This is a genomic window from Pseudomonas sp. LPH60 (assembly GCF_030718165.1).
GTDB classification, from domain to species: domain Bacteria; phylum Pseudomonadota; class Gammaproteobacteria; order Pseudomonadales; family Pseudomonadaceae; genus Aquipseudomonas; species Aquipseudomonas danubii.
Genome location: NZ_JAVAJH010000011.1, coordinates 108,757 through 166,077, shown reverse-complemented (window position 1 = coordinate 166,077; position 57,321 = coordinate 108,757). Strand labels below are relative to the sequence as shown.

Genomic DNA, 57,321 nt, shown 5'->3' with positions numbered 1-57,321 from the left:
CGGTACGTGTGCCGGTCCAGCTCGAGCCCTTCGGGTCGCTGTCCTGATAGTCGGCACCCAGGGTCAGCAGGGTGTCCGGTGACAGGTCGAATTCAAGGATGCCGTAGTAGACATTGGTCTTGCGCTGGTAGTGATCAAGAAACGATTTCTTGTCTTGGTAGGCGGCCACCGCCCGGCCGCGGACGTTGCCGGAGTCGGTCAGCGGCCCGCTGACATCAATCTGGGTGCGATAGTTGTCCCAGGAGCCGGCGCCGAGCTCGATGCTGCTCTTGAACTCGGACGTGGGCTTCTTGCGGATCAGGTTGATGGTGCCGCCAGGACCGCCGGCGCCGGTCAGCAGGCCGGTCGCGCCCTTGAGCACTTCGACGCGGTCGTACAGCGCCATGTCGGTCATGGTCTGGCCGGCCGAGTACTGGGCGTCACGCAGGGTCGGGATGCCGTCGTACTGGAAATTGACGATGGAGAAACCGCGGGAATAGTAGTTGGTGCGTTCGCTGTCGTAGGTGGATACGGTGATACCCGGCGTGTGGCGCATCACGTCGTCTATTGCCGTGAGGCCAAAGTCATCCATCACCTGGCGGGTCACCACCGAGATCGACTGCGGGGTTTGCCGCGGGGTCAGCACCAGCCGGGTGGCGGTGGCGATGGTGCCTGGGGTATAGGAACCGGTGCCTTCGGTAACGCTGCCCAACTGGTTGGCGCTGACCGTGGTCGCCCCCAGCTCGACCCGTTCACCGCCGCTGGCCTGGACCACCCGATAGCCCGCGCCCTCGGCCACGGCTTGCAGGCCCAGGGGTTTGAGCAGGCGCTGCAGGCCTTCGTCCACGCTGAAGCGGCCATTGAGGCCGGTGCTGCGCTTGCCGGCGCTGAGGCTGGCATCGATGGCGATCATGCTTGCCGATTGCTGGCCGAAGGCGCCCAGCACCTGGTCCAGGTTGCCCGGGGCGATGGCGTAGTCGCGCTGCTGGCGGTCGGTCACGGCGGCGCCGGCTTCGGCGGCCATCAGCGGCAGGCTGGTGCTGGCGATGGACAGGCCGATGAACACCGGGCGCAAGGCCGCGGCAAGGGGCGTAAGGCGAATGTGCATAAGGGAAATCCGTGGGTTGAGAAGGGTTGGCGCTGAGCTGTTTTCCAGCTTCTTCCCTGGTCTTGATGCACGAGATTGAAAAAACTGCCGCCGCTTCGGAAAAAAAACCGAAAAAATCAGCTGGCCTCCACGGTGGCCCAGTAACCCATCACCCGCCGGATGCGAATCGGCAGGGTCTTGGCCAACAGGTCGAGGCTGGCGTCCGGCTGGTCCAGGGAGAACGAGCCGGAGACGCGCAACCCGGCGACCTCGGCGGCGCAGCGCAAGAGGCCCGGGCGATAGCGGTCGAGCTCGGCGATCACCTCGCCCAGGGGCTGGCGCTCGGCGATCAGCAGGCCCTGGGTCCAGGCACTGGCGGTGGCGGGCACTGTGGTCAGGGCGCCGATCCGCTGCTGGTTGATTTCCACTTGCTGGCCCGCGCCCAGGCTCAGCGCGGGGTGCTGGGCGTTACTGAGCGAGCCGCTGCCGGCGAGCACCTGTGCCCGGGTGCCGTGGCTGCCCGGCCAGCCGACGCTGAGGATCAGTTGCGACTGGGGCGCCAGCAGTATCCACGCATCGGCGGTGACGATCCGCAGCGGCGCGGCGTTGCCCAGGGTCAACAGCAGGCGGCCAGTGTTGAGCCGCAGTTGCAGGCCCAGGGGGCTGTGCTGCTGATCGAGGCTGGTGCGGGTGTCCAGTTGCAGGCTGGCGCCCGTGGCCAGTTGCAGTTGGCGGCGCTCGCCGGTGCTGGTGTGGTAGTCGCTGAACAGCTGCGGCAACAGCAGCCGTTCACGCACGCTCCAGCTGCTGGCGGCCACCACGCCGAGGCCGACGATGCCCTTGAGCAGGGTGCGCCGCCCGGGGTGGCTGCGGGCCTGCAGCAGCTGCCGGGCACGGGGCGCGGGCAGGCTGCGGGTGCTGTCACGCAGGTCCTGGCCGATGCCGACCAGGCGTTGCCAGGCCAGTTCGTGTTGCCGCTCGGCCCGGCGCCAGGCCAGGCAGGCGGCCTGCTGCTCGGGGTTGCTGATGCCCGATTGCAGCAACACCAGCCACTCCAGGGCCTGGTCCAGGACCTGCTGTTCCAAGGCGCCCTGATCGTCCACCGGCTGGAAGGCGTTCATCCCGGGTACACCGCCGCATAGCAATGGCGGTAGGCCTTGAGCATGGCTTTCTGCACCACGTTGACCGAGAGCTGCAGGCGCTCGGCAATCTGCGGGTAGGTCAGGCCTTCGAGCTGGGACAGCAAGAACACTTCGCGCACCCGGGCGCCCAGGCCATCCAGTACCTGGCCCACGGCGTCCAGGGCTTCGAGCACCAGCAGGCGGGTTTCCGGCGAAGGCTGGTGCTGTGGCTCCAGCTGCGCCAGGGATTCCAGGTAGGCGCGCTCCAGGGCCTGACGGCGGAAATACTGGCCGCACAGGCGGCTGGCCACGGTATTGAGGTAGGCCCGGGGTTCACGCAACAGGGGCAGTTGCTCGCTGCGCAGAATGCGCAGGAAGGTGTCCTGCGCCAGGTCCAGGGCCTGGTCCTGGTTGCCGAGCTTGCGCCGCAGCAACTGCACCACCCAGTTGTGATGCTGGACGTAGAGCTCGCCCACGGCGTGCTGTAGCGAAGAATTGGGCACCATCGATAGAGGTTCCGGGACCGAGGCGGGCGAAAAGGGTGTTTATGGTAATGCTTCTCATTAGTGCTTGCTCGAGTTTTTATCGCTGCCGACCAGGGCCCGAGCACATCGGGCTTGTCGGCTATATAGTTGTAAGCTACAACTAAAAAGTCCACGAACGAGGTCACGCTTATGTCGAGCCCATCCGCAGGTTTCATCCCTCAATTGCGCCAGGCTTCCCGGCAGATGGTTCGCGAGCTGGGCTTCATGCACAGCACCCTGGCCGCCACCGACTACCCGCCCTCGGCGGTGCACGCGCTGCTGGAAATCGGCCAGGGCAATGCCTTGACCGCCAGTGACCTAGTGACGCTGCTGGGCCTGGAGAAATCCAGCGTCAGCCGGCTGGTGCGCAAGCTGGTGGAGGCGGGCGAGATCGGCGAACAGGCCGATGCGCAGGATGCCCGCTCGAAGCGGCTGCACCTCACCGCCCAGGGACGCCAGACCCTGGCCGGCATCGACCGTTTTGCCCAGGCCCAGGTGGCCGCGGCCCTGGCGCACCTGAGCGCGGACCAGCAGCTTTGCGCCTCGACAGGCATCGCCGACTACGCCCGGGCATTGCGTGCGGTGCGCCTGGGCGAGGCGCCCGAGCCGCCCGAGTGCTGGTCCATCGCCGCTGGCTACCGGCCGGGGGTGATTGGCCGCATTGCCGAAATGCATGCCTGCTACTACGCCGCCCGGGCCGGTTTCGGTCAGCCCTTCGAAAGCCTGGTGGCGGCGGACATGGCCGAGCTGATGGGGCGTTTGCACAACCCGCGCAACCAGGTCTGGGTGGCGCTGCGGGGCGAGCGGATCGTCGGGTCCATCGCCATTGATGGGGAAGGCGAGGGCGGCGAGGCGATCCTGCGTTGCTTCATCCTCGACGATGCTGCCCGCGGTCGAGGGCTGGGCCGGCGACTGCTGGGCGAGGCCCTGGCGTTCTGCGACCAGTGGGGCTTTGCCGCCACCCGCTTGTGGACCTTCAAGGGCCTGGACGCGGCGCGCACGCTGTATGAGCAACACGGCTTCGTATTGGCGCAGGAGCAGGTGGGCGACCAGTGGGGCGCAACGATGACCGAGCAGTGTTTTGTGCGAGCCAGGGTGGGGGAGCGTTGAAACCCGCTGAGCGTTGTCGCCGCTGCTGAGCCCGCGAAGCTGCGCAAAGGCCCGCAGGGCCTTGCTTGGCAGTCCCGAGCCGAGCCCCTAGCGGCACTGAAAACCTGCGTCTCCTGCGGAGCCGTTCGCAGCCTGCGGCAGCGGCTACAGATCGCCGGTATTGGTGGTAGGGTTAGCCCCCTGGACAATTATCGATCTGTGGAGACCCATTCCATGCAAGCCATCAAGCTCAGCCTGCCGGCATCCCTGGACAACCTGAAAACCGTGGAGCTGGCCGATCCCGGGCAACCCGGCGCCGGGCAGATCCGCGTGCGCCTGCATGCCTGTTCCCTGAATTTCCACGATTACGCCGTGGTCACCGGCGCGCTGCCGACTGCCGATGGGCGGATTCCCATGGCCGACGGTGCCGGGGTGGTGGAAGCGGTGGGCGAGGGCGTCAGCGAGTTCAAGGTCGGCGATGCGGTGGTGTCCTGCTTCTTCCCCCATTGGCACGATGGCGGCCCGGCGATTGCCGATTTCAGCACCACCCCGGGCGATGGCGTCGACGGTTACGCCCGTGAAGTGGTGATCCAGCCCAGCCACTGGTTCACCCACGCGCCCCAAGGCTACAGCCACGCCGAAGCCGCGACCCTGACCACCGCCGGCCTGACCGCCTGGCGCGCGCTGGTGGTGGATGGCGCGCTCAAGGCCGGGGACACCGTGCTGGTGCTGGGCACCGGCGGGGTGTCGATCTTCGCCTTGCAACTGGCCAAGGCCATGGGCGCCACGGTGATTGCCACCTCGTCCTCGGACGCCAAGCTGGCCAAGGTCCGCGAACTGGGGGCCGACCACACCATCAACTACCGCACCCAGCCTGAGTGGGGCAACGAAGTGCTCAGGCTCACCGGCGGGCGCGGCGTCGATCACGTGGTGGAAGTCGGCGGCCCGGGCACCTTGCCGCAGTCGATCACGGCCTGCCGCATCGGCGGGCATATCGCCCTGATCGGCGTGCTCACCGGCTGGGCCGGCCCGGTGCCGACGGCGGCACTGATGGCCAAGCAACAACGCCTGCAGGGCCTGATCGTCGGCAGCCGCCAGCAGCAGATCGAGATGGTCCGTGGCCTGGAAGCCACCGGCATCAAGCCGGTGATCGACAGCACCTTCCCCCTGGCAGAGATCGCCAAGGCCTTCGCCCATGAAGCCTCGGGCGCGCACCTGGGGAAAATCTGCCTGACGTTCTGAGGCGTTGATCGCGGCAACGCCCGGGTGGCTCCGGGGGTTGCCGCAGCCCCGATGGCGCTTGTTACCAGGCGCAACCTGTACGCCCCACTTTGACTCACTGCCTGCGCGTTTTCGTAGCAGCCTGGCCTTGGCCGCGCTCCTGGCACCTTCCTGCTCATCGAGCACTGGTTCGGCAAATCAATGACTTGAGTCCGCTTGCGCAAAGCTGGCACGCATTCTGCTTTTTTGTATCTATGGATAATTGGATACAAAAATACAAAAGGTGCCTCTATGCAATTCGCTCCCGCCTACGTTGACCGCCAGCCGCTGACTGCCGAGGAGGAGGCCTACAACTTTCTCCTGGAGGCGATCTGCGGCGGCCGCTACCGCAAGGGCGACCGGCTGATCGCCGAGGACATCGCCAGCGAGATCGGCATGAGCCGCATGCCGGTGCGCGAAGCCTTTCGCCGCCTCGATGCCCAGGGCCTGGTGACCCTGCGGCCCAATCGCGGGGCGGTGGTCAGCGGCCTGGACATCGAAGAGCTGCACGAAGTGTTCGAGATGCGCAGCGCCCTCGAAGGCCTGGCGGTGCGGGTGGCGGTGGGGCGTATCGGCGAGCGCCAGCTGGCGGCCCTGGAACGGCTGCTGGACGAGATGGACGACTACCGCGACGAGAGCGCCGAGTGGGTCAGCCGCCATCGGGCCTTCCATGAATACCTGTGCAGCCTCAGCGGCCGGCCCCGGCTGATGAAGCAGATCTCGGCCCTCTATTCGCTGGTGGAGGCGCCCATGCGCCTGTGGCTGCAACACGGCGAAAAACCCCTCAGCGCCCGCCAGGAGCACGCGGTGATCCTCGATGCGATTCGCGCCGGCGATGCCGAGCGTGCCGAAGCGGTGGTGCGCGAGCACATCGAGGGCACGGTGCCGGCGCTGATCCAGTTTCTGCAAACGGAACAATAGAAGCGGGCCCGAGCCCGCCCCTTGTGTTGACTTTGAATCCTGCCCCCGTTGTTCAACGAAGTGGAGTGTCTGGTCATGCATAAACGCCGCGCCTTGCTGGTGGCCGTATCCCTGGGACTCTGTGCACAGTGGGCCGCCGCCGCGCCCCAGGTGCCGGAGCGCCTGCAACAGGTCGACAAGCTCACCTATTGCTCGGGGATGGATTCACCGCCCCTGGTGTCTTTCGACCAAGCCCAGAAGCCCCGCGGGCTGAGCGTCGACCTGGGCCTGGAAATCGCCCGCCGCCTGGGCAACAAGGAGGTGCAATGGCGGGTGATTCCGTTCTCCGGGTTGCTCCCGGCGCTGCTGGCCCGGCAGTGCGACATGATCGTCGACCAGTTGTTCGACAAGCCCGAACGGCGCGAAGTGATCGACATCGTCAACTACATGTATTCCAGCCAGTCGGTGGTGGTGCCCAAGGGCAACCCCAAGGCGATCAAGAGCCTGGATGATTTGTCCGGGCGCAAGGTTGCGGTGCTCAATGGCTCGACCATCAAGACCCTGCTGGACGCCCACAACGCCAGACTCGCCCAGGCTGGCAAGGCACCGATGACACTGGTGGTCTACAACAGCGACACCGATGCCTTCCAGGCCTTGCGTATCCGTCAGGTGGACGCCTACGGCACCACCGTGGAAACCGCCGGCTACTACGCCGCCATGGCCCCGGACCTGTTTCAGGAAGGGGTGCCGGCCTTCAGCCGGATCCTCACCGGCCTGGGCATCCGCAAGGACGATGCGCAGTTGAGCGCCGCGGTGCAGCAGATCATCAACGACATGCGCAGCGACGGCAGCTATGCCCGGTTGCTGAGCCAGTGGCAGGTCAGCAGCGACACCCTGAACTGAGGCAGCGCCGCGATGAATTTCAATTGGGATGTGTTCTGGCAGTACCTGCTGCAACCCAGCGGGGTGTACCTCACCGGGCTCTGGCTGACGTGCGTGATCAGTGTCCTGGGCATGGCGCTGGGCTGTGTCCTGGGGCTGGCGGCGGCGCTGCTGCGCCTGTCGCGCAACCCCTTGCTGTACCTGCCGGTACGTTTTTACGTGTGGCTGATGCGCGGCACGCCGTTGCTGGTGCAGATCGTCTTTCTCTACACCGCCCTGGCGGCCGGCGGGATCTTTCGCTTCGAGGACCTGCAACTGTTCGGCCTGGTGGTGCCGGGCAACATCCAGGCTGCGATCATCGCCCTGGGCCTCAACGAAGGCGCCTACATGGCGGAGATCATCCGCGCCGGGATCGGCGCCGTGGACAAGGGCCAGTACGAGGCCGGGCGCTGCCTGGGCATGACCTTCGCCAAGCTGATGCGGCGCATCGTCCTGCCCCAGGCGTTCCGGGTGATCGTTCCGCCCCTGGGCAACGAGTTCAACGTGATGCTCAAGAACACCACCCTGGTCAGCGTGATCGGCGTGCAGGAGCTGCTGCTGAGCACGCAGATGGTCACTTCGGCGACCTTCCGGGTGTTCGAGCTGTACCTGGTGGTGGCCCTCTACTTCCTGCTGCTGACCACCCTGTGGGGCTTCTTCCAGCGCTGGCTGGAAAAGCGTTTCGGCCAGAGTGACCGACCCGCGCCGCCGGCCGCGGGCCACCGGATGTTCGGGCGCCACACCTTCAAATTGCTGCGGGGACGTTGAACATGGCACACCAGAGTGAAGACCTGATCATCGAGGCCCGGGACCTGCACAAGTCGTTCGGCGCCCTGCAGATCCTCAAGGGCATTTCCCTGTCGGTACGCCGCGGTGAAGTGGTGGTGCTGATCGGCGCCTCGGGCTCGGGCAAGACCACCTTCATCCGCTGCATCAATCTGCTGGAACAGATCCAGTCCGGGCTGATCCGGGTCAACGGCCGGGCCATGGGCTATCGCGAGCGCGCCGACGGCAGCCTGGTGCGCGATAGCGAGCGCAACATCGCCCGCCAGCGCCGGGACATCGGCATGGTGTTCCAGCGCTTCAACCTGTTTCCCCACATGACGGCCCTGGAAAACATCATCGAGGCGCCGATCCAGGTCCTCGGCGTGCCCCGGGCCGAAGCGGTGGAGCAGGCCCGGGCCTTGCTCGCCCGGGTCGGCCTGGCGGACAAGGCCGGGCACTACCCGTCGATGCTGTCCGGCGGCCAGCAGCAACGGGTGGCCATCGCCCGGGCCCTGGCGATGAAACCCCAGGCCATGCTCTTCGACGAGCCCACCAGCGCCCTGGACCCGGAAACCGTGGGCGAGGTGCTGCAGGTGATGAAGCAGCTGGCGCAAGAGGGCATGACCATGGTGGTGGTCACCCACGAGATGGGCTTTGCCCGGGAGGTGGCCGACCGGGTGGTGGTGCTCGACCAGGGCGAGCTGATCGAGCAGGGGCCGCCGGAACAGATCTTCAGCCGCCCCAGCCACCCGCGGACCCAAGCCTTTCTCAGTCGCGTGCTGTGATTTTTTGCGGCCTCAACCCTTGCACGAGCCTTTGCCATGCTGAATTTTTCTGCCCATGAGTACCCCTACGCCTCACAACGTCAGAGCGTGTATGCCCGTCGCGGCATGGTCGCCGCGTCCCAGCCCCTGGCCGCCGAGGCCGGGATCGAGATCATGCGTGGCGGTGGCAATGCCATCGACGCCGCGATTGCCAGCGCCGCAGTGCTGACAGTGGTCGAACCCACGGGCTGCGGCCTGGGGGGCGACGCCTTTGCCCTGGTCTGGACCCAGGGCCAGTTGCATGGCCTGAGTGCCAACGGCCAGGCCCCGGCCGCCCTGAGCATCGAGGCAGTGCGGGCCGCCGGGCACGCGCAGATGCCGCTGTATGGCTGGACCCCGGTCACCGTGCCGGGTTGCCCCTCGGCCTGGGCCGAGCTGTCCCGGCGCTTCGGCAAGCTGCCCTTTGCCCAGTTGCTGCAACCGGCCATCGAACTGGCCCGGGACGGTTTCCCCCTGTCGCCGGTGGTCGCCCGGCAATGGCAGATCGCCCTGGAGGAGTTCGCTCCCCACCGCGACCCGCTGCTGCAGCCCTGGTTCGACACCTTCTTGATCGACAGCCGCGCCCCCCGGGCCGGGGAGGTGTTTCGCAACCCGGCCCAGGCGCGGACCCTGCAGGAACTGGCGGCCAGCCTGTGCGAGAGCTTCTATCGCGGCGAACTGGCCCAACGCCTGGACGCCCATTCCCGGGCCACCGGCGGCTACCTGCGGGCCAGTGACCTTGAGGGCTACAGGGCGCAGTGGGTGCAACCGATCAAGGTCGATTACCGCGGCTATCAGGTCTGGGAAATCCCTCCCAGCGGCCAGGGGCTGGTGGCGCTGATGGCGCTGAAGATCCTCGAAGGCTTCGATTTCGACCAGCGTGACAGCCAGCAGACCTGGCACCGCCAGCTGGAGGCGATGAAGCTGGCCTACAGCGACGGCCTGCACCACATCACCGACCCGGCGCACATGCGCGTGGCGGTGGCCGATCTGCTCAGCGACGCCTACAGCGCCCGGCGGCGGGGGCAGATCGCCGAACAGGCGCAACCGCCCAAACCTGGCGACCCCCATGCCAGCGGTACGGTGTACCTGGCCACGGCGGATGCCGAGGGCAACATGGTGTCGTTCATCCAGAGCAACTATCACGGCTTCGGCTCCGGGGTGGTGCTGCCGGACAGCGGCATCGCCCTGCAGAACCGCGGCCAGGAATTCAGCCTCGACCCGGCGCACGCCAACGCTCTGGCGCCGGGCAAGAAGACCTTCCACACCATCATCCCGGGCTTTCTCAGCCAGGCCGGTGTGCCCCTCGGACCGTTCGGCGTGATGGGTGGCTACATGCAGCCCCAGGGCCATGTGCAGATGGTCATGAACCTGGTGGATTTCGGCCTCAACCCGCAGGCCGCACTGGATGCGCCGCGCTGGCAATGGCTGGGGGACATGCGCGTGGGCATCGAGCAGGGCGCCTCGGGCGATCTGGCCAACGCCCTGGCCCGGCGCGGCCATCAGGTACAGATCGCCCACGACTTGCTCAACTACGGACGCGGCCAGATCATCCTGCGCGACCCGGTCAGCGGCGTGTTCTGTGGCGGCACCGAGCCCCGGGCGGACTCCCATATTGCGCTGTGGTAGCCGGCTGTAGCGTGGGGACGCCAGGCGGCTGCGCGGCGCCGGTCTGAACCTGGCCAGTGCGCCGATGGGGCATGAGCGGGGCGGGGCACGCCAGGACCAGGGCAACGAAAGAAGGTGTGCCGGCGAGCGATATTAAATAGAATGAGTCTCATTTGATTTAACGTGCCACGCCGGGTGCCCTTGCCATGAATGACGCCGTACTGCCAACGGAGCACACCTTCGACAACCTGTACCGTGAGCACCGCAGTTGGCTTGAAAGCTGGCTGCGGCGACGCCTGGGCAACGCCTGGGATGCTGCCGACCTGAGCCAGGACACCTTCCTGCGGGTGCTCGGCAGCGCCCAGCCCCTGGCCCAGTTGCAGGAGCCGCGGGCCTACCTGCTGACCGTGGGCAAGCGCTTGCTGATCAACTTCCATCAGCGGCGCAGCCTCGAACAGGCCTACCTCAACGCCCTGGCGACCTTGCCCGAGGCCTGCGTACCTTCGCCCGAACAGCGCTGGATCGTCCTGCAAGCGCTGCAGGCGCTGGACGAGCTGCTCGATGGCCTGCCCCATCCGGTGCGCCGGGCGTTTCTCTGGAGCCAGCTGGAAGGCCTGGGTTACCGCGAGATTGCCGAGCGCCTGCGGGTGAGCGAGCGCACGGTCAAGCGCTACATGGCCCAAGCCTACGAACACTGCCTGCTGGTGGAGCTGTGACCTCGTCCACCGGCAGCGATCCGCGTCAGGTCGCCCGCGCCGCGGCGCGCTGGCTGGCCTTGCTGGAGTCCGGCAGCGCCAGCGAGAGCGACCAGCAGGGCCTGCAACAATGGCGCGAGCGCTGCGCCAGCCACGAACAGGCCTGGCAGAAAGCCCAACTGTTGCGCCAACGTTTCGCCGAGTTGCCCCCGGCCCTGGCCCTGGCCAGCCTCGACCGCCCACAAGTGGGACGTCGGGCCCTGCTCAAGCGCGGCCTGGGGGTGGCGCTGCTGGTGCCGAGCGCCTGGTGGCTGAGCCGGCAACTGCCCCTAGAGGCATGGCGCGCCGACCTGCACACCGCCACCGGCGAGCGCAAGCAGCAGTCCCTGGCCGACGGCAGTTTCCTGCAGCTCAATACCGCCACGGCGCTGGACCTGGACCTGGCGGCGCGCCGCCTGACCCTGGTGCAGGGCGAGATCGCGCTTAGGGTGCCGGGCCATTCGGCCCTGACCCTGTACACCGACTTCGGCCGGGTGCGGGTCAGCCAGAGCGAAGTCTGCGTGCGCCAGGAGCGCCTCGGCTGTCGGGTCTCGGTGGTCAGCGGCGTGGTCCAGGTGCAGCCCTTGCAGGGGCCGGCCCTGATCCTGCACGGCGGGCAGCAGGTCAGTCTGCAGGCTTCCGGCGCCGGGTTGCCGCAGGTCTTCGACAGCGCGATACCCGGTTGGCGCGAAGGGGTGTTGCTGGCCCAGGACCAGCCGCTGGGGGATTTTTTGCGCGAGTTGAGTCGTTACCGCCGCGGCGTGTTGCGCTGGGACCCGGAGTTGGAGGCGCTGCGGGTCACCGGCAGTTTCCGTGTCGAGGACACCGACCGGGTGCTGGCCTTGCTGGCCGCCAGCCTGCCGCTGGAGGTGCAGGCGCGGACGCGTTTCTGGGTCACGCTGCGTTCGCGTAAAAAACTCGCTTGAGGGCTGTCCCCTTTTTTCCAGGTGCCTGTCATTGCAGGTAAGTGAACGAAAAAGAGAGCCTCTTCAATGCCCTGCGTCATGCCTGCTGCTGTGCGTCCCTTGTTGCGTCTGAGTCTGCTGCTGAGCCTGAGCGCCAGCCCGTTGCTGGCTCCCTTGAGCTGGGCCGAGGAGGGTGGCCGCCGCAGCTACCAGGTGCCGGCCGGCAGCCTGGGCGCTGTCCTGACCCGCTTTGCCGGGCTGTCCGGAGTCGATCTGGCGGTGGACCCGCGGCTGGTCGAAGGGCGCAGCAGTCCCGGGCTTTCCGGTGAGTTCGCGGTGCAGGAGGGCTTTGCCCGGCTGCTGCAGGGTTCGGGCCTGCAGTTGCACGCGGTGGGCGAACAGGCCTACACCCTGGCGCCGGTCCCCGAGGCCGGCGGCCTGGCGCTGCCTGCCACCTCGATTCTCGGCAGCGATCTCCCTGTCAGCGGCGAGCCCTATGCCGGGGGCCAAGTGGATCGCAAGGGCGGCCAGGGCCTGCTCGGCGACCGCGATTTCATGGACACCCCGTTCAACCTCACGTCCTACACCGCCGAGGCGCTGAAGAACCAGCAGGCGCGAACCCTGGGCGACGCCGTGGCCAGCGACCCTTCGGTTCGCACCACCAACCCGGCCAGCGGGCGTTTCGAGCAGTTCTCGGTGCGCGGCTTCAGCCTGTTCAACAGTGACGTGTCCTACGGCGGCCTGTACGGGATCCTGCCGACCTACGCCATCGACATGGAAATGGTCGGGCGCCTGGATGTGCTCAAGGGGCCGGGCATGCTGCTGGGCGGGATTGCGCCCCGGGGCAGCGTCGGCGGCGGCATCAACATCGAGCCCAAGCGCGCCGCGGACAGCCCCCTGACCGAGTTCACCGCGCTCTATGCGTCCGCAGGGCAGACCGGTGGCGCGGTGGACATCGGCCGGCGCTTTGGCGAGGGCAACCGCTTCGGCCTGCGTTTCAATGGTGTGCGCCAGTCCGGCGACACCGAGTGGGACCACCAGCAGCTCCAGCGCGAAACCGGAGTCATCGGCCTCGACCTGCGTGATGAGCGGCTGCGCCTGTCCCTGGACCTGGGGCACCAGGAACGTCACGCCGACGCGCCGATCGAGCGGGTCGAAGTGGCGGCCACGGCGAAAATGCCCAAGGCCGAAGACATCCGCCACAACATCGCCCAGTCCTGGACCTATGCCCATTCCAAGGACAGCTTCGGCGCGCTGCGCGGCGAGTATGACCTCAGCGATTCACTGATGGTGTACGCCGCCCTGGGGGCGCGCAAAGGCAACTACGACTTTCTGCGCCATGCGGTGCAGGTGACCAACAGCGCCGGCGACTTCACCGTGACCCCGCGCACCTTCCGTCGCGACGAGGACGTCAAGACCGCCGTCATTGGCCTGCGCAGCGGGTTTCAGACCGGGCCGGTCGGGCACAGCGTGAACCTGAGCCTGAACCGCTTCAACATGGATTTCGACAACGCCGGCGAGCGCTACCCGCGCGGTGTCAGCAACCTCTACCGACCGGTGGAGCTGCCGTTGCCCGGGCGTCCCAATCGCCTCGACACCAGCACCCACACGGAAAACCGCTTCACCAGCCTGGCCCTGGCCGACACCTTGAGCCTTGCCGAGGATCGGGTGCTGCTGACCCTGGGCGCACGCTTGCAGCGGGTCCAGGTCAGCACCTGGAGCGATGGCGTGCGCGAAGAACCGGTGAATGACGAGAAGGCCCTGTCCCCGGCCCTGGGCCTGGTGGTCAAGGTCACCGATCAGCTGTCGCTGTACAGCAATTACATGGAAGGCCTGAGCCAGGGCGCAACCGCCCCGACCACCGCCACCAATGCCAACCAAGTGTTCGCCCCGTATCGCAGCAAACAGGTGGAGGTCGGCGCCAAGTACGACCTGGGCCGTTTCGGCATGAGCGCCAGCCTGTTTCGCATCCAGCAGCCGTCCTATGTCTACGACGAGAACAACAACTACAAGCCCGATGGTCAGTTGCGCAACCAGGGCCTGGAGTTGAATGTCTTCGGCGAGCCCCATGACGGCGTGCGCCTGCTGGGCGGGCTGATGCTGCTCGACAGCGTGCAGACCGAAACCGGCCAGGGCCTGTATGACGGCAATCGCGGCACCGGCTCGCCGGTGGTCAACGCCAACCTTGGCGCCGAATGGGACATCGACAGCCTGCGCGGCCTGACCCTGACCGCGCGGGCGATTCACTCCAGCTCGCAATACCTGGACCCGGCCAACCAGCAGAAAATCCCCGGCTGGGAGCGCTATGACCTGGGGGCGCGCTATGCCTTCGAGCTGGGCAAGAAACCGATCACCCTGCGCGCCAGTGTCGAGAACGTGCTCAACACCGCCTACTGGGCCTCGGCCGCAAGCTCTTCCGACAGCGCGGCGGGGTTGACCTTGTCGACGCCGCGCACCTGGCTGGTGTCGGCGACGGTGGGGTTCTAGGGCCGTCCTCGAACAGTGCGCAGTCGCGGGCCAAGCTTGTTGGCGCGGTTACCGGGAGCCCGGTAACCGCCCTGTGCAAGGTTCAATGCGCAGGCTTGAGCTCGGGCGTGGCGTTGGCCCGGGCGATGACCGTGAGGATCGACAGCGCAGCGATGACCAGCCCTGGCGAGGTGGCCAGCAAAACCCCGGCGGTGCCGGCGCCGGCTGCGAGGATCTGCCCGGCGGCCAGGGGCCCGGCCACCGAGCCCAGGCGGCCGATGGCCACGGCAGCGCCCACGCCGGTGGCACGCACCGCGGTCGGGTAGGAGGGCGGTGCCAGCGCGTAGAGCACCAATTGTGCGGCCATCACGAACAGCCCCGCGGCAAATCCGGCCAGGGCCATGGGCGCAATGCCCTGCGACAGCCCGACCCCGGCCAGCGCCGCCAGCAACCCGGCGTACACGAACAGCACCACCTTGAGCCCGTTGCAGCGGTCCAGCAGCAGGCCGCCGAGCAGCGAGCCGAGGGCGCCGCCGATGTTGAACAGCATCTGCACCAGGCCCGCCTGGGGTTTGCTGAAGCCCTGTTCGAGCAGCAGCGAGGGCAGCCAGTTGAGCAGCATGTACATCACGGTCAGGGTGAAGAAGTAGCTGAGCCACAGGGCCAGCGTGGTGCGCGCGCGACCTGCGCCGAACAGCGCCTGGGCGGTGGAGGCGCGCTGGGTGCCGGCACTGGCGGTGTGTTGGCGAAAGGCACTGGATTCGGGCAGCAACCCGGCCATCAGCGGCACCACCAGCAGCGGCGCCAGGCCGCCGATGATGAAGGTGGTTTGCCAATGTTCGCTGGAGAACATCGCCACCACCGCCGCCAGCGCGCCACCCAGGGGCACGCCGCAGTACATGACGCTGATGGCCGTGCCCCGGCGGCGTTCGCTCACCGCTTCGGCGCACAGGGCGATCAGGTTGGGCAGCGCCGCGCCGAGGCCGAGGCCGGTCATGAAGCGCACCAGCAGCAGGCTCGAATAGCTCTCGACGTAGGCCGTGCACAGCGAGAACAGGCCGAACAGCAGCACCGCGCCGACCAGGATCTTCTTGCGGCCGATACGGTCGGCGACCCAGCCGCCGAAGAACGCCCCGGGCAGCAGGCCGATGATCCCGGCGCTGAACACCCAGCCCATCATCTTCGGATCCAGGGCGAAGCTCTGGCGCAATCCGGCGGCGGCGGTGCCGGCCGCCTGCAGATCGAACCCCTCGATCAGCGCAACGATAAAGCACAAAGCGATGGTCAGCGTCGAACGACGCGATGGACTGTCCATGGGCAAACCTCATTGTTGTTTTTGTTGTGGTGGCCAGTCGGACGCCGGGCCTGAATGCGCCGGCGCTGGTGGCTGGCGATTAAGATAACAAAGATAACTAAAAAATGAACAGCGCCTTGATTTCGGCTAATAAATGCAAATAAAGCCATTTAAATCAGATAGATAAACTATCAATAAGGATTACCTGTAAAAATAGATAATATTATTAATGTTCGATTATCGGTCATTTGCGGTTGACGTCAGGTTTGGGCTGTTTCCATTCTCTGTCCGCGACGTCGGCTGCCAGGCCCTCGTTCGCCCCCTAAAACAACAACAAAAAATGGACATCGGACATGCCAAATCTCCCCACCAACGCCGTTGCGGCGTCAGCTTCCTGTGTGCCCAGTCTCCCCACGCGGCTGGCTCTGGCCTTGCTGGGCTTGAGCCTGTTGCCCGGCCCAGTCCGGGCGGCGGGTTTTATCGACGACAGCCACGGCACCCTGACCTTGCGCAATTACTACCTGGATCGCGACTACAAGGACGATGGGGCGAAGACCGCCGCCCGGGAATGGGCCCAGGGTTTCATCATGAACATGGAGTCGGGGTTCACCGAGGGCAGCGTCGGTTTCGGCCTGGATGTGCGCGGGCTGCTGGGGGTCAAGCTCGACTCCTCGCCGGACCGCAGCGGCACCGAACTGCTGCCGGTGTCGGCCAGCGACAAGCGCGCCGCGGATGAATACTCGCGGCTGGCGCCCACCGCCAAACTGCGCTTTGCCCAGACCACGGTGAAGACCGGCGATGTCTCGATCTTCCTGCCGTTCGCCTTTGCCAGCCCGTCGCGCCTGCTGCCGCAGACCTTTCGCGGCACCACCCTGAGCTCCAGGGACATCGACGGCCTGACCCTCAACACCGGCTACATCGACCGCATCAACAAGCGCGACTCCACCGACTACCAGGCCATGACCATTGCCTCGCCCAACCGGCGTTTCAATGCCACGGCCAGCACCTCGCACCTGGCGTACCTGGGGGGCGACTACCAGGTCAACAAGGACCTCGGCCTGCGCGCCTATCACGCCCAGGTGGCCGACCTCTACCAGCAGGACACCCTGGCCCTGCTGCACAACCTGCCCCTGGGCGATGGCGTGCTGAGCAGCGACCTGCGCAGTTTTTTCAGCCGGGAAGACGGCAGCGCCAAGGCCGGTCGGGTCGACAACCGCAACCTCTCGGCGCTGTTCGGCTACACGTTCGGCGGGCACCGGGTGAGCCTGGGCTACATGCATTCCAGCGGCGACACGGCCACGCCCTACATCTCCGGCACCGAGTTGATGGGCATGAGCGAGCTGACCATGAGTTCGGACTTTCTCAACGCCAAGGAGCGCACCTGGCAAGCCATCTACGACTATGACTTTGCCGCCTCCGGCCTGCCCGGGCTCAAGAGTCGGCTGCGTTACGTGCGCGGCGACCATATCGAGCTGGCGGCCTTCAATGCCAGCGACCGCAAGGAGCGCGAGTTTCAGATGGAGTTGGGGTACGTGCTGCAGAGCGGTCCGTTGAAGAACCTCGGGCTGGTGGCGCGCAAGTCGATCTATCGCAATGATTTCCCGGCGGGCGCGGCGTTCCGCGATGAAAACCAGACCCGCTTCCTGGTGCTCTACACCTTGCCGATCTGGTAGGCCCGCAAGCACCTTGCCGCCTCAGCGTGCCGGCCCTGTGCCGGCACCTTGGCTTTGGTCCTGGTAAACCTTCTTCAGCAGGCGCAGCAGTTCTTCGCGTTCCTCGCCACTCAAGGCCGAGGTGGCGTCGACGTCGCTTTGCGCGGCGATCTGCTTGAGCTCCTTGAGCAGGGTTTCGCCGGTCTTGCTGAGGAAGATCCCGTAGGAGCGCTTGTCCGGCTTGCAGCGCACCCGTACCGCCAGCGCGCGGCTTTCCAGTTTGTTGAGCAGGGGCACCACTTGCGGCGGCTCGATGGCCAGGGCGCGAGCCAGGTCGGCCTGCATCAGCCCCGGGTTGCTGTCGATGATCGCCAGGGCCGAGAACTGCGCGGGCCGCAGGTCGTGGACCGAGAGCCGGCCGATCAGGTTCTGGAACAGCTTGAGCTGGGCGCGACGCATGGCGTAGCCAATCAGTTCGTCCAGGGCCGAATCCAGCGGCGCCTGGACCTCGGCGTTGGCGGGTGGGGCCTCGCGCGGGTCGGCGAGGGGAGCGGGCTTGGCCATGACAAAAACATCCTGGGTCGGTTAACAAGGCTATCCAGTTTGCCGGGGTCGGCCGCTGATAGCTACGTTTGCCTGTGTTGGCAGGCGTTGCAGAAGGATTTTTCCGCGGTGAAGAAAAATGGTTAATCAAATTAATAGTTAATTGACATAACTATTTTTGCGGTTTAATTTCGACCCATCTTCAAGCCAGAACAAGAGAGCATCGCCATGAGCAACTACGAAGGTCGCTGGACAACGGTCAAGGTCGAAATCGAAGAGGGCATTGCCTGGGTCATCCTCAATCGCCCGGAAAAACGCAACGCCATGAGCCCGACCCTGAACCGGGAAATGATCGACGTGCTGGAAACCCTGGAGCAGGACCCGGCCGCCGGCGTGTTGGTGCTGACTGGCGCCGGTGAAGCCTGGACCGCTGGCATGGACCTCAAGGAGTACTTTCGCGAGGTGGATGCCGGGCCGGAGATCCTTCAGGAAAAAATCCGTCGCGAAGCCTCCCAGTGGCAGTGGAAACTGTTGCGCATGTACGCCAAGCCGACCATCGCCATGGTCAACGGCTGGTGCTTCGGTGGCGGCTTCAGCCCGCTGGTGGCCTGCGACCTGGCGATCTGCGCCGATGAGGCGACCTTCGGCCTCTCGGAAATCAACTGGGGCATCCCGCCGGGCAACCTGGTGAGCAAGGCCATGGCCGACACCGTGGGTCATCGCCAGTCGCTGTACTACATCATGACCGGCAAGACCTTTGGCGGGCAGAAAGCCGCCGAGATGGGCCTGGTCAATGAAAGCGTGCCCCTGGCGCAATTGCGTGAAGTCACCATTGAACTGGCGCGCAATCTGCTGGAGAAAAACCCGGTGGTGCTGCGTGCCGCCAAGCACGGCTTCAAGCGTTGCCGCGAGCTGACCTGGGAGCAGAACGAAGACTACCTGTACGCCAAGCTCGATCAGTCGCGCCTTTTGGACACCGAAGGCGGCCGCGAGCAGGGCATGAAGCAGTTTCTTGACGACAAGAGCATCAAGCCCGGCCTGCAGGCGTATAAACGCTGAGCCCGGCCGGCGAACGGCGGGCCCATCCCGCCGTTCGCCATGCCCCTGGCCTTACTGTTACACCGCTGCGCTGCATTCCCGACAAAGACAACAAGAGGAATCACCATGCTGGACGTGCCCCTGCTGATCGGTGGCCAGTCGCGCCCCGCCGGCGACGGTCGAACCTTCGAACGCCGCAACCCGGTGACCGGCGCGGTGGTATCGCGCGTGGCCGCCGCGACCCTGGACGATGCCGACGCCGCCGTGGCCGCGGCCCAGGCCGCATTCCCCGCCTGGGCGGCCCTGGCCCCCAACGAACGCCGCAGCCGCCTGCTCAGGGCCGCCGAGCAATTGCAGGCCCGCAGCGAGGAATTCATCGCCGCCGCCGGCGAGACCGGGGCCATGGCCAACTGGTACGCCTTCAACGTGCGCCTGGCGGCCAGCATGCTGCGTGAAGCGGCGTCGATGACCACCCAGATCAACGGCGAAGTCATTCCCTCGGATGTCCCCGGCAGTTTCGCCATGGCCCTGCGCCAACCCTGTGGCGTGGTGCTGGGCATCGCCCCGTGGAACGCCCCGGTGATTCTCGCCACCCGGGCCATCGCCATGCCCCTGGCCTGTGGCAACAGCGTGGTGCTCAAGGCTTCCGAACTGAGCCCGGCGGTGCATCGCCTGATCGGCCAGGTGCTGCAGGACGCCGGCCTGGGCGATGGCGTGGTCAACGTCATCAGCAATGCCCCGGCCGATGCCGCGGCGATTGTCGAGCGGCTGATCGCCAACCCGGCGGTGCGCCGGGTCAACTTCACCGGTTCGACCCATGTCGGGCGGATTGTCGGCGAGCTTGCGGCGCGCCACCTCAAGCCGGCCTTGCTGGAGCTGGGCGGCAAGGCACCGCTGCTGGTGCTGGACGATGCCGACCTGGATGCAGCTGTCGCGGCCGCGGCGTTTGGCGCCTACTTCAACCAGGGGCAGATCTGCATGTCCACCGAGCGCCTGATCGTCGATGCCAAGGTGGCCGATGCCTTCGTCGCCAAGCTGGCGGCCAAGGTCGAGAGCCTGCGCGCCGGCGACCCGGCGGCCGCAGATTCGGTGCTCGGTTCGCTGGTGGATGCCAGCGCCGGCACGCGTATCCGGGCACTGATCGACGATGCCCTGGAGCAGGGCGCGCGGCTGGTGGTCGGCGGGCAACTGGACGGCAGCATTCTGCAGCCGACCCTGCTCGACGGCGTCACCGCATCGATGCGCTTGTACCGCGAGGAGTCCTTCGGACCGGTGGCGGTGCTGCTGCGCGGCAGCGGCGATGAAGAGTTGCTGCGTCTGGCCAACGACTCCGAGTTCGGCCTGTCGGCGGCGATTTTCAGCCGCGACACCGGGCGGGCCCTGGCCCTGGCGCAACGGGTCGAGTCGGGTATCTGCCACATCAACGGGCCCACCGTGCACGACGAGGCGCAGATGCCGTTTGGCGGCGTCAAGTCCAGCGGCTACGGCAGTTTTGGCGGCAAGGCCTCGATCGAACACTTCACCCAATTGCGCTGGGTCACCTTGCAGAACGGCCCGCGGCACTACCCGATCTGATCCGTCGCCACGGGCGCGGTGCCCTCTGAACCGGCTTTCGATCTGGCGAACAACGCTTTTTAACGCCGCGTCAGCCAAGCGCAGCAGATCGCAAGCAGGTTCTTGAGCACGCGGCCCGTGTGCAGGCAGGGCATAACAATAACAAGGCCGCAGCCCCCGGCTGCCACGCTTGCCAGCCGTCGCCCTGCGTGCGCGGCGCAGGCGTGCCTTGATGGAGGACATGTACGTGAGTTGCCAATTCAGAGCGCCATCCCCACCCGCGGCCGAGCCGCCGCGTTACCGCCAGGTGTCCATCGGCCGGCCGGCGGTTGCTGTCAGTGAAGAGCAGGGCGTGTTGCACATGCGCTCCCTGGAACCCCTGGCGCCCTTGCCGCAGCGCTTGCTCGATCGCCTGCTGCACTGGGCCCGGGTGCGCCCCGAGCAGACCTTCATTGCCGCCCGCGAGGCCGGCGGCGACTGGCGCCGGGTCAGCTATGGGCAGATGCTCGACAGCGTGCGCGCCATCGCCCAGGGCCTGCTCGGCTACGGCTTGTCCGCCGACAAGCCGCTGGCGCTGCTTTCGGGCAATGACATCGAACACCTGCAACTGGCCCTGGGCGCGATGTACGCCGGGATTCCCTATTGCCCGGTGTCGCCGGCCTATTCGCTGTTGTCCCAGGACTTTGCCAAGCTGCGCCACGTCTGCGACCTGTTGCAGCCGGGGCTGGTGTTTGTCAGCGATGCTGGCGCCTACCAGCGGGCCATCGACGCGGTGCTGCCCCCCGAGACGCCGCTGATCTGCGTGCGTGGCCAGGTGCCGGGGCGACGCCAGGCGAGCTTCGCCAGTCTGCTGGCCGAGCCCGGTGGGGCCGAGGCCGATGCGGCCTTTGCCGCCACCGGGCCGGACAGTATCGCCAAGTTTCTCTTCACCTCGGGCTCGACCAAGCTGCCCAAGGCGGTGATCACCACCCAGCGCATGCTCTGCGCCAACCAGCAGATGCTGTTGCAGACCTTCCCGGTGTTCGGCGAAGAGCCGCCGGTGCTGGTGGACTGGCTGCCCTGGAACCACACCTTCGGTGGTAGCCATAACGTCGGCATCGTGCTCTACAACGGCGGCAGTTTTTATCTGGACGACGGCAAGCCCACGGCCCAGGGCTTTGCCGAGACCTTGCGCAACCTCAAGGAGATTTCCCCCACCGCCTACCTGACCGTGCCCAAGGGTTGGGAGGAGCTGGTCAACGCCCTGGAGCAGGACGCCGAGCTGCGCGAGTGTTTTTTCAAGCGCATGAGCCTGTTTTTCTTCGCCGCCGCCGGGCTGTCGCAAAGTGTCTGGGACCGTCTCGACCGGGTCGCCGAGCAGCATTGCGGCGAACGCATCCGCATGATGGCCGGGCTCGGCATGACCGAGGCCGCGCCGTCCTGCACCTTCACCACCGGGCCGCTGTCGATGGCCGGTTACATCGGCCTGCCGGCGCCGGGGTGCGAGGTGCGCCTGGTGCCGGTGGACGGCAAGCTCGAGGGGCGCTTTCGCGGGCCGCACATCATGCCCGGCTACTGGCGCGCGGCGCAGCAGACCGCCGAAGTGTTCGACGCTCAGGGCTTCTATTGCTCGGGGGATGCGCTCAAGCTCGCCGACCCCCAGGACCCGCAGCTGGGGCTGATGTTCGACGGGCGCATCGCCGAGGATTTCAAGTTGTCGTCCGGGGTCTTTGTCAGCGTCGGCCCGCTGCGCAATCGCGCGGTGCTCGAAGGCTCGCCCTATGTCCAGGACCTGGTGGTGGCCGCCCCGGACCGCGAGTGCCTGGGGGCCCTGGTGTTCCCGCGCCTGTATGAATGCCGGCGGCTGGCGGCGCTGGGCGCCGAGGCCAGCGATGCCCAGGTGCTGGCCAGCGTGCCGGTGCGCCAGTGGTTCGGCGACTGGTTGCAGCGCCTGAACCGCGAGGCCAGCGGCAACGCCAGCCGCCTGGAGTGGATCGCCCTGCAGGTGGAGCCGGCGTCCATCGACCGCGGGGAAATCACCGACAAGGGCTCGATCAACCAGCGCGCGGTGTTGCAGTGGCGCGCCGAGCAGGTCGAGGACCTGTATCGCGGCCGCGAACCGTCTATCCTGCGCGCCGAGCCCAAGCCATGAACGGCGCCGGGCAGTACAGCGAGTTTGCCGATGTGGCGATCCTTGAGGCGTTGCGCACGCCCTGGGTCGACCTTGGCGGGGACCTGGCGGAGATCTCGCCGATCGATCTGGGGATCAAGGTCGGCCGCGAGGTACTGCAGCGCGCCGGCATCGATGCCCGGGCGGTGGACAGCGTGCTGGCCGGCTCCATGGCCCAGGCCAGTTTCGACGCCTACCTGCTGCCCCGGCACATCGGCCTGTACAGCGGCGTCGGGCAAGCGGTGCCGGCCCTGGGGGGTGCAGCGCATCTGCGCCACCGGTTTCGAGCTGTTGCGCCAGGCGGCCGAGCAGCTGCGGGGCGAGGTGCAACTGGCGTTGTGCGTGGCCAGTGAATCGATGTCGCGCAACCCGATTGCCGCCTACACCCATCGCGGCGGCTTTCGCCTGGGGGCGGCGGTGCAGTTCAAGGACTTCTTATGGGAGGCGCTGTACGACCCGGCGCCGGGGCTGGACATGATTGCCACCGCCGACAACCTGGCGCGGCGTTATGGCCTGACCCGCGAAGCCGTGGACGGCTATGCCTGCGCCAGCCATCAGCGGGCCCTGGCGGCGCAGCAGGCGGGCTGGTTCGCGCCGGAAATCGTCGCCGTGAGCCAGCAGGCCTTCGAGCTCGACGGCTATCGACCGCGCGGCATTCGCCTGCCACGGGGTGTCGAGACGGTCAGCCGGGACAGTCATCCGCGCCCTGGTGAGCTGTCTGCCCTGGCGCGCTTGCGGACGATCCACGAGGGCGGGGTGCAGACCGCCGGCAACAGTTGCGCGGTGGTCGATGGCGCGGCGGCGGCCCTGGTTGGGCGGGCGTCGGCCTGCAGCACGACGCCCCTGGCGCTGTTGCTGGGCAGTGCGGTGGTCGGGGTGGCGCCGGAGTGCATGGGCATCGGTCCGGCCCCGGCGATCCGCCTGCTCCTGCAGCGCAGCGGCCTGGGCCTGGAGCAGATCGGTCGCCTTGAAATCAACGAGGCTCAGGCGGCCCAGGTACTGGCCGTGGCCCGGGAGCTGGAGCTGGACAGTGACCGCCTGAATGCCCGGGGCGGCTCCCTGGCCCTGGGTCACCCCCTGGCCGCCAGCGGCCTGCGCCTGGTGCTGACCCTGGCCCGGCAACTGCGCGAGCACAACCTGCGCTACGGGATCGCCGCCGCCTGCGTGGGAGGCGGCCAGGGCATGGCGCTGCTGATCGAAAACCTGGCCTGGCGCGGCTGAGCCCGACCGGCCCGCCGCCCCTGGCGGGTCATTCTATTTCTACTCGATGAGGTGTCCCCATGTGGAGCTACCAGGCGCCGCTGCGCGATATGCAATTTGTCCTTGAGCACTGGCTGGAGGCCCCCGAGGCGTGGCGTCGGAGCCCGGCGTTCGAGGCGCTGGACCTGCCCCTGGCGCTGCAGGTGCTGGAGCAGGCCGGGCGTTTCAGCCAGGACGTGCTGGCGCCGCTGAACGCCAGCGGCGATCGCCAGGGCTGCCGGTGGGCGGACGGGCAGGTCAGCACCCCGCAGGGGTTTGCCGAGGCCTACCGGGCCTATGTCGAGGGCGGCTGGCCGGCCCTGGCTTGCGCCGAAGCCCTGGGTGGCCAGGGCCTGCCGCAACTGCTGGACGCGGCGCTGCAAGAGATGCTCTACGCCAGCAACCACGCCTGGGCCATGTACACCGGCATTGCCCACGGCGCCTACCTGTGCCTCAAGACCCACGGCGCGCCCTGGCTCCAGGAGCGCTACCTGCCGGGGATCATCAGCGGCGCAAGCCTGCCCACCATGTGCCTGACCGAGCCCCAGGCCGGCAGTGATGTCGGCCTGTTGCGCTGTCGCGCCGAGCCCCAGGCCGACGGCAGCTATCGCCTCAGCGGCAGCAAGCTGTTCATTTCCGGCGGCGAACATGACCTCACCGACAACATCCTGCACCTGGTGCTGGCCCGGCTGCCGGGCGCGCCGGAGGGCAGCCGCGGGATCTCGCTGTTCCTGGTGCCCAAGCGCCTGGAGCGGGGCCAGGGCAACGGCGTGCGCTGCGACGGCATCGAACACAAGATGGGGATCAAGGGCAGCGCCACCTGTTCCCTGGTGTTCGAGGCGGCCCAGGGCTGGCTGGTGGGCGAGGCCCATCGCGGCCTGGCGGCGATGTTCGTGATGATGAATTCGGCGCGCCTGCACGTGGGCCTGCAAGGCCTGGGGCATGTCGAAGCGGCGTGGCAGAACGCCCGTGACTACGCCGGCGAACGCCAGCAGATGCGTGCGCCCTTGCGCCCCGCCGGGGTTGCTGCCCAGGCCGCCGACCCGATTCGCTACCACCCGGCCATGCGCCGCGTGCTGCTGGAATTGCGCGCCACCAGCGAAGGCCTGCGGGCCATCGGCTACTGGGCCGCGCACTTGCTGGATCAGGCCGAGCATCACCCTGAACCCCCGGTCCGGCGCCAGGCCGATCAGCTGGCGCAACTGCTGACGCCGATCATCAAGGCGTTCTTTACCGAGCAGGGCTTTCGTCAGGCCAGCAACGCCTTGCAGGTCTTCGGCGGCTACGGCTACGTCGCCGAGTTCGCCATCGAGCAGACCCTGCGCGACAGCCGCATCGCCATGATCTACGAAGGCAGCAACGAGATTCAGGCCAACGACCTGCTGTTGCGCAAGGTGCTGGGGGATGGCGGGCAGGGCTTCGCGCTGTTGCTTGAGCAATTGCGCGATGAGGCCGGGCACAGCGCCCAGGTGCCCGAGTGCGCGGGGTTCGCCCGGTCGTTGGCGGATCTGGCCGAGGCGTTGCAGGCACTGGTGGCCCAGGTGCAGCAGTGGGCGCTGGAGGATGCCGAGTACCCGTATCGCGCGGCCGGGGATTTTCTGGCGTTGTGTGGCCTGAGCCTGCTGGCGCTGGCCTGGACCCGGGCGGCACGGGTGTCGCGCAGGCTGCCCGAGGGCGACCCGCTGCGTGGGGCCAAGCTGGAGACGGCGGGGTTCTTTTTCAGCTACCTGTTGCCTCAGGTCGAACAGCGGATGACGGCGGTACGCAGCGCCCGGGCAGGGTTGGCGTTTATCTGAGGTGATGTGGGTTATTGGATCCAATCAAGGAGGAGGCAAACCTTGTGGCGAGGGAGCTTGCTCCCGCTGGGGTGCGCAGCGCCCCCATCGCTGGCCGGCGAGCGTTTCCAGGCCTACCGCACCCGCAGGCTGTGCGATGGCTGTGCCATCGAACGGGAGCAAGCCCACTCGCCACATGCTTGGTTGGCCGATAATCGCCCGCTAATCCCGGCGCCGTGTCGGGCACCTAAGCGTTTGATCCTTATGGAAATTGACCCCGTCCATGGCTGGCAAAGGGGTTTTTGAGCAGCCTTTTCAGCCCGCTTATCCCTTGCTAATGGATCCATTAAGCGCTTTATTGGCGACCTGGCGATGGCAGGAGCCCTCCTGACCGTCCGCAATAAAAACAACAAAAAGGGTTTCGTCATGAATGTCTTTTCGACGGCGTGCAGCCACCTGGCTGGCGCGCGCTGGCTGTCTGTGTGCACAGGTTCGCTGGGTGTTGCGCTTCGGCTCGTGGCCGAACGGCAGGTGCGGCCATGAACGGTGATCTCAAGCAACGGCTCGATCAGGGGCCGATGGGTGCGTTCCAGTGCCTGGCGATCGGTATCTGCATCGTCCTCAACATGATCGACGGCTTCGATGTGCTGGTGATGGCCTTCACCGCCGCCTCGGTGTCCGCCGAGTGGCAACTCAACGGCGCGCAGATCGGCCTGCTGCTCAGCGCCGGGTTGTTCGGCATGGCCGGCGGTTCGCTGTTTATCGCGCCCTGGGCCGATCGCTTCGGGCGCCGGCCGCTGATTCTGGGGTGCCTGTTGCTGTCCGGTATCGGCATGCTGCTTTCGGCCACCAGCCAGAGTCCGTTGCAACTGGCGTTGTTGCGCGGCCTGACCGGCTTGGGCATCGGCGGCATCCTGGCCAGCAGCAACGTGATCGCCGCCGAATACGCCAGCCGCCGCTGGCGGGGGCTGGCGGTGAGCCTGCAATCCACCGGCTATGCCCTGGGGGCGACCCTGGGCGGCTTGCTGGCGGTGTGGCTGCTGAGCCATTGGGGCTGGCGCTCGGTGTTTGTGTTTGGCGGCGTCGTCACCTTGCTGGTGATCCCCCTGGTGCTGCTCTGGCTCCCCGAATCCCTGGACTTTCTCCTGGCCCGGCGCCCGGCCGATGCGTTGCCGCGGGTCAATCGCCTGGCCCAGCGCCTGGGGCACCTGACGCTGGCGCGGCTGCCCGCGGCGGCGCTGCGCGAGGAGGGCGCCGGCAGCGGCTTCGGCCAGCTGTTCGCCGGGCCGATGCGGCGCACCACGCTGCTGATCTGGCTGCTGTTTTTCCTGGTGATGTTCGGCTTCTACTTCGTCATGAGCTGGACCCCGAAACTGCTGGTGGCGGCCGGGCTTTCGGCGCAGCAGGGGATCACCGGCGGGGTGCTGCTGAGTGTCGGCGGGATCTTCGGCGCGGCGCTGATCGGCGGCTTGTCTTCGCGCTGGCCGCTGACCCGGGTGCTGTCGCTGTTCATGCTGGTGACCGCCGGGCTCCTGGTGCTGTTTGTCGGCAGCGCCTCGTCGATTGCCGCGGCCCTGGGCCTGGGGCTGCTGATCGGGCTGTTCGCCAACGGCTGCGTGGCCGGGCTGTATGCCTTGTCGCCGGTGGTCTACGACGCTTCGGTGCGGGCTACCGGAGTGGGCTGGGGGATCGGCATCGGGCGCATCGGCGCGATTGTCTCGCCGACGGTGGCCGGGGTGCTGCTGGATGCCGGCTGGCAGCCGCTGCACCTGTACGGGGTGTTTGCCGTGGTCTTCGTGCTGGCGGCGGCTTGCCTGTTGCTGCTGCGCCCGGCGGCGCCGCAGGCGCAAGCGGCCCTGGCCTAGCCTGCGCAACCGGATGCGCCCGCGGGCGCCGCTTCAAGCCTGGCCGTCGATGATCGCCGCGGCCACGGTCTGGCGGAACCAGGTCAGGGCGGCGGAGCTGTCGCTGTTGGGGTGCCAGTGTAGGGACACGTCGAACTCCCCCACCGGGAACGGCAGCTCCAGTTGCCGCAGGCCGCCTTCGAGGGTGAACAGGCGGGCGATCTGCGCCGGCAGCACCGCCAGCAGGTCGGTGCCGGGCAGGACCTTGGGCAGTACCGAGAAGTGCGGCACCTGCAGGCTGATGCGGCGCGTGGCGTTCATTTGCTTGAGCACGTCCTCGACGCTGCCGTGGCCGGTGGTGCGGGTCACGGCGATGTGCCGTTCGGCGAGGAACTGTTCCAGGCTCAGGTGTTCGCCGATGCGCGGGTGGCGGTCGCTGAGCAGGCACACGTAGCGCTCGCGGATCAGTACCTGGCTGCGGGTACCGGTCAGGGGCTTGCGGCAGATCAGCGCGTCGACCTTGGCACTACCGAGCCATTCCCCGGCCTGGTCCACCTGCAGCGGCAGGACCTCGACTTCGGCCTCCGGGGCCTGCTGGTTCAGGCGCGCCAGGATCAGCGGCAGAAAGCCCATTTCGCCGAGGTCGGAGAGGGCGATGCGAAAGCGGCGCTCGGTGGTCGCCGGGTCGAAGTGCCGGGTGCTGTGCACGGTGTTTTCGATCCGCGTCAGGGATTCGCGCAGGGGCGGGTACAGCTCATCGGCCAGTTGGCTGGGCTGGATGCCGTCGCGGCTGCGGCTGAATAGGCCGTCGTCGAACAGGTCCCGCAGCCGCGCCAGGGCGTAGCTGACCGAGGGCTGGGTGACGAACAGGCGCTCGGCGGCCAGAGTCACGCTGCGGGCTTCGTAGAGGGTGACGAAGGTGCGGATCAGGTTCAGATCGATGTGGCTCATGCTGCCTCATGGATATAGATGGGTCTTATTTTCAATAGAAATAGTATCGATTTGATCAATTTCATCGCGGCTGCAAGAGTAACTCAAATTCTAAAAAAGCAGCGGCAAAGGTCCCTATGAAAACCGTCCATAGCGCTTCCTACGACATCCTCCGGCAACACGGTCTGACCACGGTGTTCGGTAACCCGGGTTCCAACGAGTTGCCCTTTCTCAAGGGCTTTCCCGAAGACTTCCGCTACATCCTCGGCCTGCACGAAGGCGCGGTGGTCGGCATGGCCGACGGCTTCGCCCTGGCCAGCGGCCAGCCTGCGTTCGTCAACCTGCATGCGGCGGCCGGCACCGGCAACGGCATGGGCGCGCTGACCAATGCCTGGTACTCCCACAGCCCGCTGGTGATCACCGCCGGCCAGCAAGTGCGCTCGATGATCGGCGTCGAAGCCATGCTGGCCAATGTCGATGCCGCGCAGTTGCCCAAGCCCCTGGTCAAGTGGAGCCATGAACCGGCTTGCGCCGAGGATGTGCCCCGGGCCCTGAGCCAGGCCATCCACATGGCCAACCAGGCGCCCAAGGGCCCGGTGTACCTGTCGATTCCCTACGACGACTGGGGCCGCGCCGCGCCGGCCGGGGTCGAGCACCTGGCCCGGCGCCAGGTGGCCACGGCCGGGCTGCCTTCGGCGGCGCAATTGCGCCAGCTGGTGCAGCGTCTGGTGGCGGCGCGCAACCCGGTGCTGGTGCTGGGGCCGGATGTGGACGGCAGCCAGAGCAACCACCTGGCGGTGCAACTGGCGGAAAGACTCGGCATGCCGGCCTGGGTCGCGCCGTCCGCGTCCCGCTGCCCGTTCCCGACCCGCCACCCGAGCTTTCGCGGGGTGCTGCCGGCGGCCATCGCCGGCATCAGCCGCTGTCTGGCGGAGCATGACCTGATCCTGGTGGTGGGCGCCCCGGTGTTCCGTTACCACCAGTTCGCCCCGGGGGACTACCTGCCCGAGGGTTGCGAGCTGCTGCACATCACTTGCGACCCCGGCGAAGCGGCACGCTCGCCCATGGGCGATGCGCTGGTAGGGGACATTGCCGAGACCCTGCAGGCCCTGGTCTGGGCGCTGCCGGAGTGCGACCGGCCGCAGCCGCCAGCCTTGCCGGCACCGGCGCCGGTCGAGGAAACCGGCGGCCTGCTGCGCCCGGAAACCGTGTTCGACGTGATCAACGAGCTGGCGCCCAGGGATGCGATCTACGTCAAGGAATCCACCTCCACCGTCGGTGCCTTCTGGCAGCGAGTGGAGATGCGCGAGCCCGGCAGTTACTACTTTCCGGCGGCTGGCGGCCTGGGCTTCGGCTTGCCGGCAGCGGTGGGGGTGCAACTGGCCCGGCCCGAGCGGCGGGTGATCGGGATCATCGGCGACGGTTCGGCCAATTACGGCATCACCGCGCTGTGGACCGCCGCCCAGTACCAGATCCCGGTGGTGTTCATCATTCTCAAGAACGGCACCTACGGCGCCCTGCGCTGGTTCGCCGATGTGCTGCAGGTCAGCGATGCGCCGGGGCTGGACGTGCCGGGCCTGGACTTCTGCGCCATCGGCCGCGGCTACGGCGTGCACGCGGTGCAGGCCAACACCCGCGAGGCGTTTGCCGAGGCGTTTGCCGCGGCCCTGGCGGGCCAGCGCCCGGTACTGATCGAGGTGCCGACCCTGACCATCGAACCCTGAAGACAGCCTTGTCGCCGGGCCCGGTGCCCGGCCTTGCCCACCGCAGCTTGCGGACTCACCAGAAGAATAAAAAGAGGTGGATATGAACACGACTTCGGTCACAGCAGCGATAGACGATGCGCCCCAGTCGGCGCGTTGCGCTCCCTCCCATGCCGACATCGGCACCTTGCTCGACCAGGGCCCCTTCACCGGCATGCAGAAGCTGGTGGTGCTGTTGGCGGCGCTGTCCATCGTCATGGACGGCTTCGACGGTCAACTGATCGGTTTTGCCATTCCGCTGATGATCAAGGAATGGGGCATCACCCGCGAGGCGTTCGCCCCGGCGGTGGCCGCCGGGCTGATCGGCATGGGCATCGGCAGTGCCTGTGCCGGACTGTTCGCCGATCGTTTCGGCCGGCGCATGGCGGTCATCGCCAGCGTGTTCGTGTTTGGCGCGGCCACCTGCGCCATTGGCCTGGCGCCCAATGCGCTGGCGGTGGCGGTCCTGCGCTTCATCGCCGGCCTGGGCATCGGTGGCGCGCTGCCCAGCGCGACCACGGTGACGGCGGAGTTCACCCCGGCGCGGCGGCGCACCCTGGCGGTGACCGCGACCATCGTCTGCGTGCCCCTGGGCGGGATGCTGGCGGGGCTGTTCGCGTCCCATGTGTTGCCGCTGTATGGCTGGCGCACGCTGTTCTTCATTGGTGGCAGCCTGCCCATGGTGCTCGCCCTGCTGTTGCTGGTGACCCTGCCGGAGTCGCCGCGCTTTCTGGCACGCCGACCGCAGCGCTGGGGGGAGTTGAGCGCGTTGCTGGGGCGCATGGGCCGGCCCATGGCCGCAGGGGTGAGCTACAGCGATGCCCTGGAGCAGAAGAGCGAGAAGCAGGGCGGTTTCCGCAGTCTGTTCGACCGGGGCTACGGGCGCGACACCCTGGCCCTCTGGGTGGCCTTCTTCATGTGCCTGACCGCGGTCTACAGCGCCTTCAGCTGGCTGCCGACCATGCTCCTGGCCGAAGGCCTGGAGCTGTCGGTGGCCGGTTCCGGGTTGACCGCCTACAACCTCGGCGGGGTCATCGGCGCGCTGGTCTGTGCGGTGGCCATCACCCGCTGGGGCTCGTTCTGGCCGTTGCTGATCTGCTGTGCCGGCGGCGCGGCCAGCGCCTTTGCCTTGCAGGGGGTGGATATCCATCAGCACACCGGCTTGCTGATCTTCGGCTTCGGCGTGCACGGCCTGTTCGTCAACGCGGTGCAGTCCACCATGTATGCGCTGTGTGCCTTTATCTACCCCACCGGAGTGCGCGCCACCGGCACCGCCTCGGCCCTGGCCTTCGGGCGCCTGGGGGCGATCCTCAGTGCCTTCGCCGGGGCCCTGGTGATCACCCGGGGCGGCGCCCAGGGCTACCTGACACTGCTGGGCGCGGTGATGCTCATGGCGCTGATCGCGCTGCTGATCGTGCGCCGGCACATTCCCCGGCGCCTGCCGGGCCAGTCATGAACGTGGCCCTTGAAAGGCTCATTCCATCAGGAGGTTCGATGAACATCACCATTCTCGGCGCGGGCGCCATGGGTTCGCTGTTTGGCGGCCTGCTGGCCGAAAGCGGGCAGCAGGTGACGCTGCTGGACATCAACGACGCGCATCTGGCGGCCATCCAGCGTGACGGCCTGTTGCTGGCCACCGACCACGGCGAGCGGCGCATCCGGGGCTTGAACGCCTGCCGCCCGGAACAGGCCAGCGGGCACCCGGACCTGTTGCTGGTCTTCACCAAGACCCTGCACACCGACAGTGCCTTACGCAGCGTTGCCAGGCATATCACCCGGCACACCCGGGTGCTGACCCTGCAGAACGGCCTGGGCAACGCCGAAGCGGTGTCGCGGCATGTGGCCGCGCAGCAGGTGCTGATCGGCATGACCAACTGGCCCGCCGACCTGCTCGGGCCGGGGCAGGTGCATTCCCATGGCCAGGGCATGGTCCGGGTGCTGGCCCTCGACGAAGGTGAGCGCCAGGCCAGCGCTGAAGTGGCGGCGGTACTGGACGCGGCCGGGCTGAGCTGCGCGGTGGACCCCGAGGTGTGGACGTCGATCTGGGAGAAGGTCGCCTTCAATGCGGCGCTGAACAGCCTGTGCGCGGCCACCGGCTGCACCGTCGGCCAGTTGGACGCGGCGCCGGAAGGCGTGGCGCTGGCCCGGGCCATCGTCATGGAGGTGGTGGCCGTGGCCGGCGCCCAGGGGATAGTGCTGGATGCCCAGCGCTGCCTGGACAGCGTGGCCTTTGCCATGGCCAACCACCGCACCCACAAGCCCTCGATGCTGCAGGACGTGCTGGCCGGGCGGCCCACGGAGATCGGCGCGATCAACGGCCAGGTAGTGGCCCGGGCGCGGCAGGCGGGGGTGGCGGTGCCCCACACCGAAACCCTGCTCGGCCTGCTGCGGCTGATCGAGCAACGCGCCGCCTTGTAGGCGCCGGCTTGCCGGCGAAGAGGACCTTGGGTCTTGTGTGTTTCTTGCGGGCGTCTTCGCTGGCAAGCCAGCTCCTGCACCAGCCCGCCCCATACAAGCCGGGTTTTGGGTGACACATCGGTTTATGAATGCTGTTTCTTGAGGAGATTGTTCATGAGTGAATCCAACGCGGCCTATCGCGATCTGCATCTGCAACCCATCGCCGGGCAGTGGCGCGCCGGTGCCGCTGGCAAGCCCCTGGCGGTGACCAACCCCTACGATGGCGCGCTGTTGCTGGAAGTGGCTCAGGCCAACCGCAGCGACCTGGATGCGGCCTATGCCAAGGCCGCCCAGGTGCAGCCGCAATGGGCGGCCCTGGGCCCGTCGCAGCGTGCGGCGGTGCTGCACCGGGCGGTGGCGATCTTCGACCGGCGCCAGGAGGAAATCGTCGACTGGATCATCCGCGAATCCGGCAGTACGCGGATCAAGGCCCTGGCCGAGTGGGGCGCGGCGCGGGCCATTACCCTGGAGTCGGCGTCGTTCCCGGCGCGGGTCCATGGGCGGATTGTCGAGTCCGATGTGCCGGGCAAGGAAAGCCGGGTGTACCGCAGCGCCCTGGGGGTGGTGGGGGTGATCAGCCCGTGGAACTTTCCGCTGCACCTGACCCAGCGTTCCATCGCTCCGGCCCTGGCCCTGGGCAACGCGGTGGTGGTCAAGCCGGCCAGCGATACCCCGGTGTGCGGCGGCCTGCTGCTGGCGAGGATCTTCGAGGAAGCGGGGCTGCCCGCCGGGGTGTTCAGCGTGGTGGTGGGGGCCGGCAGCGAGATTGGCGATGCCTTTGTCGAGCACCCGGTGCCGGCGCTGATCACCTTTACCGGCTCGACCCCGGTGGGGCGCGGTATCGGCCGCATCGCCAGTGGTGGCGAGCATCTCAAGCACGTGGCCCTGGAGCTGGGGGGCAACAGCCCGTTCGTGGTGCTCGACGATGCCGACCTGGAGCAGGCGGTGAACGCCGCGGTGTTCGGCAAGTTCCTGCACCAGGGGCAGATCTGCATGGCGATCAACCGGATCATCGTCGATGAGCGGCTTTACGAGGCCTTTGCCCAGCGTTTCGTGGCCCGGGTCAAGCAACTCAAGGTGGGGGATCCGCAATCGCTGGAGACGGTGATCGGCCCGGTGATCAATGCCCGCCAGTTGCAGGGCCTGCAGGACAAGATCGCCCTGGCCCGGGAGCAGGGCGCCGAGCCGCTGTACGAGGGCGGGGTGAACGGTAATCTGCTGGCGCCCCATGTCTACGGCGAGGTGCGGGCTGACATGGACCTGGCGCGCAATGAGATCTTCGGCCCGCTGGTGGGGCTGCTGCGCGCTCGGGATGAAGCCCATGCCCTGGAGCTGGCCAATGCCAGCGAGTTCGGCCTGTCCAGCGCGGTGTTCACCCGCAGCCTGGAGCGCGGGGTGAACTTCGCCCGCCAGGTGCGCGCGGGCATGACCCACATCAACGATGTGCCGGTGAACGATGAGGCCAACGCGCCGTTCGGTGGCGAGAAGAACTCCGGGCTGGGGCGCTTCAACGGCGACTGGGCGATCGACGAGTTCACCCGCGACCACTGGATCAGCGTGCAACACCGGCCGCGTCAGTATCCCTTCTGACGGGCTGACCTGAACAACCCCGGCCGCCCTGGCCGGGTTTTTGAGCATCCGTGAATGGACGGGCCGTCACGTGCCTGTCGGGGCACGGCTGCGTCCATGAAAAAACGGAGAACAATAATAATGAACACCCGTCATCCGATGCTTTGCCGTTCCCTGGTCGGGGCTTGTCTGTCAGCGGGCCTGTGCGCCCCTTCCTGGGCTGGCGAGGACAGCGGTTTCTTCGAGGGGAGCAAGACCGACCTGCTGCTGCGCAACTACTACTTCAACCGGGATTTTCGCGACCACGACGCGCCCAAGGGGCAGATCGAGGAGTGGGCCCAGGGCTTCATCCTCAAGTTCAGCTCCGGCTACACCCCGGGCACCGTGGGTGTTGGCCTGGATGCCATCGGCCTGTTCGGCCTCAAGCTCGACAGCAGCCGCCGGGTCAGCGGTTCGGAGTTGCTGCCGGTGCACGACGACGGCCGCGCGGCGGACAATTTCGGCCGCGCCGGGGCAGCGTTGAAGGCGCGGATTTCCGCCACCGAGTTCAAGCTCGGCGAACTGCTGCCGGACGTGCCGCTGCTGCGCTATGACGATGGCCGCCTGCTGCCGCAGACCTTTCGCGGGGCCATGCTGGTGTCCCGCGAGATCGACGGCCTGGGCCTGCAGGCCGGGCAGTACCGGGCGGTGAGCCTGCGCAACTCGTCGGACATGCAGGACCTTTCGGCCTGGGCCGCGCCGGGGGTGAAGTCCGATGGCTTCAACTACGTGGGCGCCGACTACCGCTTCAACCAGCAGCGCACCCTGTTCGGCGCCTGGCATTCGCAACTGCAGGACATCTACCGCCAGAGCTATTTCAACCTGCAGCACAAACAGCCGCTGGGCGACTGGGTGCTGGGGGGCAACCTGGGCTACTTCATCGACCGCGACGATGGCAGCGCGCGCATCGGCCGGGTCGACAGCCACACCGCCTATGGCCTGTTTTCCGCCGCGCGGGCCGGGCACACGCTGTACCTGGGGGTGCAGAAGGTCAGCGGCGACAGCCCCTGGATGTCGGTCTATGGCAGCAGCGGCCGGACCCTGGGCAACGACATGTTCAACGGCAATTTCAGCAACGCCGGCGAGCGTTCCTGGCAGCTGCGCTACGACTATGACTTTGCCGCTTCCGGGGTTCCCGGGCTGCTGGCCATGGTGCGTTACGGGCGAGGCGACAACGCCACCACCAAGGCCGGCAAGGACGGCCATGAGTGGGAGCGTGATACCGAGATCGGCTACACCCTGCAGAGCGGCACCTTGAAGAACCTCAGCCTGCGGCTGAACAACGCCACCAATCGGCGCAGCTTCAACAGCGACTTCGACCAGACCCGGCTGATCGTCAGCTACCCCTTGTCACTCTGAAAACCCTGTAGCCGCTGCCGCAGGCTGCGAACGCTCTGGGCGGCACTTCGTCGCAGGAGGCGCGGCGGTTTCGAAGGCGCTGCAGGTTCGGCGGGAGATCGCCAGGCAAGGTCCTGCGGACCTTTGCGCAGCTTCGCGGGCTCAGCAGCGGCTACAGGTATTGTCGGGGGGGCGTGTTGTGGCGGGCCTTGCGTTACTATGGCCGCCCACCTTTTTTAAGGAAGCTGCCCGGATGAGCAAACCCGGTCAAACGGTGCTGGTCGCGCTGCGCAAGATGATCGCCTCGGGCGAGCTGGCGGCAGGCGAGCGCTTGATGGAAGTGCCTACCGCCGAGCGCTTCGGGGTGTCGCGCATGCCGGTGCGCATGGCCTTTCGCACCCTGGAGCAGGAAGGCCTCTTGGTGCGTTTCGGCGGTCGCGGTTTTCAGGTGCGGTCGGTTAGCGCCGAGGACATTGCCGGGGCGGTGGAGGTGCGCGGGGTGCTGGAAGGCCTGGCGGCGCGCCAGACCGCCGAGCGCGGGCTGTCGGCCGAGGGCCGGGCGATTCTCGAACGTTGCCTGGTCGAGGGCGATGCGCTGTTCGACAAGGGTTATGTCAACGAGGAAGACCTGGAGGTCTACCACGACCTCAACATGCGGTTTCACCAGGTGATCGTGGCGGGCAGCGGCAACCCGGCGATCGCCGATGCCCTGGCGCGCAACGACCATCTGCCGTTCGCCTCGGTCACCGCCCTGGCGGTGGATCGCCAGGACATGGCCCGGGAATACCGGCGCTTCAACTACGCCCACATGCAGCATCATTCGGTGTTCGACGCCCTGGTCAATGGCCAGGGCGCGCGGGCCGAAGCGCTGATGCGCGAGCATGCCAACGCCACCTTGCGCTACGCCGAGATCTTCGGCTCGGCCGTGGCCGATGAGCGCATGAAGCTGATCCTGCCCTCGCCGTGAGGCGCAAGGCGCTGTCCGAACCGTTTTGAGACGTAGGTCAGGCAAGGCGAAAACGGTCGAGGAGCGGCCGGGGGCGCGTCCGACTTTACGGGGTGTCAATGAGCATTCCGATCGGACTCGCGCACAAGATCGTTTTCAATGCAGCATCACCGAGTATCGAGGCTTTTCGTGCAACGCCTAGAGATCCAGCACCAGCAATGGGGTCTTGGCGCGGGAACAGCAGGGCGTGAACTGATCGTTGCACGCCTGTTCTTCCTCGGTGAGGAACAGGTCGCGGTGCTCCGGTACCCCCTCCAGCACCCGGGTCAGGCAGGTGCCGCAGATCCCTTGTTCACAGGAAATCGCCACTTCGATGCCCTGGTCCTGCAGCACCTGGACCACGCTGCGATCGGCCGGCACCTGGAACACCTGGCCGCTGCTGGCCAGCTTGACCGCGAAGCTGCCGTCGCTGCCGTGGTCCACGGGCGCGGCGCTGAAGTACTCGCGGTGCAGGCATTGTTCCTTCCAGCCCTGGGCCCTGGCGCTGTCCAGCACGTGTTGCATGAACCCGCCGGGGCCGCAGACGTACAGGTGCAGATCATCCTGCGGCGCGGCCAGGGCGTGCGCGATATCCAGGGCCGTCTCGGGCTGTTCGTCGAAATGCAGGCTGACCCGGTCGGCGAAAGGCGATTGCCGCAGGCGCGGGACAAAGGCCGCGCGCTCGGCGGAACGGGCGCAGTAGTGCAGCTGGAAATCCGCGCCGCCGTGGGCCAGGTGCTCGGCCATGCTGAGGATCGGGGTAATGCCGATGCCGCCGGCGAACAGCAGGCTGCGCCGCGCGCCGGGGGCCAGGGCAAACAGGTTGCGCGGCTGGCTGATGCGCAGGCGCGTGCCCACTTCCAGCTCTTGGTGCAGGCTGCTTGAGCCGCCTCGCGAGGCCGGATCCTTGAGCACCCCGATCACGTAGCGGTGGCGTTCTTCGGGGTGGTTGCACAGTGAATATTGGCGCACCAGGCCGTTGGCCAGATGCACGTCGATATGGGCGCCGGCGCTGAAGGCGGGCAGGGGGCTTGCGTCGGCCGCGGCCAGTTCGAAGCTGCAGATGTCCAGGGCTTCGTTGTGGCGCGCGACCACCAGTACGTCGATCATTGTCGGTCCTCGCCAGTGGCCGCATCCGGGCCGGCTGGCTGTCGGGGGCGGAGAAGGGCTTAACGGCTTGCCGCGATCAGTGCTTCCCGGGGCTCGCGCTCCTGGGCGATCAGGCGTTCCAGTACCCGTCGCGACTGCACGCCGCCGGCGTCGATGTTCAGCTTGAGCAGGCTGCGCTGGGGCTGGGCGAGCAGGTTCTGCTGCTGGCGTTCGAGCATCTCCAGGTCTTCGCTGAAGATCTTGCCCTGGCCTTCGCGGATGCTGGCGGTGAGGGCCTGGTCCTGGGGGTTGAAGTTGCGCGCCATGCCCCAGAAGTACCAGATCGAGGTGTCGCTTTCGGGGGTGATGAAATCCACCACGATGCTCGATGCCTTGAATGCCGCCGGGGCGTCGTAGCCGCCGTGGCCGGCGTGGGCCACGCCGACTTCGATCAGCACATGGCTGGGCGGGCTGAAGCGGCAGATCTGCCAGCGGTCCACCGGCACGTCGTCGGCCAGCTGGTTGCCGCGCAGGGCCATGCGCCAGAACGGCGGCGGCATGACGTTGTGCATATGGCGGGCGGTGACCACCTGATCGCCGTCCACCGTGGTCTGTGGCGGCGCCTCGTCGATCTCCTTCTGGCCGATGCTGGAGGCGTGGACGTAGGTTTCGTGGGTCAGGTCCATCAGGTTGTCGATCATCAGCCGGTAGTCGCACTGGATGTGGAACAACCCGCCGCCATAGGCCCACTGTTCGTTGTCGGCCCATTCCAGGTGATGGATCAGCGCCGGATCGGCCAGGCTCTGGTCGCCGGGCCAGACCCAGATGAAGCCGTAGCGCTCGACCGCGGCGAAGGTCTTGTTGCAGGGGAAGCCGCGTACCCGCTGGCCGGGCATGTCCACGGTCTTGCCGTCGCAGCCCATCACCAGGCCGTGGTAGCCACACACCAGGTTGCCGTTCTCGACATAGCCCAGCGACAGCGGGGCGCCGCGATGGGGGCAGAAATCCTCGACGGCGGCTACCCGGCCCTCGTGGGCGCGGTAGAACACCATTCGTTCGCCGCAGATCTGCCGGCCCAGGGGCTTGCCCTGCAATTCATCGGGGGTGCAGGCAACGTACCAGGCATTCTTGGGGTACATGACGTCTCTCCAGGCGTTTGTTGTTTTTATTTAATGGATCCATTAAAGGGTTCGTGCTCTGGGGGTGTCAAATGAATGCGCGGATTTTCTGTTCGATAATCGGCTATTTTTGAGGTTTGTGGATCCATTGGTGTGGTTTTTATGGATCCATTGGGCGCGTGTCAGCGCACCGCCGGGGCAGGGTGGGGGCGTGGCTGCGGGGCTGGGCCAGGAGGGCGCAGCGCCAGGGGTGGGAACCTGGCGGCTGCGCTGGCGGGGTGGGTTTGTGCGGCGATCAGCGCCGTTGCAGGCTGTCCTGCAGGCGCTGGATGCCTTCTTCGAGCATGGCCCGCGGGCAGCCGAAGTTCAGGCGCACGAATTGCCCGCAGTCATCGCCAAACTCCAGCCCGGCGCTGAGGCCGACCTTGGCTTCCTTGAGGAAGTAGCCATGGGGATCGTCCAGCCCCAGCTCGCTGCAATCGAGCCAGGCCAGATACGTGCCCTGGGGCGCGTGCATTCGGATGCCCGGCAGGCGGGTCTGCACCGCGTGCAGCAGGTAGTCGCGGTTGGCTTGCAGGTAGCCGAGCAGCGCCTGCAGCCAGGGGCCGCCGTGGGTCAGGGCGGCCAGGGTCGCCTCCAGGCCCAGGGGGCTGACGCTGTCCACCATGCCGGCGCGGGCGTTGTTGAAGGCCAGGCGGGTGGCCGGGTCCTGGACGATGGCGAAGCAGGTCTTCATCCCGGCGATGTTGTAGGCCTTGCTCGCCGACATCAGGGTGATGGTGCGCCGGGCGATCTCCGGGCTCAGGGACGCGGTGGGAATGTGCCGGCGGCCGTCAAAGCACAGTTCGGCATGGATCTCGTCAGAAATGATCAGTGCGCCCTGATCCAGGCAGGCGTTGGCCACGGCTTGCAGTTCGTCCCGGGGGAAAACCTTGCCCAGCGGGTTGTGCGGGTTGCTCAGGAGCATCGCCCCGGCGCCTTGCAGGGCCTGGCGCAGTGCATCCATGGGGGTGACATAGGTGCCTTGCTCGGTGAGCTGGAACGGCACTTCGACCTTGTCCAGGCCCCAGTTGCCCGGGGCCAGGCGCAGCGGGCGATAGTTGGGGGTCTGCAGCACCACCGATTGCCCGGGTTTGACGAAGGCGTGCAGGGCCATGTTGAAGCCGGGCTCGACCCCGGGGAGGAAGATCAGTTCGTCGGGCTGCACGTGCCAGGCGTACTTGTCCCGGAGGTCGGCGACCACCGCGTCGCGCAATTCGTCGCGGGCCACGCTGTAGCCCAGCAGCGGGTGCTCCAGGCGCTGGCGCAGGGCCTGGAGGATGCCGTCGGCCACGGCGAAGTCCATGTCCGCCACCCACATCGGCAGGACATCTTCGGGGTAGCGGCTCCATTTGGTGCTGCCGGTGCCATGGCGGGGGTGCAGGGTGTCGAAATCGAAGCTCATGAACGGCTCTCGTCGCCTGGGAAAGGTAGCGCAGATTCTAGCGCTTGCGCGGGCATCCGGTAGGGAATAACGGGGTGGGCCGTTGGTCGGCGTGGTGGTCGCAAGCATTTGTGGCGAGCGCGGGGCGGCTTGAACGAGCCCTGACGCCTGTTTATTTAAATAGGGATATTTGGAGTGCCGAATGTTTCGCTTTGGGCGTTTTTTTCGAACCCTGTTTGCGCTGTTTTTTAAGGTATTTCTTAGGTCGGGTTTTTACTCGCTGTTATATGGTGTGGCGGTTGTTGCAGGTCTTGTGTGCCAAGCAAAACAGTGTGGGCTGCGAAAAAAACCAATAAAAAGGAGCAGGGCGATGAAACTTGAAAATGGAATTCGCTACCGTGATTTTTCCGTCCCCTATCTGGTGGATGAAACACTTAGGGAGGGGATTGAGCGCACAGCCTTTCCCATCACGGTGGACGCCAAGTTATCCATCCTCAAGTCCATGGTCGAGGCCGGACTACGGGATTTCGTGGTGGGCTGCGGACCGGAGGAACCACTGGTCTGGGACCGCCTGCATCGGGCACGGCAAGCCGGCGAATTGCCGGCCGATACCCAGGCCACGTTCATCGTCCTGTTGAACTGCTGGGAGACCGCCTTGGCTTATTTCAAGGCCCGGGCCCATCGACGGGAATGGATTGCCGACACCGTCTTCAGCTTCGGCATGATCACCTACAGGCAGAGCGACGGTGAATTCGAGCATGCAATCCGGGCGTTTCGCGAGCTCGGCGCCGTCAAGTTCAAGGCCAGCGTGCTCAACAACTTTCGCAATGGAGTGTGCGAGCAGCGTTATGCCGAGATCTGCCGGCAGATCGACTGGGCCGTCAACCTGGGCGTGGACATCATCCGCATCAACGACTCCGTGGGTTCGCTGCAACCCCATGTGACCCGCTGGCTGTGCTCCAAGCTGGTGGCGGATTACCCCCGCCTGGTGTTCTGCCTGCATGCCCATAACGACAACGGGCTGGCCCTGGCCAATACCATGCAGGCGATTCAATGCGGTTTTCAGATGGTTGAAGGGGCCCTGGCCGGATTTGGCAACCGCTCCGGAATTGCACCGCTGGAGCAAGTTGTGAAGTTGTGTCGGGACAACAATATACAGCTGGGCGCGCAGCCGCTGGATCTGGACAAGTTGATCGGCGCCGCTCGTTACTGTGAGGAAAAGTTGCTGCAGTTGCCCGGTGTCTATCGTCCGGTCAGTGGCAAGTTTGAAACACTTTCCAATTATGGCGTCTTGAATATTCCGGACTTTCTGGAAACTCAGGATGATAAGGCTTACTTCGTCAATTATGTGGGCTTGCATCCGCAGACCATCCGTCAGGCCCTGGCCGATTATTCATCGCTGAGCACCCAGGTGGCCGAGATTGCCGATGAGGAGCTGTGGCCAATCGTCGAGAGTCTGAAAGAGGAAATGCGGGCCTCGATGTCGGACATCGAGGTCCGTTATCAGCACGCGATGGCCGGGGTGATGGAGTTCTATCGCTCCTGCACCTACAGCCCGATGCACCTGGCCCGCTATGCCGAGCGTCAGCTTCTTCAGGAGCAACCGGCCCATGGATAAGGTCTTTACGGTGGTGATGCCGCTGTTTGCGATGATTTTCGCCGGCTACTGGATTGTGCGGCTGGAGGTGATCGGCAAGGAAACGGTCAAGGGCCTGGTGGGGGTGGTGTTCTGGTTGTTCCTGCCGTGCTTCATCTTCATCAAGACCCTCGGCACCCGGGATCATGGCGAGCTGGATTGGGCCTTGCTCGGCGCCTATTACCTGGCTTGCCTGGTGACCTTCATGATCGCCGCCGTGGGCGGGCGGCTGATCTGGGGCGGCAACGCGCGGGTGGCCGGCCTGCGCGGGCTGTCGTCCATCTCCGGGGTGGTGGGGTATATGGGGTTGCCCTTGATGGTCATGGCGTTCGGCGATGAAGCGGCGCTGCCCACGCTGATGATCACCATGGCCGACAACCTGGTGATCCTGGCGGGGGGCGCCCTGATCATGGAACTCACCGAGCCGCGCGAAGCCCGGGCCAAGCCGGATCTGGCCCGTGTGCTACTGACCACCGGCAAGTCGATCATCAGCAACCCGCTGATTCTGGCGGTGGCCCTGGCGGCGCTGTGCATTGCCTTGCAGTGGCGCTTGCCCGGTCCGCTGCAGATCTTCGCCACGCAGATGACTAACGCCACCGGCCCCTTGGCGCTGGTGGCCCTGGGTGCTGCCTTTGCCGTGCACCGCCAGCAGAACCTGATCAAGGGCGACTCCCTGGCCCTGGCCCTGTTGAAGGTGGTGGTGTTGCCGGTGCTGGTGTTCGTGTCCGCCCGCTATGTGTTCGGCCTCGGCGATTTCCTGGTCAAGATCGCGGTGATCATGGCGGCGCTGCCAGTGGCGGTGAACGTCTTTATCCTGGCCTCGCGCTACAAGACCTACGAGATCGAGGTGTCCAGCAGCATGCTGCTCTCGGCGGTGATGGGCATCGGGGTGATCTCGGGGTTGCTGGTCGTGCTGGATTGAGCTGCGGCGCCCTTGACCCATGAGTTGTCAAAACGCCCCGCCCGGGTGATGCCCTGGCGGGGTTTCTGTTGTTGCTCCGGCGGACTTGCTTGTCCGTCCAGGCGCGCCGCTCGGTGTGCGCATTCCCTTCGTCGATCTCGGGCCGAGTCTGCCGTCTAGGCAGCTTTTCCCTTGCCTGTGCCTCAGAAAAACCTCGTTTCGCAATGCCTCGGGTTGGGCAAACAATAAACCCCTGCATACGCCTGCCCGACTGCCCGGGACGTTGTTGCGATGCACTGCCGATCGATTTGTTCTTCCTACAAAAACAACAGGGAGCAAGCGATGAACCGCCATTCGAGCAAGACCGCGTCCGCTCACTCCGGACCGGTTGCAAACACTCCAAGCGAACGGGGCCAAAGAGCCCGCAACGGTGACGATCCGGCTACCCGGCCTTTGCTGCCAGGTGCCTTGCACCGCTGACCAAGACTCGTAGTGCCTGGTGCAGTACCGCCCGTGAATACGGTCGCTTCCAGGCTCCTGCTGTGCAGGTTCGTGCGGGCGAGCCGGCTTTCTTGAGGATGGGTTTTATGTCCAACACCTTGCGTTGCGGCGTTGCATTGTCGTGGGTTCTGCTGTGCACCGGGGCTTGGGCCCAACCGCAGAACCTCACCGTCATTTCCTTTGGCGGAGCCACCAAACAGGCTCAGGAAAAAGCCTACTTCCAACCCTTCAACCAGAGCGGGGCAGCCCGGGTGGTGGCGGGGGAGTACAACGGTGAACTGTCGAAGATCAAGGCCATGGTCGATGTCGGCAAGACCAGCTGGGATGTGGTCGAAGTGGAGAGCCCGGAGCTGTTGCGCGGCTGTGACGAGGGCTTGTTCGAACCTTTGGACCTGGCCCGCTTTGGTGATCCGGCGCAGTTCGTCCCGGGCACCCTGAGCGAGTGCGGCGTGGCCACCTACGTCTGGTCGATGGTCATGGCCTTTGCCCCGCAGAAGCTGGCCAAGGCGCCCGGGTCCTGGGCCGACTTCTGGAACCTCAAGGACTTCCCCGGCAAGCGCGGTTTGCGCAAGAGCGCCAAGTACACCCTGGAAATCGCCCTGCTGGCGGACGGTGTGGCGCCGGCCCAGTTGTATCAGGTGCTCAACACCCCGCAAGGCGTGGCCCGGGCCTTCGCCAAGCTGGATCAGATCAAGCCCTACATCCAGTGGTGGGAAGCCGGGGCGCAACCTCCGCAATGGCTGGTGGCCGGTGACGTGGTCATGAGCGCGGCCTACAACGGACGCATTGCCATGGCCCAGAAGGAGGGCATGCAGTTGAGTATCCTCTGGCCCCAGAGCCTGTACGATCCGGAGTACTGGGCGGTAGTCAAAGGCTCGCCGAACAAGGCCCTGGCCGAAGATTTCATCCTGTTCGCCAGCCAGCCCCAGGCGCAGAAGGTGTTCTCGCAGAACATTCCCTATGGACCGGTGCATCGTCAGGCACTGCCCCTGTTGCCTGAGGCGGTGCAGCAGCAACTGCCGACCTACGAGGCCAACCTGCAAGGCGCGCGGGCGGTGGATGCGGCGTTCTGGGTCGACCATGGCGAGGAGCTGGAGCAGCGCTTCAACGCCTGGGCGGCCCGTTGAACGCCTCACTGATGCACTGAGGAAAAAAGGGCCTGCACAAGCTGTGCAGGCCCTGGTCCGATTGACGGGATCTGACGGCGTTGGTGCGGCGGCGAGCTGGACACACCCGTCGGCTCAATGGGCGGGGGCTTGAGGGCGCTGGGTCAGCCAGTCGATAAACAACGAAAACAGCTCCGCCTGAGAACTGATGGCCAGCTTGGTATAGAGATTCTTACGGTGCATGCGCACGGTTTCCGGAGAGATTTCCAACACCTTGGCCGTGGATTTCACCGAGTGACCGCGCAGGATCAGGTGGGCGATCTCCCGTTCACGCACCGTCAGTAGCGGAGTGCCGAAGCTCATGAAGGCGGCTTCGATCTGTTGGTTGAGGTCGGCCGGTGCCTGGGCCGGCAGCGAGCCCTGAGTCGCGTGCCGCACCAGTTGCTGCAGGCCGCCGGCAGTGCCGAAACGACGGATCAGTTCGCGCACCAGCGGCTCCACCGCCCGCAGTAGCGCCAAGGGTTCGCTGGCGAAGCGTGCACCACTCAAGCCCTGGAACATGCACAGGGAAATCTTGCTGTGTGGGTCGAGGTCGACGATGTAGTAACTGTCTTCGGCGCCCCCGGTCTTGAGGTAGTAGGTCTTGTAGTACTCGCTGGCGAAAAAGTCGTCCGGGGCGATTTCCGAGAGGTGGTAGAAACCTTCCGCCAGACCGTTTTCCACCGCCAGGCAAAAGGGATCGAGCAGGTAGCCGCGGGAGAAATAGCGGTTGATGATCTCGTCGCGGTACGCGCCGACAATGCCTTGCTCATGCAGCAACTGGGGTGGCAAGCCTTTGCGTTCCAGGCTGATCATCATGGATTCGATGGGGGTCAGGGCATTCAGCGCTGCCGCCAGATGGCTGAGGAAGGCCTCATCGTCCACGCTGTCGAATGCCTTGGCCAAGCCGGCATGCCAGGCCTGCAGGGCATGGAGGGAGAGAGGGGCGTTGGGGGGATTGGCAGATGCGCTCATGCCCGGCAGTTTAACTGCCGGGCGCAGGCCGGGTAAGACCCCGATTCGCAGTGCTGTCGGTGCCCGTTGTCGATTCATCAACCCAGGTACTGGCCGTCACGGCGCAGCTCGGCTGCAGCCTCGAGGATGCATTCGCGCAAGGTATCGACGATTTCGTCGATCTGCGCACGGGTGATGATCAACGGTGGCGACATGACGTTGAGATGGCCGATGGGGCGCACCAGCAAGCCCTTGGCCTGGGCTCGCAGGTGGATGCGTTCGGCAATGTTCAGGGCCTCCGGCAACAGGCTCTTGCTGTGCTTGTCGGCGACGAACTCGACGCAGGCCATCAGCCGCTTGCAGCGTACATTGCCGACCAGGGGCAACTGCGCCAGGGTCTGCAGGCGTTGCTCCATGTAGACCCCCACCTCTTCGACATGGGCCAGCAGGTTTTCCCGCTCGATGATCTCGATGTTCTTCAGCGCCGCGACGCAACTGACCGGGTGCCCGCTGTAGGTGAAACCGTGGGTGAAGCAACGGCCCTTGCCCGGCTCGCCGATCACCTGCCAGATGCGTTCGGAGAAGATGCAGGCCCCCAGGGGCAGGTAGCCCGAAGTCAGGCCCTTGGCGGTGGTGATGATGTCCGGCTGCATGCCGAACACGTCCTGGGAGGCGAAAAAGGTGCCCAGGCGACCGAACGAGGTCACCACCTCATCGGCGACATACAGCAGGTCGTAGCGCTGGCAGATTTCCCACATGCGCCGGTGATAACCCTCGGGCGGAATGATCACTCCGCCTGAGCCCATGATGGGTTCGGCGAAGAAGGCGGCCACCTTGTCCGGGCCGATGGTGAGGATCTTGTCCTCGAACTCGGCCACCAGAAAATCGAGGAAATCCGCCTCGCTCATACCGGCCGGGGCGCGGTAGTAGTTGGGGCAGGAGATGTGGTGAAACAGGTCGCTCATGAAGTCGAATTCGGGAGCTCGGTCGGCGGCCTTGTTGCCGATGGACATGGTCAGGAAGGTCGAGCCGTGGTACGCATTGATCCGCGAGATCACATGCTTCTTCTCATGTTTGCCACGACTGTTCTGATAGAACTGCACCAGGCGGTAGGCGGTGTCCACCGCAGTGGAGCCGCCAGTGGTCAGGAACACGTGGTCCAGGTCCCCCGGTGCCAGGCTGGCGAGTTTTTCACAGAGCTGGATGGCGCTGACGTTGGCCATGTCGCAGAACGGATTGGAGTAGGCCAACTGCCGTACCTGATCGGCAATCGCTTCAGCCATTTCCTCACGGCCCAGGCCGATGTTGGTGCACCACATGCCGCCGACCGCATCCAGGTAGCGCCGGCCGGCGGTGTCATAGATATAAGCACCGTCACCGGCAGCGATGTTCAGCGAGCCCTGCTCGCGGTGCTCGTCGAACATATGAAAGCCGTGCATGTAATGGGCCTTGTCGGCGGCCACCAGTTGTGGGTCGTCGAACTGTTGAAAAAAGGCTTCGGGTTGGATGGCCATGGGCTTCACCTCGGGTTGAACCATTGGACGCAACGTCCGTGGAATGGGTAGGCATGGATCACCTGCCGATCTTCACCATGTTCCAGGTGCGGGTGATCAGGCGGGTGCTGGCGGGGGACTGGATCTTCTGGGTGAACAGTCGCTCCCGGGTCTGGGCATCGGGGTAGATCGCCGGGTTGTCACGCACCTCGGTAGCGAGCAGCGGGATGGCCTTGAGGTTGGCATTGGCATAGCGGATGTAGTCGCTGACCTCGGCCATCACCTGCGGCTGCAACAGGTACTCGATAAAGGCATGGGCATTGGCCACATTCGGTGCATCGGCGGGAATGTAGAAGTTGTCGAACCAGATCAGCGAACCTTCTTTGGGTATGAAATAGTCGAGCTTGACCGGTGCCCCCGCTTCATTGGCCCGGGCCTGGGCGGTGGCGTAATCACCGGACCAGGTCGCACTCAGGCACAGGTCGCCATTGGCCAGGCCATTGAGGTAGCTGGTGGAGTCGAACTTGCGGATATAGGGCCGTATGGCCATCAAGGCATCTTGCGCGGCCTTGAGGTCTGTGGGCTCGGCGCTGTTGGGATTGCGCCCCAGCCAGGCCAGCACCAGCGGCAGAATGTCCGTAGGCGAGTCCTGCAGCGTCACTCCGCAATCAGAAAAGCGCGACACCACCTTGGGATCGAACAGCATTGCCAGGGAGCCGATGGGCGCGTCCGGCATCCGCTCACGGATCTTGTCGACGTTATAGGTCACCCCATTGCTGCCCCAGGTATAGGGCGCCGAGTACTGCACCCCGGCGTCGTAGTTCTCCAGGCTTGTCAGCACCTGGGGATCGAGATTCTGCCAACTGGGCAACCACTGCTTGTTCAGCGGCTGGAACACCCGCGCCTTGATCAAGGGCGGCACCAGCGCCGCGTTGAGTACCACCAGATCGTAGCCGGAGCGCCCGGGCAGCAACTTGCCCTGTACGGTTTCATAGGAATCGAAGGTGTCGTAGATCACCTTGATGCCGCTGGCCTTCTCGAAGCCGGCGAGGGTGTTCTCGCCGATATAGTCCGACCAGTTGTACAGCCGTAGCGTCTTGCTTGCGGGCTCCTCGGCCTGCACCCAGGCTGCCGCCACTATCAGAACCACGCCAAACACCGCAGGGAATGCTGTACGCATGCTGGAATTCCGCCTTGAGCCTGATGGGAGGAGCCCGGGTCGAGCCGTTGGCGCTACTGTCCGCGAGCGGCCGCACACACGCCATAACCCGATCGGGTAGGTGAGCGAGGAACAGGCAAGGGCGAGCTATCGGACTTGATTTATGCAATCATCCAGCCCCGTCGGCGACTTCGAGGCGTATTGGCCCGCCCGGAAACCTGTAGAAACAGCCCGGCAGAAAAAATATCGAATAGGAGTTGCCAGGAATGGAAAACATGTCCATAATTGCGACCATTCCTCAGCGAGGAAACGGAAAAACTCTTTAGAAATCAAAGAGTTGCGAGATGAGGTTGATCTCGAAAGCCGTTCCAGTTTGTACGTGTTCAGTGTTGTAATTCAGGCATTGGACATTTGGGGCCGAGTAGCAAAATGGTTATGCAGCGGATTGCAAATCCGCCTACGCCGGTTCGATTCCGACCTCGGCCTCCACCCTTGAAAACCCCGTAGATTAACGTCTGCGGGGTTTTTTATTGCCTGGGATTTGGGTAATCGCTTCCGCAATTTTTTGGATCGCTTCTGCAAATCGCGGGTTTTAGCGTCGAATTTAAGAAAAATCTCCCTGCATTGAGCGTGAGATGTTGAGCGTTTTGGCTGTGAGTTGTCTAAGTGCTCTGTCATTGCGGTATTCAGATGGGGAGGCGGGCCGCAGCAGTGCGGATGGCATGCTGACCCGACTGAACGGAGCCATTAGCGAGATTACCGGTGCTGCCTCGGAGCTGGAGAACATCCCGTTTGTGGGGCTTGAGATGGGCGCCAAGCTCCAGCGAACCCTGCGCCGCATCACCGTGCAGTCCGTTGTCGGCGAGGTGTTGGCTAAGCACAGCCAGGCGGTGACGGCGGTGGGGCAGATCCAGTAGCGCCTTGGTACGCTGCAGGAGCAGACCGCCAAGGCCAGCGCTGCGATCAACCGGATCGGAGGGCAAGTCAGTCCTTCCTTCGGCAACATCCTTCCGACTGGATCATTCGGTAACTTGGGCACCCCGGCGGCCGAGGTGGTGAAGCCGTTCCCGCACTTGCTGATCATCCACCCGCTTAAGACTGACGGACAGCCGTACTACTTCAACCTTGATACTGCAGCCTTTGAAAAGTTGCGTCGTCAGACGGGGTTCCGCTGGGCTGGCCAGGAACACCTGACCCGCAGCATCGTGCAGCAGGCAGTGGGGCAGGGCGACGACAAGATCACCCGCAAGGGTGCGGTGTTTCCTGGGTTCAAGGGGGGGGAGCTGGGTCAGTTGCGAAAACTGCGTAGCATCGGGCGACGGCCACAGCCGCTGAGCCTGACCACGGGCTATGGCGAAGTGCCGGGCACCTGGTGCATGACCAGCCTTGAGGAGGAGCAGAGCCATCTGCTGGCCGGGGGCATCCCGCGTAAGCAAGGCTTTTCAATGGAGTTTGTGAGCTATGGCGACGACATGCAGAACGTCTGACGGGGATCTGCTTGACACCCTGTGTTACCAGTATTACGGGCACCTCAATGGCAGTTTCGAAGCGGTGCTCGATGCCAACCAGGGGCTGGCCGATGAGCCCCAGCCGTTCCGGGCTGGGGTACTGATCGTGCTGCCGGATCTGCAGAGCCAGACCGAGACCACGGTGCAGCTCTGGGATTAGGGGGAACGGTTTGATAGCATCCGGCCACCTATTTCTAGTATTACGCAGGGATGTGACTGAATGAATAAGAATATGCTCGTAGGGCTATTGGTGGGTGTTGGGATGCTAGGTAGCGCGCTGAGCGCTTCGGCAGCAGATAACTTGTTCAAGTCTTACGCCTATGGCTCTCCGGTGTCCTCCTATACAAAGGCCAAAGGTTACTATGATTGTTCTGAAATTTTAGGTGGTACTGCCAAGTGTCTTGATGGTGTGGAGTTTTTGGGGAAAGAATTTACAGCTGGTCTGGTTTTCTCAAACTCGAAGTTGATCATGGTGTCATTAATGAGTGAGTACGATCAAAGTCTTTTTGCTACAGCGATAGGATCTATTGGCAAAACGTTTCGCCTCACATCTATCTCAGACAGTAAGTCTCATTTGGACGTAGTCGAGTTAGCTGCTAAGGCATCAAGTCGTGATGAGTTTGCATCCCGGCTTTCAAATTATGAGGCAGCTGCATTGGCTGGTGGCAATGTGACATATACCCTCCTAGAAGGCGTGGGTAAAAAAAATACGAATACAACCAGTCTTCTGGCGACATCTCCTGATAATACTCGAGCAGCAGAGATTATGTTGGTGAGTGAGGAGGGTGATACAGGTCTGATTATTCGTTTTAGTTATCCTAAATTTGAATCTAATAAGATTTCAGAGGCAGCCAAAAAGCCTGTTGAGTCGTTTTAGCATTTGGTCTACATGAAGAAGCCCCGCCTTGTGCGGGGCTTTGTCGTTTATGGAGGTACACTTATGACTCCGATCTTCCGAATCGTCGCTGATGGTCGGGATATTACCGCGCTGATAAATGACCGGTTGCTGACCCTGCGCACCTCGGACAAGCCCGGCATGGAGTCGGACGAGTTTGAGCTGCGCATCGACGACCGCGACGGCGCTGTGGCGCTGCCCAGCCGGGGCGCGAGCATCGAGGTGTTCATGGGCTACGCCGGCCAGCCACTGACCCGCCTGGGGCGCTACATGGTGGACGAGGTCGTGGTGACGGGTCCGCCTGACTCTATCGAGATCCGGGGCAAGGCCAGCGACATGCGCGGCAGTGGCAAGACTACCCGCAGCGGGAGCTGGGAAAACGTCCCGCTGCAGCAGATCGTGCGCGATGTGGCGACCCGCAATGGCTGGCAGCCGGTGTGCCCGGTGACCACCAAGGTGCCCCGGGTCGATCAGCTCAATGAATCCGACTTCAACTTCATCACCCGTCTGGCCAAGCAGTACGACTGCACGGCCAAGGTGGCCGACGGCAAGCTGCTTGTGCTGCCCCGACAGGCCGGGCAGAGCGCCAGCGGCAAGGCCCTTGGCACCGTCACCATCACTCGCCGCGACGTGAGCCGCTATCAGTTCCGCCTGGGGGACAAAAGCACCCACAAGGCGGTACAGACCAAGCACCAGGACAAAAAGAGCGGAAAGCTGCGGGTTGTCGACCTGGGCAACGAGGACTCCCCGGACGGCCTGCCGCCGGTGCACACCGACCGCCACATCTACCCGAACAAGTCCGCCGCCGAATAGGCCGCCAAGGCCCGTTTGGCGGCATTCAACCGCAGCACCGCCGGTGTGCGGCTGGAGATGTCCGGCCGAACCGATCTATTCGCTGAACGCATGATCAATGCCCAGGGCTTCAAGGTCGGCCTCGATGGCGAGTATCTGGTGGACTCGGTCGAACAGGTGTTCACCCAGTCCGGGTGGAGCACTACGGTCGAATGCAACGGCGGCAGAAGGGTAAGGCGAAAGCCAAAGGCAAGAAAAAGAAAGAAACCAAGCCGCTCAAGGTTGTGCAGCTTTAACCCCCATCATCACTGGAGATATCAGGCATGACGATTACCGTGCAGCAGCTGCTGCAGATCCTCCCCAACGCCGGCGCTAAAGCCGGCGTTTTTGTTCCTGCTCTCAACGCTGCCATGAGCAAGTACGCAATTATCACCCGGCTGCGGATGGCAGCGTTCATCGCGCAGATCGGCCATGAGTCCGGCCAACTGCAATGGGTACGCGAGCTGGGCAGCAATCAGTACCTGAGCAAGTACGACACTGGCACCCTGGCCAAGCGCCTGGGCAATACACCCGAAGCGGATGGCGACGGCCAGAAGTACCGGGGCAGGGGGCTGATTCAGGTCACCGGCCGGGCGAACTACGAAGCCTGCAGTGAAGCGCTGTTCAGCGATGCTCGACTACTCAACACCCCGGAGCTGCTGGAAGCCCCGGTCTATGCCGCGCTGTCGGCGGGTTGGTTCTGGCAGCGGGTAGGGCTGAACACCCTGGCCGATAAAGGCGACTTCCTCACCATCACCAAGCGCATCAACGGAGGAACCAACGGCCTGGCGGATCGTGAGGCGCTATATCAGCGTGCATTGAAGGTGCTGCCTTGAAGGCCCCGGGGTGGCTGTTGCCGGTCCTGGCCCTGGTGCTGGGGTTCGCCCTGGGTGGTTGGCTGGCCTGGACGTGGCAGGCCAACGCCTACGGCAAGGATCTCGCTGATCAGGCCGAGGCGTACAGCACTGATCGCGAGCAGGCCGCCACGGCGGTGATCAACTGGCAGGAAACTCAGCAGGATGCCCGCCGGGCCCTGGAGGATCGCCTGCAGGCGAATGACGAAACCCACTACAAGGAATTGCGCGATGCTCAAGCGAACCAGGCTCGCCTGCGTGATCGGCTTGCTACTGCTGACCTGCGGCTGTCAGTCCTACTCAACACCGCCGCCTCGGGTGGTAGCGGTGGGGTGTCAGCCACCGCCGGCACCTGCGACGTGGTTCATGGAGCGGCGCGAGCCGAACTTGCCCCAGCGGCTGCTCAACGAATTGTCGGCATCGCCGGAGACGGCGACCAAGGATTGATTGCCCTGGCGGCCTGCCAAAGCTACGTTAAGGAAGTCACAAGGACCGTGATGCTCGATAGGTAATGAAACGAAAAATGCCCCTGAGTTTCAGGGGCATTTACAACTTACTTCTTGAGGTGTTTCTTCACATCGTCAGCGTAAACACCAACCTCTTTCACTGCTTTTTTTAGCTGATCTTCCGTCACACCTAACTTTTTCGACCAGTCGCGCAGCTCATGCGATTGGTTGACGTTCACCTTGTCCCGATCCGCTTTACCAGTTTTCGTGAGGTCATCAGGCATTTTTCGCGCTCCGTTGAGTCGGAATTAATCCAACTGGTTTGGCTTAAGTTAAGCCGGAGCCTTCCAGCTAAGCAGGGCGGTATCGCCCGTCAAATTTGTAGAGTCAATTTAGTCCGATAAATTGATTCAGAACGTGTCCCTATTCAAAAAGAAGCGGCTGGCCTGGATGCGTCAACATCCCGACCGGCTGCTGTCGGCCGGGATGATCACAAAGCCGTCGTGCTTGCTCTGGTCCGGTCTTGGCAACTGTCCGATTGAGGCAAAGAAGATAGGGGAGCCAGCATCTTAACTAGAAGATGTGGCAAACCCATATCAGAAGGGCAATGGACAGTACAGGGACGGAAAGTGACACAGGGAGTAAGAAAAGCCGAAGCTGAGGCGAGATAGCTAAAATTCTTAAACAGGCAGCAAGGTGCTTTAACATTGGCCGGTACCCAATATTCAGAATTGAAGTTGAGTTCCCGGCTGATTCAAAGCTATCAGGCGATCAGCCTGAGGTAGATGAAGATCTGCCCTTACGCACCCTGATAAGGTTTGTCGGGCTTGCGCCTTGGAAGGGAATTGATGTTAATCCCAGGCTCTTGGCTACGCAACCGGCGATAGAGCTGAGCCTCACTTGCCGAGACTCATGCACTCCAGAACACAGGCTCTCATGGGGTGCATGGGGCAAATATGGGGCAATCCATACGCCAAACAATGCCATTTAATGCCAAGCGACGATCTATCTAGCTTTGTCAAAAAAGCCCTATAGCCCTTGTTTCTCGGGGCTGTAGGGCTTTTTTGCGTTAATACCCGAGCACAATCGGCGTATGATCGTCTCCTTTGGATCCGTAGCTGCCTCTAGCGAAGGACAGCTAGGGCCAGAAGCGGATGCTCGGACCAATCTGACTGAATCCACCCCCACTCGCGAATGAGACTTTTGGTCATAAACTACTGGACATGCTCTAGCTTCCGCCCAAACCGTAGAGTTAGGCTAGCGATGCTGTAGCACAGTGGACATTTATTTGACCGCTGATTCTAGATTGGCTTTTAGCGTGCTGTCTCTCTCTCTCATTGCCAATTTAGCTAAGTTTTCCCGCGTCTGCGTGTCCAAGTTTATTTTTCCCGATGATTTAGCCAGTGCTACAGCTACCCCTAATTTGTATCGATATGAGGCCACTTGCATTTGTTGTACTAAAGAGCTGACGTCCGCCTTTGGGTCGCTTTGCAAATAATTTGTTAAGCGCACGCGGGCGTCACGGCGAACGTAATCGTCATTTGATTCAAGGTCAGCTAATATTCTGTGTCTTATGTCTTTGCTTTCGGAGTATGCCATTGATAATGGCAATGCTTTTATCTTGGATTGTTCGTCAGCGGAAAGTTGCGCAACCTGAGTCTGAGAGATAGTGGGATAGATGCTTGCAATAATTTGCTTGTCTTTGTTTGATATATTATAATTAACTGCTACATAGCATTTGCTTGACTTTCCGTTTTTGAATATGTTTTCTGGCAATGAGTACATCATTATAGAGCGGGGGTCAGGCTGTCCCTGTTGATAGTCTGGGTCGGTGTCTTGAATGAATCCAAGATTCCTCTGCACTTGGCTAGCGGACCAGTGGTTTGGTGGGCCAGCAAAATACTCATAAACATTCCCCTTTCCCTGCCATATTATTTCGTCCTGGCACTTAAGAGACGGATTTTGATGTTCGTGCAACAATCCCAAGGCATGTCCGAATTCGTGACGGATGATAGCTTTATCGTATGCAACTGCCTTTGAAACAATATCACCAGAAGGATATCTAGCCTCGGAGTAAACTCGGTTGAATCCTTCCAAGTTCATTGAAGGAACGAGCGGGTCTAGTCGCGATTCGCTGTCTCTACCAAGTACTGACCAGTAGCCCCGTTCAGAAAACCCAACTCTTACTTGATAAAATCCGGCCTGTGAAACAAGACAATTGTAACCGCCTGGTAATGGGCCGAAGTCAAATGAAACACTGGAGACCCCATTCCATTCGCCTGCCACGCTACGTATGAGAGTTGCAATGCGTGGGTTTCCGCCAAACATACAAACTTTCAATACCCTATTTGGCTCCCAACGCCTTTCCCTAACGACTAACTGATCTTGGTGATTTGGCTCATTGCCAGTGAATGATTCTTGCGTATATAGGTAAATTAGGTGTTCTGGTAGACCTTCCATTATTGTTTCTTTTTCATCAATGGCGTAACTGTTGGTAAAGCTTAGAAAAATTATAGAACCTAAAGCTGCCATTTTTATAGTTGACATGATTTGTCCTCAGGGCGGTGAAGTTAAAAATGGAGTCTGGCAAGTCTAGGAGGACACGTCTGTCAGAGCTCCGCTACGTAAAAATAGTCACAAAAAAATCTTATTCAAGCGAGTATTTCAATGTTTTAAGTGATTTTTATACGAAATCGCTATTGATTTAATTGGCTTACGTTCGAGCATGAGGCAATGTGATTGTCGAAAGAAAAATCACGCAGGCTATTCTTCCTGAAGAAAATAAGATGTAAAACTAAGTGTTTTTCATTTCTATCTAGAAGGTGAGTAGCGACTGCTACGTAATGGAAGCATTTATCACCATCGCGGCGGCGGGCCTTGCGCAATTTTTGTGCAATGGGCGCGGTTGCACGATCAGTGGTCTAGCCTAGGTCTGCTGAATGGGTGGGCAGGAAAATTATGATGCCAAGAGCGGCAAAATGGCACTTTGCCTTCTATGCTCACTCTGGAGGGATAGGCAGTTCTCTCGCAATAACTCACTCAACTTAAGGATGAGCCTTCCATGAAACCAATTGCGCAATTTTCATTGGCAGTATTGGTCATTGCATCGGTGTCCGCATGTGCTCCTTACACTCACACAAGAGTGCTTGAGGCAGAGGAGCGAGCGATCTTTTATACTGAGAGGCCTGAGAGTAGTATGGAAAACTCTCGAAAGATCAAAGTGATGTGTGCGGAACCAAGCCCCGACGCACTTAAGACGTTGGCTGGATCAATGAATGTTGAAAAGCAGCAAGTTGCAACAGTTGCTGCGGCTTATTCTGAGGCAGGTGCCAATATTGGACTGCGGACGCATTCAGTTCAGTTGCTTCGAGATCAGTTATTTGCAATCTGTCAAGCATATGCAAATGAGGGGGTTACGGGGCCGACTTATCAGATGATGTTGGCCCGTAATCAGCGTAATACTGTAGCGTTGATGGCTATTGAGCAGTTGACAGGTGTTCTTCGAAGCTCAAGTGTTGAACTTTCGGGGGTGAGCTCAGTTGGTCCTAATCAAGAGCTAGTTGAGATTTATAAGAAGTCCAAGGAAAATGCTGAAGCCAAGTATAAAACACTATCGACTACTGACCAAAATAAACCTGACGGTAAAGCACTTAAAGCAGAAATTGATGGCTACGCTGCGAATATAGCTAGAGCTGAGAAGGCAGTTGTTGAGGCAACTGCGAACGCTGTAAATAAGCCAGGGGTTGGGGGGGGGCTGGATCCTGCGTCAGTGGCGCTAGTGACAGCAGCTGTAGAGAAAATTTCAGAGGCAGTAACAGGGATGAATGATCTGTTCTATATATGTTTGGATGCCCATCAAACCTATAGAGCAAAGGGCTGGGGGGACATGCCAACTGAGCTAGCGAATAGATGCAATTATGCTTTTAAGAATACTCCAACTACGGAGATTAAAATGCTCGGTGCTACTAATACTATGAGCGGTCAGGGCGGCATGATCACACAAGGTGGTCAGAATCAGGAAGCTCATTAGGGGCAACAGATCGAACTGACACATAGCTTAGAAAGGACGGCTCCATTTCCGGAGCCTTCTTTTTGTGTAGCCAACGGGTTGCTCCGCAACCAGCTGATAGGCGGGAGCACCTCCATTCACAGAGTCTCCGTCCATATTCAGCGCATCTAGGTTTGAACAGCGTACACTGCGTCCAAGAGATTCTGCCCAGCGGCGAATTCCATACTAATTCCGTGCCCATGGGTAGGTGTTAGCGCATGAAATCGCGGTTGCTAAAGTATGCCCGAGGTGTATTGCCCCTGACTGCCTAGAAAACACTTTTCCGCTCTTGGCCTTCGTCATCTGTGACGTGCACAGAACTAGTACCCAGAATTCACCCCGACATAACTTAACCGATATCCGATGTCTTCAATCGCGCCAGACCTTGTTTGATATGGCCGGCATTTTCACCCATGCTCCATAGTGCTCCACGGAAATTCCCGCCCACTTCCTGCGCCCCTTGCTCCTCAACTAGGAGGATTAATTCATAATGTTCGCCTCCAGAACCTGCTGATTTTCGAAGATTCTTTCCAGTATGTCCGGCAGCGAATAACTGCTTGGCAAGACGTCGATCCCTTTCTAGAAAAATACAAGCATAGTATCGGCAGTGCCCGTGTTAGGTAGTACTTGCAGCTTGCTTAGAATTGTTACAAAGCGAAGAGGTTGCAGCGGATAAGCACAGCTGGCAGGGCGTTAGGGAAGGGTTATGCCCAGTCCATTATCGGATCGCTTGAGTTGGTAGGGTTATTGGGGGATGCTTGGAGTGGCCTTTAGGGCGGCGGCTGTCGCTGGGTTCTGAACCGCTAGGGGCAGCAGTGAAATCAGTTCCGCAATCAAAATCATGACCCGCGCAGGCTTTGGGTTCCAGCCTTCCTAAAGAGTCGAACTAGTGGAACTGGTTTATCACTAACTCATTGAAAAATATTAAATATTATCTGGATTGCAAATCCGCCTACGCCGGTTCGATTCCGACCTCGGCCTCCACCCTTGAAAACCCCGTAGATTAACGT

The 57,321-nt window shown here is 63.9% G+C and carries 43 protein-coding genes, 1 tRNA gene and 5 pseudogenes (1 of these 49 only partly in view); 34 read left to right on the top strand and 15 right to left on the bottom strand.

Annotation, left to right across the window (positions count from 1 at the left end):
* The 3 genes from Q8O96_RS29905 to Q8O96_RS29895 form a co-directional block, all read right to left on the bottom strand.
* Positions 1-1,087, bottom strand: partial view of a TonB-dependent siderophore receptor gene (locus tag Q8O96_RS29905; protein WP_207816589.1) — the start only. 1,319 nt of this gene lie to the left of the window's left edge; 1,087 of the gene's 2,406 nt are visible here — the first part of the coding sequence; the start codon lies at positions 1,085-1,087; its stop codon lies beyond the left edge, outside the window.
* Between the two features lie 116 nt (positions 1,088-1,203).
* Positions 1,204-2,187 carry a DUF4880 domain-containing protein gene (locus tag Q8O96_RS29900; RefSeq protein ID WP_207816590.1) on the bottom strand — a complete coding sequence of 328 codons (984 nt, stop codon included), beginning with the start codon at positions 2,185-2,187 and terminating at the stop codon, positions 1,204-1,206.
* A complete protein-coding gene (locus Q8O96_RS29895; RefSeq protein WP_102863112.1) occupies positions 2,184-2,693 on the bottom strand; it encodes a sigma-70 family RNA polymerase sigma factor in 510 nt (169 codons plus the stop codon). Before Q8O96_RS29895 ends, Q8O96_RS29900 begins: the two co-directional genes overlap by 4 nt.
* A 168-nt stretch (positions 2,694-2,861) precedes the next feature.
* On the opposite strand from Q8O96_RS29895, the gene Q8O96_RS29890 reads away from it, so the two are divergent.
* From Q8O96_RS29890 to Q8O96_RS29845, 10 genes are all read left to right on the top strand, one after another.
* Complete coding sequence (locus tag Q8O96_RS29890; protein ID WP_207816591.1) at positions 2,862-3,821, top strand: GNAT family N-acetyltransferase; 960 nt, start codon at positions 2,862-2,864, stop codon at positions 3,819-3,821.
* Between the two features lie 213 nt (positions 3,822-4,034).
* Positions 4,035-5,042 carry an NAD(P)-dependent alcohol dehydrogenase gene (locus Q8O96_RS29885; RefSeq protein ID WP_207816592.1) on the top strand — a complete coding sequence of 336 codons (1,008 nt, stop codon included), beginning with the start codon at positions 4,035-4,037 and terminating at the stop codon, positions 5,040-5,042.
* A 270-nt stretch (positions 5,043-5,312) separates the two neighbouring features.
* Entirely contained in the window at positions 5,313-5,981 is a 669-nt protein-coding gene (locus tag Q8O96_RS29880; RefSeq protein WP_060839795.1) for a GntR family transcriptional regulator, read from the top strand.
* Between the two features lie 75 nt (positions 5,982-6,056).
* Positions 6,057-6,863, top strand: a complete 807-nt coding sequence (locus tag Q8O96_RS29875; RefSeq protein WP_305949993.1) for an ABC transporter substrate-binding protein — start codon at positions 6,057-6,059, stop codon at positions 6,861-6,863.
* Positions 6,864-6,875: 12 nt separating this feature from the next.
* Positions 6,876-7,649, top strand: coding sequence for an amino acid ABC transporter permease (locus tag Q8O96_RS29870; protein ID WP_102863115.1), 774 nt, complete (start codon positions 6,876-6,878; stop codon positions 7,647-7,649).
* 2 nt (positions 7,650-7,651) lie between these two features.
* A complete protein-coding gene (locus tag Q8O96_RS29865) occupies positions 7,652-8,431 on the top strand; it encodes an amino acid ABC transporter ATP-binding protein (protein ID WP_060839793.1) in 780 nt (259 codons plus the stop codon).
* Between the two features lie 36 nt (positions 8,432-8,467).
* On the top strand, positions 8,468-10,078 hold the full coding sequence (locus Q8O96_RS29860; protein WP_305949992.1) for a gamma-glutamyltransferase family protein: 1,611 nt from the start codon (positions 8,468-8,470) through the stop codon (positions 10,076-10,078).
* 185 nt (positions 10,079-10,263) lie between these two features.
* A complete protein-coding gene (locus Q8O96_RS29855) occupies positions 10,264-10,773 on the top strand; it encodes a sigma-70 family RNA polymerase sigma factor (RefSeq protein WP_060843894.1) in 510 nt (169 codons plus the stop codon).
* Positions 10,770-11,717, top strand: coding sequence for a FecR domain-containing protein (locus tag Q8O96_RS29850; RefSeq protein WP_305949991.1), 948 nt, complete (start codon positions 10,770-10,772; stop codon positions 11,715-11,717). The genes Q8O96_RS29855 and Q8O96_RS29850 overlap by 4 nt, the downstream gene beginning before the upstream one ends.
* A 66-nt stretch (positions 11,718-11,783) precedes the next feature.
* Complete coding sequence (locus tag Q8O96_RS29845) at positions 11,784-14,183, top strand: TonB-dependent receptor (protein ID WP_305949990.1); 2,400 nt, start codon at positions 11,784-11,786, stop codon at positions 14,181-14,183.
* An 82-nt stretch (positions 14,184-14,265) separates the two neighbouring features.
* Here the strand turns inward: Q8O96_RS29845 and mhpT are convergent, their stop codons facing one another.
* Positions 14,266-15,477, bottom strand: coding sequence for a 3-(3-hydroxy-phenyl)propionate transporter MhpT (mhpT, locus tag Q8O96_RS29840; protein WP_060839788.1), 1,212 nt, complete (start codon positions 15,475-15,477; stop codon positions 14,266-14,268).
* Positions 15,478-15,809: 332 nt separating this feature from the next.
* Between mhpT and Q8O96_RS29835 the strand changes: the two genes are divergently transcribed.
* On the top strand, positions 15,810-17,129 hold the full coding sequence (locus Q8O96_RS29835) for an OprD family porin (RefSeq protein WP_102863120.1): 1,320 nt from the start codon (positions 15,810-15,812) through the stop codon (positions 17,127-17,129).
* Between the two features lie 21 nt (positions 17,130-17,150).
* Here the strand turns inward: Q8O96_RS29835 and Q8O96_RS29830 are convergent, their stop codons facing one another.
* Positions 17,151-17,672, bottom strand: coding sequence for a MarR family winged helix-turn-helix transcriptional regulator (locus tag Q8O96_RS29830; RefSeq protein ID WP_060839786.1), 522 nt, complete (start codon positions 17,670-17,672; stop codon positions 17,151-17,153).
* 207 nt (positions 17,673-17,879) lie between these two features.
* On the opposite strand from Q8O96_RS29830, the gene Q8O96_RS29825 reads away from it, so the two are divergent.
* The 6 genes and pseudogenes from Q8O96_RS29825 to Q8O96_RS29800 form a co-directional block, all read left to right on the top strand.
* Positions 17,880-18,710 (top strand): p-hydroxycinnamoyl CoA hydratase/lyase, encoded by an 831-nt coding sequence (locus Q8O96_RS29825; RefSeq protein ID WP_010567568.1) that lies wholly within the window; start codon positions 17,880-17,882, stop codon positions 18,708-18,710.
* 105 nt (positions 18,711-18,815) lie between these two features.
* On the top strand, positions 18,816-20,264 hold the full coding sequence (locus Q8O96_RS29820) for an aldehyde dehydrogenase (RefSeq protein ID WP_305949989.1): 1,449 nt from the start codon (positions 18,816-18,818) through the stop codon (positions 20,262-20,264).
* 226 nt (positions 20,265-20,490) lie between these two features.
* Positions 20,491-22,374 (top strand): feruloyl-CoA synthase, encoded by a 1,884-nt coding sequence (locus tag Q8O96_RS29815; protein WP_305949988.1) that lies wholly within the window; start codon positions 20,491-20,493, stop codon positions 22,372-22,374.
* Positions 22,371-23,613: pseudogene (locus Q8O96_RS29810) on the top strand (acetyl-CoA C-acyltransferase). Before Q8O96_RS29815 ends, Q8O96_RS29810 begins: the two are co-directional and overlap by 4 nt.
* Before the next feature lie 59 nt (positions 23,614-23,672).
* Positions 23,673-25,427: an acyl-CoA dehydrogenase gene (locus tag Q8O96_RS29805; RefSeq protein WP_305949987.1), complete on the top strand. Its 1,755-nt coding sequence runs from the start codon at positions 23,673-23,675 to the stop codon at positions 25,425-25,427.
* Positions 25,428-25,945: 518 nt separating this feature from the next.
* Positions 25,946-27,251: pseudogene (locus tag Q8O96_RS29800) on the top strand (MFS transporter); the annotation flags it as partial.
* Between the two features lie 53 nt (positions 27,252-27,304).
* Here Q8O96_RS29800 and Q8O96_RS29795 read toward each other — a convergent pair.
* Positions 27,305-28,201 carry a LysR family transcriptional regulator gene (locus Q8O96_RS29795; RefSeq protein ID WP_060839780.1) on the bottom strand — a complete coding sequence of 299 codons (897 nt, stop codon included), beginning with the start codon at positions 28,199-28,201 and terminating at the stop codon, positions 27,305-27,307.
* A gap of 116 nt (positions 28,202-28,317) precedes the next feature.
* On the opposite strand from Q8O96_RS29795, the gene mdlC reads away from it, so the two are divergent.
* The 6 genes from mdlC to Q8O96_RS29765 all read left to right on the top strand — a co-directional run bounded on the left by mdlC (position 28,318) and on the right by Q8O96_RS29765 (position 36,292).
* Positions 28,318-29,904 carry a benzoylformate decarboxylase gene (gene mdlC / locus Q8O96_RS29790; RefSeq protein WP_305949985.1) on the top strand — a complete coding sequence of 529 codons (1,587 nt, stop codon included), beginning with the start codon at positions 28,318-28,320 and terminating at the stop codon, positions 29,902-29,904.
* Positions 29,905-29,986: 82 nt separating this feature from the next.
* Entirely contained in the window at positions 29,987-31,378 is a 1,392-nt protein-coding gene (locus Q8O96_RS29785) for an MFS transporter (protein WP_207816606.1), read from the top strand.
* A 38-nt stretch (positions 31,379-31,416) separates the two neighbouring features.
* A complete protein-coding gene (locus Q8O96_RS29780) occupies positions 31,417-32,340 on the top strand; it encodes a ketopantoate reductase family protein (protein WP_305949984.1) in 924 nt (307 codons plus the stop codon).
* A 153-nt stretch (positions 32,341-32,493) separates the two neighbouring features.
* A complete protein-coding gene (locus Q8O96_RS29775) occupies positions 32,494-33,969 on the top strand; it encodes an aldehyde dehydrogenase family protein (protein ID WP_305949983.1) in 1,476 nt (491 codons plus the stop codon).
* A gap of 120 nt (positions 33,970-34,089) precedes the next feature.
* Positions 34,090-35,346: an OprD family porin gene (locus Q8O96_RS29770; RefSeq protein WP_060839775.1), complete on the top strand. Its 1,257-nt coding sequence runs from the start codon at positions 34,090-34,092 to the stop codon at positions 35,344-35,346.
* A gap of 232 nt (positions 35,347-35,578) precedes the next feature.
* Positions 35,579-36,292 carry a GntR family transcriptional regulator gene (locus Q8O96_RS29765; protein WP_060839774.1) on the top strand — a complete coding sequence of 238 codons (714 nt, stop codon included), beginning with the start codon at positions 35,579-35,581 and terminating at the stop codon, positions 36,290-36,292.
* Positions 36,293-36,469: 177 nt separating this feature from the next.
* On the opposite strand, the gene Q8O96_RS29760 is transcribed toward Q8O96_RS29765, so the two are convergent.
* From Q8O96_RS29760 to Q8O96_RS29750, 3 genes are all read right to left on the bottom strand, one after another.
* A complete protein-coding gene (locus tag Q8O96_RS29760) occupies positions 36,470-37,420 on the bottom strand; it encodes a PDR/VanB family oxidoreductase (protein ID WP_305949982.1) in 951 nt (316 codons plus the stop codon).
* A gap of 59 nt (positions 37,421-37,479) precedes the next feature.
* Entirely contained in the window at positions 37,480-38,538 is a 1,059-nt protein-coding gene (locus Q8O96_RS29755; RefSeq protein ID WP_102863131.1) for an aromatic ring-hydroxylating dioxygenase subunit alpha, read from the bottom strand.
* 274 nt (positions 38,539-38,812) lie between these two features.
* Positions 38,813-39,961 (bottom strand): MalY/PatB family protein, encoded by a 1,149-nt coding sequence (locus Q8O96_RS29750; RefSeq protein WP_207166052.1) that lies wholly within the window; start codon positions 39,959-39,961, stop codon positions 38,813-38,815.
* Positions 39,962-40,310: 349 nt separating this feature from the next.
* Here Q8O96_RS29750 and Q8O96_RS29745 point away from each other — a divergent pair, with 349 nt between their 5' ends.
* The 3 genes from Q8O96_RS29745 (at position 40,311) to Q8O96_RS29735 (ending at position 44,105) form a co-directional block, all read left to right on the top strand.
* On the top strand, positions 40,311-41,558 hold the full coding sequence (locus tag Q8O96_RS29745) for a pyruvate carboxyltransferase (protein WP_102863133.1): 1,248 nt from the start codon (positions 40,311-40,313) through the stop codon (positions 41,556-41,558).
* Positions 41,551-42,498: an AEC family transporter gene (locus Q8O96_RS29740; RefSeq protein WP_102863134.1), complete on the top strand. Its 948-nt coding sequence runs from the start codon at positions 41,551-41,553 to the stop codon at positions 42,496-42,498. Before Q8O96_RS29745 ends, Q8O96_RS29740 begins: the two co-directional genes overlap by 8 nt.
* A 566-nt stretch (positions 42,499-43,064) precedes the next feature.
* Positions 43,065-44,105: an ABC transporter substrate-binding protein gene (locus tag Q8O96_RS29735; protein ID WP_102863135.1), complete on the top strand. Its 1,041-nt coding sequence runs from the start codon at positions 43,065-43,067 to the stop codon at positions 44,103-44,105.
* A gap of 114 nt (positions 44,106-44,219) precedes the next feature.
* On the opposite strand, the gene Q8O96_RS29730 is transcribed toward Q8O96_RS29735, so the two are convergent.
* From Q8O96_RS29730 to Q8O96_RS29720, 3 genes are all read right to left on the bottom strand, one after another.
* Positions 44,220-45,098, bottom strand: coding sequence for a LuxR C-terminal-related transcriptional regulator (locus Q8O96_RS29730; protein ID WP_102863136.1), 879 nt, complete (start codon positions 45,096-45,098; stop codon positions 44,220-44,222).
* 77 nt (positions 45,099-45,175) lie between these two features.
* Positions 45,176-46,591: an aminotransferase gene (locus Q8O96_RS29725; protein WP_102863568.1), complete on the bottom strand. Its 1,416-nt coding sequence runs from the start codon at positions 46,589-46,591 to the stop codon at positions 45,176-45,178.
* Between the two features lie 58 nt (positions 46,592-46,649).
* Positions 46,650-47,750, bottom strand: a complete 1,101-nt coding sequence (locus Q8O96_RS29720; protein WP_305949981.1) for a polyamine ABC transporter substrate-binding protein — start codon at positions 47,748-47,750, stop codon at positions 46,650-46,652.
* Positions 47,751-48,144: 394 nt separating this feature from the next.
* Here Q8O96_RS29720 and Q8O96_RS29715 point away from each other — a divergent pair.
* From Q8O96_RS29715 to Q8O96_RS29685, 7 genes and pseudogenes are all read left to right on the top strand, one after another.
* Positions 48,145-48,218 (top strand) — tRNA-Cys (locus tag Q8O96_RS29715).
* A 146-nt stretch (positions 48,219-48,364) separates the two neighbouring features.
* Positions 48,365-49,216: pseudogene (locus Q8O96_RS29710) on the top strand (phage tail protein).
* Positions 49,191-49,397, top strand: coding sequence for a tail protein X (locus Q8O96_RS29705; protein WP_305949980.1), 207 nt, complete (start codon positions 49,191-49,193; stop codon positions 49,395-49,397). Before Q8O96_RS29710 ends, Q8O96_RS29705 begins: the two are co-directional and overlap by 26 nt.
* Before the next feature lie 60 nt (positions 49,398-49,457).
* Positions 49,458-50,114 carry a hypothetical protein gene (locus Q8O96_RS29700; protein WP_305949979.1) on the top strand — a complete coding sequence of 219 codons (657 nt, stop codon included), beginning with the start codon at positions 49,458-49,460 and terminating at the stop codon, positions 50,112-50,114.
* A 63-nt stretch (positions 50,115-50,177) separates the two neighbouring features.
* A pseudogene (locus Q8O96_RS29695) lies at positions 50,178-51,220 on the top strand (phage late control D family protein).
* 27 nt (positions 51,221-51,247) lie between these two features.
* Positions 51,248-51,799 carry a glycoside hydrolase family 19 protein gene (locus Q8O96_RS29690; RefSeq protein WP_305949978.1) on the top strand — a complete coding sequence of 184 codons (552 nt, stop codon included), beginning with the start codon at positions 51,248-51,250 and terminating at the stop codon, positions 51,797-51,799.
* Positions 51,796-52,329, top strand: a complete 534-nt coding sequence (locus Q8O96_RS29685) for a lysis system i-spanin subunit Rz (RefSeq protein WP_305949977.1) — start codon at positions 51,796-51,798, stop codon at positions 52,327-52,329. Before Q8O96_RS29690 ends, Q8O96_RS29685 begins: the two co-directional genes overlap by 4 nt.
* Before the next feature lie 41 nt (positions 52,330-52,370).
* Here Q8O96_RS29685 and Q8O96_RS29680 read toward each other — a convergent pair whose 3' ends face one another.
* Together Q8O96_RS29680 and Q8O96_RS29670 are read right to left on the bottom strand one after the other, a co-directional pair.
* Entirely contained in the window at positions 52,371-52,547 is a 177-nt protein-coding gene (locus Q8O96_RS29680; protein ID WP_092314093.1) for a DUF3606 domain-containing protein, read from the bottom strand.
* 1,000 nt (positions 52,548-53,547) lie between these two features.
* Positions 53,548-54,810 carry a hypothetical protein gene (locus tag Q8O96_RS29670; RefSeq protein WP_305949976.1) on the bottom strand — a complete coding sequence of 421 codons (1,263 nt, stop codon included), beginning with the start codon at positions 54,808-54,810 and terminating at the stop codon, positions 53,548-53,550.
* A 514-nt stretch (positions 54,811-55,324) separates the two neighbouring features.
* Between Q8O96_RS29670 and Q8O96_RS29665 the strand changes: the two genes are divergently transcribed.
* On the top strand, positions 55,325-56,293 hold the full coding sequence (locus tag Q8O96_RS29665) for a hypothetical protein (RefSeq protein ID WP_305949975.1): 969 nt from the start codon (positions 55,325-55,327) through the stop codon (positions 56,291-56,293).
* Between the two features lie 367 nt (positions 56,294-56,660).
* Here Q8O96_RS29665 and Q8O96_RS29660 read toward each other — a convergent pair.
* Positions 56,661-56,875 (bottom strand): annotated as a pseudogene (locus Q8O96_RS29660) (hypothetical protein).
* Between the last annotated feature and the right edge of the window lie 446 nt (positions 56,876-57,321).

Excerpts from the sequence above, each read along its gene's own strand:
- Q8O96_RS29900 (WP_207816590.1), bottom strand. The coding sequence starts at position 2,187 with ATGAACGCCTTCCAGCCGGTGGACGATCAGGGCGCCTTGGAACAGCAG.
- Q8O96_RS29895 (WP_102863112.1), bottom strand. The coding sequence starts at position 2,693 with ATGGTGCCCAATTCTTCGCTACAGCACGCCGTGGGCGAGCTCTACGTC.
- Q8O96_RS29890 (WP_207816591.1), top strand. The coding sequence starts at position 2,862 with ATGTCGAGCCCATCCGCAGGTTTCATCCCTCAATTGCGCCAGGCTTCC.
- Q8O96_RS29885 (WP_207816592.1), top strand. The coding sequence starts at position 4,035 with ATGCAAGCCATCAAGCTCAGCCTGCCGGCATCCCTGGACAACCTGAAA.
- Q8O96_RS29880 (WP_060839795.1), top strand. The coding sequence starts at position 5,313 with ATGCAATTCGCTCCCGCCTACGTTGACCGCCAGCCGCTGACTGCCGAG.
- Q8O96_RS29875 (WP_305949993.1), top strand. The coding sequence starts at position 6,057 with ATGCATAAACGCCGCGCCTTGCTGGTGGCCGTATCCCTGGGACTCTGT.
- Q8O96_RS29870 (WP_102863115.1), top strand. The coding sequence starts at position 6,876 with ATGAATTTCAATTGGGATGTGTTCTGGCAGTACCTGCTGCAACCCAGC.
- Q8O96_RS29865 (WP_060839793.1), top strand. The coding sequence starts at position 7,652 with ATGGCACACCAGAGTGAAGACCTGATCATCGAGGCCCGGGACCTGCAC.
- Q8O96_RS29860 (WP_305949992.1), top strand. The coding sequence starts at position 8,468 with ATGCTGAATTTTTCTGCCCATGAGTACCCCTACGCCTCACAACGTCAG.
- Q8O96_RS29855 (WP_060843894.1), top strand. The coding sequence starts at position 10,264 with ATGAATGACGCCGTACTGCCAACGGAGCACACCTTCGACAACCTGTAC.
- Q8O96_RS29845 (WP_305949990.1), top strand. The coding sequence starts at position 11,784 with ATGCCCTGCGTCATGCCTGCTGCTGTGCGTCCCTTGTTGCGTCTGAGT.
- mhpT (WP_060839788.1), bottom strand. The coding sequence starts at position 15,477 with ATGGACAGTCCATCGCGTCGTTCGACGCTGACCATCGCTTTGTGCTTT.
- Q8O96_RS29835 (WP_102863120.1), top strand. The coding sequence starts at position 15,810 with ATGCCAAATCTCCCCACCAACGCCGTTGCGGCGTCAGCTTCCTGTGTG.
- Q8O96_RS29830 (WP_060839786.1), bottom strand. The coding sequence starts at position 17,672 with ATGGCCAAGCCCGCTCCCCTCGCCGACCCGCGCGAGGCCCCACCCGCC.
- Q8O96_RS29825 (WP_010567568.1), top strand. The coding sequence starts at position 17,880 with ATGAGCAACTACGAAGGTCGCTGGACAACGGTCAAGGTCGAAATCGAA.
- Q8O96_RS29820 (WP_305949989.1), top strand. The coding sequence starts at position 18,816 with ATGCTGGACGTGCCCCTGCTGATCGGTGGCCAGTCGCGCCCCGCCGGC.
- Q8O96_RS29805 (WP_305949987.1), top strand. The coding sequence starts at position 23,673 with ATGTGGAGCTACCAGGCGCCGCTGCGCGATATGCAATTTGTCCTTGAG.
- Q8O96_RS29795 (WP_060839780.1), bottom strand. The coding sequence starts at position 28,201 with ATGAGCCACATCGATCTGAACCTGATCCGCACCTTCGTCACCCTCTAC.
- mdlC (WP_305949985.1), top strand. The coding sequence starts at position 28,318 with ATGAAAACCGTCCATAGCGCTTCCTACGACATCCTCCGGCAACACGGT.
- Q8O96_RS29785 (WP_207816606.1), top strand. The coding sequence starts at position 29,987 with ATGAACACGACTTCGGTCACAGCAGCGATAGACGATGCGCCCCAGTCG.
- Q8O96_RS29780 (WP_305949984.1), top strand. The coding sequence starts at position 31,417 with ATGAACATCACCATTCTCGGCGCGGGCGCCATGGGTTCGCTGTTTGGC.
- Q8O96_RS29775 (WP_305949983.1), top strand. The coding sequence starts at position 32,494 with ATGAGTGAATCCAACGCGGCCTATCGCGATCTGCATCTGCAACCCATC.
- Q8O96_RS29770 (WP_060839775.1), top strand. The coding sequence starts at position 34,090 with ATGAACACCCGTCATCCGATGCTTTGCCGTTCCCTGGTCGGGGCTTGT.
- Q8O96_RS29765 (WP_060839774.1), top strand. The coding sequence starts at position 35,579 with ATGAGCAAACCCGGTCAAACGGTGCTGGTCGCGCTGCGCAAGATGATC.
- Q8O96_RS29760 (WP_305949982.1), bottom strand. The coding sequence starts at position 37,420 with ATGATCGACGTACTGGTGGTCGCGCGCCACAACGAAGCCCTGGACATC.
- Q8O96_RS29755 (WP_102863131.1), bottom strand. The coding sequence starts at position 38,538 with ATGTACCCCAAGAATGCCTGGTACGTTGCCTGCACCCCCGATGAATTG.
- Q8O96_RS29750 (WP_207166052.1), bottom strand. The coding sequence starts at position 39,961 with ATGAGCTTCGATTTCGACACCCTGCACCCCCGCCATGGCACCGGCAGC.
- Q8O96_RS29745 (WP_102863133.1), top strand. The coding sequence starts at position 40,311 with ATGAAACTTGAAAATGGAATTCGCTACCGTGATTTTTCCGTCCCCTAT.
- Q8O96_RS29740 (WP_102863134.1), top strand. The coding sequence starts at position 41,551 with ATGGATAAGGTCTTTACGGTGGTGATGCCGCTGTTTGCGATGATTTTC.
- Q8O96_RS29735 (WP_102863135.1), top strand. The coding sequence starts at position 43,065 with ATGTCCAACACCTTGCGTTGCGGCGTTGCATTGTCGTGGGTTCTGCTG.
- Q8O96_RS29730 (WP_102863136.1), bottom strand. The coding sequence starts at position 45,098 with ATGAGCGCATCTGCCAATCCCCCCAACGCCCCTCTCTCCCTCCATGCC.
- Q8O96_RS29725 (WP_102863568.1), bottom strand. The coding sequence starts at position 46,591 with ATGGCCATCCAACCCGAAGCCTTTTTTCAACAGTTCGACGACCCACAA.
- Q8O96_RS29720 (WP_305949981.1), bottom strand. The coding sequence starts at position 47,750 with ATGCGTACAGCATTCCCTGCGGTGTTTGGCGTGGTTCTGATAGTGGCG.
- Q8O96_RS29705 (WP_305949980.1), top strand. The coding sequence starts at position 49,191 with ATGGCGACGACATGCAGAACGTCTGACGGGGATCTGCTTGACACCCTG.
- Q8O96_RS29700 (WP_305949979.1), top strand. The coding sequence starts at position 49,458 with ATGAATAAGAATATGCTCGTAGGGCTATTGGTGGGTGTTGGGATGCTA.
- Q8O96_RS29690 (WP_305949978.1), top strand. The coding sequence starts at position 51,248 with ATGACGATTACCGTGCAGCAGCTGCTGCAGATCCTCCCCAACGCCGGC.
- Q8O96_RS29680 (WP_092314093.1), bottom strand. The coding sequence starts at position 52,547 with ATGCCTGATGACCTCACGAAAACTGGTAAAGCGGATCGGGACAAGGTG.
- Q8O96_RS29670 (WP_305949976.1), bottom strand. The coding sequence starts at position 54,810 with ATGTCAACTATAAAAATGGCAGCTTTAGGTTCTATAATTTTTCTAAGC.
- Q8O96_RS29665 (WP_305949975.1), top strand. The coding sequence starts at position 55,325 with ATGAAACCAATTGCGCAATTTTCATTGGCAGTATTGGTCATTGCATCG.